Consider the following 55,804-nt stretch of genomic DNA (forward strand, 5'->3'; position numbering starts at 1 on the left):
CGCCCCCCCCGGCCCCGGCCTGGACACCCGCCCCGGCCTGGGTTTTTTCAGCCCCCCCCCCGGCCCGCGCCCGGCCCGTCGGGCCGGACGCGGGGCGTCGGCGCTACGGGGCGGACGCGAGGCGTCGGCGCTACGGGGCGGACGCGAGGCGTCGGCGCTACGGGGCGGACGCCGGTGCGGGGGTGGTGATCTCGAAGGTCAGGCCGTCGGACGTCGCGGCGACGTCGACGTGCCGGCCGGGGGCGAGGTCGCCCGACAGCAGCAGGTCGGAGAGCCGGTCGTCCACCTCGCGCTGGATGGTGCGGCGCAGCGGGCGGGCGCCGAACTCCGGCTGGTAGCCGCGCTCGGCGAGCCAGTCGACCGCCTCGGTGCCGAACGAGACGGTGACGTCCTGCGCGCGGAGCCGGCGGCGCGTCTCGTCCAGGAGCAGGTCGGTGATCTGCCGGAGCTGGACGGCCTCGAGGCGGTGGAACACGATGATCTCGTCGATCCGGTTGAGGAACTCGGGGCGGAACGCCTCACGCAGGCGGCGCATGATGCGGTCGCTGAGCGCGGAGCCGCGCCCGTCGCCGCCGACCGTGCCGAACCCGATCTCGACCTGGCCGGTGATCAGCTCGGAACCCAGGTTGCTCGTCATGATGACGACGGTGTTGCGGAAGTCGACGGTGCGGCCCTGCGCGTCGGTGAGGCGGCCGTCGTCCAGGAGCTGGAGCAGGACGTTGAAGACGTCCTGGTGGGCCTTCTCGATCTCGTCGAGGAGGATCACCGAGTACGGCTGGCGGCGGACCGCCTCCGTGAGCTGCCCGGCCTCCTCGTAGCCGACGTATCCGGGCGGGGCGCCCATCAGGCGGCTGACGGTGTGCTTCTCCTGGAACTCGCTCATGTCGAAGCGGACCATCCGGTCGCGGCTGCCGAACAGGGCCTCCGCGAGCGCCTTCGCCAGCTCGGTCTTGCCGACGCCGGTGGGCCCGAGGAACAGGAACCCGCCGATCGGACGGTCGGGGTCGCTCATCCCCGCGCGGGACCGGCGGACGGCGCGCGCGACCGCGGCGACCGCGTCCTCCTGCCCGATGACGTGCTCGTGCAGGTGCTCCTCGAGGCTGGAGAGCCGGTCGCGCTCGTCCTGGGTGAGCTGGGTGACGGGCACGCCGGAGATGCGGGAGACCACCTCGGCGATGTCCTCGGCGGTGACCTCCGGGACGGTCTCGTGGCCGTTGTTGTCGGTGCGCACGGCGGCGATGTCGCTCTCCAGGTTCGCGATCTCGTCGCGGAGCTGCGAGGCCTTCTCGTAGTCCTCGTCGAAGACGGCCTGGTCCTTCTCGCGGCGCCGCCGCTCGAGCCGGTCCTCCAGCTCGCGGCGGCCGCCGTCCATGGTGTGGGAGCGCAGCCGGACCCGCGCGCCCGCCTGGTCGATCATGTCGATCGCCTTGTCGGGCAGGAACCGGTCGGTGAGGTAGCGGCTGGACAGGTCGACCGCGGCGACCAGCGCCTCGTCGGTGAAGCGGACCTGGTGGTGCGCCTCGTAGCGGTCGCTCAGGCCGCGCAGGATCTCGATGCTGTCGTCGGGGGACGGCTCCGCGATCATGATCGGCTGGAAGCGGCGCTCGAGGGCCGCGTCCTTCTCGATGTTGCGGCGGTACTCGTCGACGGTGGTGGCGCCGACGACGTGCAGCTCGCCGCGGGCGAGCGCCGGCTTGAGCAGGTTGGCGGCGTCCATCGCGCCCTCCGCGCCGCCCGCGCCCACGACCGTGTGGATCTCGTCGATGAAGATCACGAGCTCGTCGGAGTGCTCGCGGATCTCGTCCATCACCTTCTTCAGGCGTTCCTCGAAGTCGCCGCGGTAGCGGGTGCCGGCGACGACGCCGCCGAGGTCGAGCTGGACGAGCCGCTTGCCGCGCAGGGTGTCGGGCACGTCGTCGTCCACGATGCGCTGCGCGAGGCCCTCCGCGATGGCGGTCTTGCCGACGCCCGGGTCGCCGATCAGCACCGGGTTGTTCTTGGTGCGCCGCGACAGCACCTCGACGGTCTGCTCGATCTCGTCCGACCGGCCGATCACCGGGTCGATGCGGCCCTCCCGGGCGTACTCGGTGAGGTCGCGGCCGTACTCGTCGAGCGTCGGGGTGCCGGTCGGCTGCTGGCCGCCGCCCCCGCCGGGGGGCTGCTGCCCGTGCCCGCCGCCCGCCGCGGCGTTCTGCAGCGCGTCGGGCGTCACGTGCTCGGCGTCCAGGATGCGGCCGGCGTGCGAGTCGCGGTCCAGGGCGAGCGCGAACAGCAGGTGCTCCGGCCCGATGTAGGACGAGCCGAGCGCGCGCGAGACCTGGTGGGAGTCCAGCAGCGCGCGCTTGGCGGACGGCGTCAGCTGCGGGGGGACGTCGCGGGGATCGCCGCGGCGGGCGCTCCCCTCGATCTCGTTCTTGATCTTGTCCGGGTCGGCGCCGGCGCGCACCAGCCAGTGCCGGGTGCCCTGCTGCCGGGTGGCCGCCCACAGCAGGTGGTCGGTGTCCAGGTCGAGGCTGCCCCACTGCGCGGCCTGCGCCGCGGCGTCGCGCACGAGCTCGCGCGCGGGTTCGCTCATCAGCCGGGCGATGCTGACCCGCTCCGTGGGACGGCGGTGCGCCCGCGCTCCGAAGAACCGGGCGAGCATCTCCTCGAACGGGTCCATCCCCCCGGCTCCGTACCAGCCCGCGGTCATCGTCGAAAACCTCCCCCTCGCCCGGCCCGTCCGGGTTCCCGGGCCGGTCGTCGCGATCCTTGAGGACCTGCCCGTCGGGATGTGCGAGAAACACGGGTCGCGGTTACGGAACGTGTGCGCAGGAAGACCGGTAGATGTGGGGCGGCGGGGAAGGCCGGGCATGATCCGGCGAGGCGCGATGTTGGAGCGAGCATGACGAAGATCGACATGGGCCGGTACGGCATCTGGCGGCCGTGGTCGCAGCTCACGCCGGAGCTGGCACGCGAGGTGGAGGCGCTCGGGTACGGCGCGGTCTGGATCGGCGGTTCGCCCACCGACCTGGACGTCGCGGACCGGCTGCTCGCGGCGACGGAGCGGATCACGGTCGCGACCGGCATCGTGAACATGTGGGCGACGCCCGCCGAGGAGGCCGCGGCGTCCTACCGGCGGCTGCGGGACGCGCACGGCGAGCGGTTCGTGCTGGGCGTCGGGATCGGGCACCGGGAGGCCACGCAGGAGTACCGGGCGCCCTATGAGATGATCGTCGACTACCTGGACCGGCTGGACGCCGCGGACGTCCCCGAGGACGGCCGGGTGCTGGCGGCGCTCGGGCCGAAGGTGCTGCGGCTGTCCGCCGAGCGGGCGGCGGGCGCGCACCCGTACCTGGTGACGCCCGAGCACACCCGCCGGGCGCGCACCGAGCTCGGCGACGGGCGGCTGCTCGCGCCCGAGCAGAAGGTCGTCCTGGACGCCGACCCGGAGCGGGCCCGCGCGATCGGCAGGGCCAAGGTCGCGAACCCGTACCTGAAGCTGCGGAACTACACCGCGAACCTGGAGCGGCTCGGCTGGACGGAGGAGGACATCGCCGACGACGGCAGCGACGCCCTCATCGACGCGCTGGCGCCGCACGGCGAACCGGCGGCGGTCGCGGCGGCGCTGGAGGCCCACCACGACGCGGGCGCCGATCACGTGGCCGTCCAGCTGCTGACCGAGAACGACCAGGACCCGGTTCCGGGGCTGCGGACGCTCGCCGCGGAACTCGGGCTCTGACGCCTTTCCGATTTCCGGACGGCCGGACGGGCGGACGGAATTGCGGGACGCGCCCGGCGATCGGACGACGATGCCGGGCGGGTCCCGCTTTTGCTTTGTTCGAACGGGCGCGGGAAGCAGGGCAAGCGCCGTTGCTCACTACAACCTCGGCCTTCCCGAATGCAACTCGGCACCATCGAACGTGATCATGCCGTCGCGTTCCGTGAACAATGCGGGTCGCGCCTGTCCTCAACCGGCTTCCCCTCTGGCCTTCCTCAAATGAACGCAAGTATGCTCCGTGGCCTTTGGTGACGGCCGTTTTGAATGCGCGGAGAGTGAAGCAGTGTCGAACCCACGGGACGCCGGCGGGCCGCCCCCGCGGCGGCGCACGCGCCCCATCCGGCGCCGGATCGCGCTGCTGCTGGCGATCCCGCTCAGTTCCCTGCTCGTCATGTGGAGCGTCCCCGCCACCATCACGCTGACCAACGCCCTGCAGCGGTTCGACTTCTCGACCGTCTACACCAACGTCGGCGTCCCGGCGACGTCGGCGGTCGAGGCGGTCCAGCAGGAGCGCGCCGCGGCCGTCCGGGCCCTGGTGACCGGCGACCCCACCGACGAGAAGCGCTTCCGGGAACTCGCGAACCGGACGGACGCGGCGGTGGCGGCGTTCCGCACGTCCGCCCTGTCGCCGGAGACGCGGGACGCGATGGACGCGCCGGTGGAGCGGCGCGTCGAGTGGAACGCCGGCGCGTTCGACGGCCTCGGCTCGCTGCGCTCGCAGGTGGAGATCGGCGGCACCACCCCGCTGGCGGCGATCAACGGCTACAGCGCGGTGATCGACACGGTCGTCCGGACGCTGACGACCCTGGTCAGCGTGGACGACGTCGTCGTCTACCGGAACACCAGCGCCGTCCTGCACAACTACTGGGCCCGCGAGTTCATGCTCCGCGAGGACGCGCTGCTGACGGCGCTCGGGGCCGGGCCGATGGACACCGTCAGCCGCGCCGCGTTCGCGTCCTGGGCGGGCAGCCGCGAACAGTTCTTCGCGCTGGGCCGCGCCGGCGCGGACGGCGAGATCGGCACGATCATGGAAGGGCTGGCGGACACCGGGGAGTACGCCGCGTACACGACGCTCGAGAACGGCGTCGTCAACAACGGCATCGCGCCGTCGCGCCGGGAGTGGCGCGCCGGCCTCGAGGCGCTCGACCCGGTCTGGCTGCGCGCGGCCGTCCGGGCCAACGACTCATTGTCGCGCGAGTACGTCGAGCCCGCCGGCGACCGGATCATGCTCGGCTTCTACGCGGCGGGCGGCCTGGGCCTGCTCGCGGTCATCGCGTCGGTGACGCTGTCGCTGCTGTTCGCGCGGCGGCTCACCGACGAGCTGCGCCGCCTGCAGGAGACGGCGCAGCGGCTCGCGCACGAGCGGCTGCCGGCGGTCGTGGCGCGGCTGCGCAAGGGCGAGACCGTGGACGTCGACGCCGCCGCGCCCCCGCCCGCGACCGGCGGGACGACCGAGATCGCGCTGGTCGGCGAGGCGTTCGACGCGGTGCAGCGCACCGCGATCGGCGAGGCGATCGCGGAGGCCGAGCTGCGCGCCGGCATCAACCGCGTGTTCATCAACCTGTCGTGGCGGAGCCAGTCGCTGCTGCACCGGCAGCTGCGGCTGCTCGACCAGATGGAGCGCCGCGCGTCCAGCCCGGAGGAGCTGGAGGACCTGTTCCGGCTCGACCACCTCACCACCCGCATGCGGCGGCACGCGGAGGGCCTGGTCATCCTGTCCGGCTCCCCCACCGTGCGGGCCTGGGACCACCCGGTCCCGGCAGAGGACGTCGTCCGCGCCGCGATCGCCGAGGTGGAGGACTACACGCGGGTCGTGGTGACGGGCGCCTCGTCGGCCGCCGTGATCGGCGGCGTGGTCGCCGACGTCATCCACCTGCTGGCCGAGCTGATCGAGAACGCCGCGGCGTTCTCCCCGCCCGCCACCGAGGTGACCGTCAAGGTCGACACCGTCGCCAACGGGCTGGCCGTCGAGGTCGTGGACCGCGGGATCGGCCTGAGCGCCGAGGAGCGCGACGAGCTGAACCGGCGGCTGGCCAGCGACGTCGAGTTCGACCTCGCCGACACCGACCGGCTCGGGCTGTTCGTCGTCGCGAAGCTGGCCGCCCGGCACGGCGTCAAGGTGTCGCTGCAGCCGTCGGCGTACGGCGGCACGACCGCGATCGTCCTGGTCCCGCACGCGCTGGTCACGGTGGACGACGACCTGGAGCCCGCGGCGGCCGCCGACCGGCCCGTCGTGTCCGCGACGGCGGGCCCGGTCCGCCCGGCCGGGCGCCCCTCGGTCACCCGGCTGGAGTCGCTGCCGCGCCTCGGGCGGCCCGGCTCCGGGCGGGCCCGCCCGGAGCTGACGGGCCCGCCCGCGCCCACCTACACGCCGCTGTACACGCCGCCCGCCGAACCCCCCGCCGAACCGGCCGGACCGCCGGACGCGCGTCCGTCCGGCGCACCGGCCGTGGCGTTCGACGCGCCCCCGCCCTCCTACCGGCCCTCGCCCCCGCCCCTCGCGGCGCCGACCCTCGAGCCGACCGCCGACCCGGTCGCCGAGCCCGCCGCGGGGACGCACGCGGAACCGTCCGTCCCGGTGGATCCCGGTGCGGACGGCGAACCGGGCGAGGTCGAGTCGAGCGAGGTGACCGGCCGGCTCCCCAAGCGGGTGCGGCAGCGCAACCTCGCGCCGCAGCTGCGCCGGCGGCCCGCGCCGCCGGACGGCGGACCGGCGGACGACGATTTCCCGGAGCCGAGCCCGGAGCTCAGCCGCGACCTGATGTCCTCGCTACAGTCGGGATGGCTGCGCGGCAGGGACGAGGGCGACGAACCGGACGATCTCGAACCACGCGATGAATGGGGGCGATCATGAAGCAGCAGGGGCACGCGACCGGTGAGCTCGACTGGCTGCTCGACGACCTGGTCGAACGGGTCGGCGAGGTGCACCAGGCGGTGCTGCTGTCCCGCGACGGCCTGGTCATGGGCGCCTCGGGCGGCGTCACGCGCAAGGACGCCGAGTTCCTGGCGGCGCTGTCGTCGGGCTTCCACAGCCTGGCCAACGGCGCCCGGGAGCACTTCCAGGCCAAGCACGTGCGGCAGACCGTCGTCGAGCTGGACGGCATGCTGTTCTTCATCATGCCGGCGGGCGACGGCAGCTGCCTGGCCGTGCTGAGCGACGCGGGCGGCAACGCTGGCCTCGTCGCCTACGAGACCACCATGCTGATCAAGCGGGTGCGGCGCCAGCTGGGCACGGCGCCGCGCTCGTCCGGCCCGGAGGACCCGGCGATGCGGGCCGGCGCCTCCGGCTGAGGCGGGCGGCCGTGGAGACGCCGAGAGAACGCTGGATCGGCCGGGACGCGGGCCCGGTCGTGCGGCCGTACGCGATGACCCGCGGACGGACCCGCACCCGCGGGCTCGTCCTCGACCTGGTCACGGTCCTGGTCGCGACCGGCCGCCCCCCGGGCGAGCGGGTCTGGCTGTCGCGCGAGCAGCGCGCGCTGCTGGAGCTGTGCCGGCGGCCCTCCACCCCCGCCGACCTGGCCTCGGAGACCGACCTGCCGTTCCGGGTGGTGCAGATCCTGCTGGAGGACCTGCACCACTACGGCCTCATCGAAGAGGTGCAGCAGGCCCGGCAGGCCGACCGACCCGACCCCCGGCTACTGATGAGAGTGCTCGATGAACTTCGCCGCCTCTGACGCCGTCCCCACCGCCGCGCGGGACGACGACGTCCCGCTGCACACGCTGAAGATCCTGGTGGCGGGCGGGTTCGGCGTCGGGAAGACCACGCTGGTGAGCGCGGTCAGCGAGGTGCGCCCGCTGCGCACCGAGGAGACGCTCACCGACGCCTCCACCGGCGTGGACGACCTGCGCGGCGTGGAGGGCAAGACCACCACGACCGTCGCGATGGACTTCGGCCGCATCACCCTCTCCGGCGGCGTGCGGCTGTACCTGTTCGGCACGCCCGGCCAGGAGCGGTTCTGGTTCATGTGGGACCGGATCGCCTACGGCGCGGTGGGCGCGGTCGTCCTGGTCGACACCCGGCGGCTGACGACGAGCTTCGCCTCGATCGACTTCTTCGAGCAGCGCGAGATCCCGTTCGTGGTCGCCGCGAACGTGTTCGACGGCGCCCGCCGCTACTCGGTCGAGGAGATCCGCGACGCCCTCGACGTCGACCCGCACGTGCCCGTGGTGCTGTGCGACGTCCGCCGTCCGGACGTCGCCAAGAGCATCCTGGTGACCCTGGTCGAACACTCGCTCCACCAGGCCGGGTACTGACCGGCGGCCTCCGCTCCGCTCCGGCCGCCGGGGCCGACGTGCCCGCTCGGAGTTGGGCACCGGCCGGGTACAGGCGCAGTGCCCTTTCCTTCCGGCCGGGCACAGACGCGCCGCCGGGGCGTTCCGGACGGGGCGCGGTGTCGTGGTCGGGCGGGGTCAGGCTTGGATTCGGGCGACGATGAGGGCGGCGAGCGCGGCGTAGGCGGCGGAGTCGTCCAGGCCGGTCTGGGCCTTGATGTCGCCGCGGTGGATCGACTCCATGACCTGGCCGGCGACGGCGCCGACGAAGGCCGCGTCGGCGTCCGGGGACGCCTCGCGCACCAGGCGGCGCACGCGGCGGACGGCGAAGCCGGTGTTCTCCTTGTAGATCTCGCGGGCCGGGGGGAACGCGTCGAGGTCGGCGAAGAAGGCGGGGGACGCGGGCGCGAGCTCGGCGGAGATGGCCCGCAGGTAGGCGCCGACGCGCTCGCGCGGGCCCTGCCGGGCGGGGACGGCGTCCAGGGCGGCCTCGACGCGCTCGGTGGCGCGGCGGAAGAACGCGCGGACGACCGTGACGATGATCTGCTCGCGGCTGGCGGCGACCGTGTAGAGGGTGCTCTTGGAGCAGCGCAGCTCGGCGGCCAGGTCGGCGACGCCGAGGCCGGCGAAGCCGCGGGCGAGGAAGAGGTCGGTGAGGCGGTCGACGAGGTCGGCGCGGCGGCGTTCCGCGCGGGTCCGGGGGGTGCCGTCCACCGAGGTCATGGCGGGAACAGTACCAAAATGGGTTCACCGGTACCCGTTTTGGTACCGTCGGGGTGACGAGAGGAGCCGCCCATGCCCGCCACCCGCCACCTGCCGACCGAGGAGTCGGCGGACCTGATCGCGCTGACCAGGGAGATCGCGGCCAAGGAGCTGGCGCCGCGGGTCGCGGACGCCGAGCGCACCGGGGAGTTCCCGCGCGACGTGTTCGCGACGCTGGGGCGGGCGGGGCTGCTGACGCTCCCCTACCCCGAGGAGTTCGGTGGCGGCGCCCAGCCGTACGAGGTCTACCTGCAGGTCCTGGAGGAGATCGGCGCGGTGTGGGCGAGCGTGGGCGTCGGGGTGAGCGTGCACGCGCTGTCGTGCTTCCCGCTGTTCTCGTTCGGGACGGACGAGCAGCGCGCGCGGTGGCTGCCGGACATGCTGTCGGGCGAGCGGCTCGGCGCGTACTGCCTGTCGGAGGCGCACGCGGGGTCGGACCCGGCGGCGATGCGCGCGAAGGCCGTCCGGGACGGCGACTCCTACGTGCTGACCGGCGCGAAGGCGTGGACGACGCACGGCGGGAAGGCCGACTTCTACACGGTGATGGCGCGGACGTCCGACGACGGGGCGCGCGGCATCTCGTGCTTCCACGTGCCGGCGAGGACGCCCGGGCTGGAGTTCGACGCGCCCGAGGACAAGATGGGCCTGATGGGCTCGACGACCGCGACGGTGCGGCTGGAGGGCGTCCGGGTCCCGGCGGACCACCTGATCGGGCGCGAGGGGCAGGGGCTGTCGATCGCGCTGGCGGGACTGGACGCGGGACGGCTGGGCATCGCGGCGGTCGCGACGGGGCTCGCGCAGGGGGCGCTCGACACGGCGGTCGCGTACGCGAAGGAGCGGGAGGCGTTCGGCAAGGCGATCATCGAGCACCAGGGGCTCGCGTTCGTCTTGGCCGACATGGCGGCGGCGGTCGAGTCGGCGCGGGCCACGTACCTGGCGGCGGCGCGGCTGAAGGACGCGGGACGGCCGTACGGGCGGGAGGCGTCGGTGGCGAAGCTGGTCGCGACCGACAACGCCATGAAGGTGACGACGGACGCCGTGCAGGTGCTCGGCGGCGCGGGCTACACGCGCGACTTCCCGGTCGAGCGCAACATGCGCGAGGCCAAGGTCATGCAGATCTTCGAGGGGACGAACCAGATCCAGCGGCTCGTGATCTCCCGGCACCTGGCGCGCTGAGCCCCGCCGGAGGGGTGCACGCCGCCGGACCGGCGGCGTGCCGTCGGGTCCTGCGCGGTCACTTCCGCAGGGCGGCGAGCCCCTCCTGCATGTCCTCGACGTTCATGGCCGGGTGGATCTCGATCTCCGCGCCGAGTTTCTGGAAGAACGTCTCCGTGATGGCGGGCAGCTGGGAGCTGTCCTGCATGTCGAAGACGAGCGTGCAGGTGCGCCCGCCCTCGTAGGGGTGGAAGTAGGCCGCCTCGGGCTTGAGCTGCTCAAGGATCGACTGCATGAGCTGCGCCATCGTGCCGTTCTCGAGCAGCTCGTTGGTGATGTGGGTGTCCAGGCGTGCCCTCAACATCATTCTCATCGCGTTCCCCCAGGCCGCCGGGGGCGGCGCGCCCCCGCGCTCGCTGGAACCCCCGCGACGTCGCCGTCAGCGTCTCCCCGGGCGCCCCGGATAAACCGCCCGGCCGGCCCACCGCCCGGCATCATCCACGGGACGGATGGACTGCATACGGGGAATCGATTTCCCTGATCAGTGGGCGGTGACCCAAGGTTGGACCACCGACCGAAGGGAGCCGTCGTGGAGAACGTCCTCATCGTCGGCGCGGGGACCGCGGGTCCCGCGCTGGCGACCCTGCTGGCCCGCGCGGGCGTCGCCGTCGACGTCGCCGAGCTCGGCGCGCGGCCGACGGCGCTCGGGTCCGGGATCACGCTGCAGGGCAACGCGCTGCGGGTGCTGCGCGACCTCGGCGTCTGGGAGCGGGTCGCGGCGGCCGGGTTCGCGTTCGACGTGCTGGGCCTGCGGGCACCGGACGGGACGCTCCTGGCGGAGATCCCGGACGCCCGCACCGGCGGCCCCGACCTGCCCGCGACCATCGGGATGTACCGGCCGGACCTGAACCGGATCCTGGCGGACGCGACGCGCGACGCGGGCGCCCGCATCCGGTTCGGGTCGACCGTGGACGCCCTCGACGACCGCGGCGACCACGTCGTGGCGCACCTGTCGGACGGGACGGCCGCGCGGTACGACCTCGTGGTCGGCGCGGACGGCGTCCGGTCGGCGGTGCGGCGGCTCATCGGGATCGACACCGAGCCGGTGCCGACGGGCATGGGCATCTGGCGCGTCCACACGCGGCGCCCGGAGCACGTCGAGCGGACCGACCTCATCTACGGCGGGGCGTGCTTCATCGCCGGGTACTGCCCGACCGGCCCCGACACGATGTACGCGTACCTGGTCGAGCGGGCGCGCCCGCGCGAGTCGATCGCGGACGCCGACAAGCCGGCGCACATGCGGGCGCTCGCCGAGGCGTACGGCGGGGTGTGGGAGGAGATCCGCGACGACATCACCGACCCGGACCGCATCAACTACACGTGGTTCGAGTCGCTGCTGGTCGAGCGCCCGTGGAGCCGGGGGCGGGTCGTCCTGATCGGGGACGCCGCGCACGCCTGCCCGCCCACCCTCGCGCAGGGCGCCGCGCAGTGCCTGGAGGACGCCGCCGTCCTCGCCGAACTGCTGCTCGCCGCCGGCGGCCCCGGCCCGGACGTCTTCGAGGCGTTCATGGACCGCCGGTACGAGCGCGCGAAGGCCGTCGTGGAGGCGTCCGTCCAGCTCGGCGAGTGGCAGCTGAACCCGTCCCCGGACGCCGACGTGCCCGGCCTGATGGGCCGGATCGCCGCCCTCGTCACCGAACGTCCCTGATCTCGCAAGGAGGCATGATGCCCGACCGTCTCATCACCCATCTGCGACACGTCGACCTCGCGGTGCCCGACTACGAGCGGCAGCGCGAGTTCTACGCCGGCGTCTGGGGCCTCACCGAGGTCGCGAACGACTCCGGCATCTCGTTCCTGGCGGCCGAGGGGTCGCCCGAGCAGTACATCGTCCGGCTGCGCGAGGACGCCGAGAAGCGGCTCGACCTCGTCGCGTTCGGCGCCGCGTCGCCCGCCGAGGTGGACGCGCTCGCCGAGCGGCTGCGGGCCGCGGGCGTCCGGCTGATCACCGAGCCGGACACCCTGCGGACGCCCGGCGGCGGCTACGGCTTCCGGTTCTTCGACGTCGACGGCCGAACGATCGAGGTGTCGGCCGACGTCGCCGTCCGCGCGCACCGGAGGCTGGAGGAGCGCGAGGCCGTCCCGGTGCGTCTGTCGCACGTCGTGCTGAACTCCCCCGACATCGACGCGACCCGCCGCTGGTACGAGACGCACCTCGGCTTCGCGCTCAGCGACACGCTGTCGTCGCCGCACATGGGCGAGGTCATGCACTTCATGCGCTGCAACCCGCAGCACCACAGCATGGCGATCGCGAAGGGGCCGCACGCGTCGGTCCACCACGTCTCGTTCGAGATGCGCGGGCTCGACGAGTACATGTACGGGACCGGACGGCTGCTGCGCGCGGGCGTCCGCATGATCTGGGGGCCCGGCCGGCACCTGGCGGGCGACAACACGTTCTCGTACTTCCTCGACCCGCACGGCAACACCGTCGAGTACACCACCGAGCTGGAGACGCTCGACGAGGACGCCTGGCACCCGCACGTGTACGACTTCTCGCGGCCCGAGGTCACCGACCAGTGGGGCACCGCCAACCCGATGAACGAGCTGGTGGCGAAGGAGTCGTTCAACGATCCGGACCGGGGCGTGTTCGTCGCCCCGCCGGTCTGATCCCGGGAGCCCGCATGCGCCTCGCCACCTTCGAGCACGCCGGCCGCGTCCGCTGCGGCATCGTCGAATCCGGGACGATCCGGCCGTTCCCGGACGGGACTCGCCTGATCGACCTCCTGGACGTCCTCGGCCCGTCCGGTCCCGGTGCGTCGCCGGAGCCGGACGGCCCGCCCGTGGACGTCGCGGACGTGCGGCTGCTGCCGCCCGTCGAACCGCCGTCCGTCCGCGACTTCGTCGCCTTCGAGGAGCACGTCGAGGGCGTGCGCCGCGCGGTCGACGGCGCGGCGGGCGTCCCGGACGCCTGGTACGACGCGCCGACGTTCTACTTCACGAACCCGCACGCGATGATCGGCGCCCGCGACGACCTGCCGGTCCCGCCGGGCTGCGCGGAGCTGGACTTCGAGCTGGAGGTCGCCGCGGTGGTCGGCCGGGCGGGCGGCGACCTGTCGCCGGACGCGGCCCGGGACCACATCGCCGGGTACACGATCTTCAACGACTGGTCGGCGCGCGACCTGCAGTCCCGGGAGATGCGGGTCGGCCTCGGCCCCTGCAAGGGCAAGGATTTCGCGACGACGCTCGGCCCGTGGCTCGTCACCGCCGACGAGCTGGAGCCGTTCCGGGACGCGGACGGGTTCCTGCGGCTCGCGCTGACCGCCGAGGTCAACGGCGAGGTCGTCGGCCGCGACCTGCTGTCGAACATGGGCTGGCCGTTCGAGGACCTCGTCGCCTACGCGTCGCGCGGCACCCGGGTGCGCCCCGGCGACGTCCTCGGCTCGGGCACCTGCGGCAACGGCGGCTGCCTCGCCGAGCTGTGGGGCGTGCGCGGCGGGCGGGACGACCCGCCGCCGCTGCGCCCCGGCGACGTGGTCACCCTCACCGTCGAGGGCATCGGCGCGGTGTCGAACCGCGTCGTCGAGGGCCGCCCCGCGCCGCCCGTCCCGCCCGCCCGCAGGCGCCCCCGAACCCGCCCCTGACCCCGCTGAGACCCACCCCACGGCGCCGCCGGCCCCAGGCCGGCGGCGCCGCCGCGTCGAGCGCGGGTGTGAGCGGGGCCACTTTGTTTCTCATTGGGTGAGAAGGGCGTGGGCCGCGCCGGTGCGGGCGGACGATCCTCGTGGTCCCGGGCTTCGGGACGTGAGGAGGACCATCGTGACCGTGGCGGACACCTCCGTCGAGCTGCGGGTCGTCGCGAAGACGGCCGCGGCCGACGGCGTCGTGGCGCTGACGCTGGCGCGCGCGGACGGCGGGCGGCTGCCCGACTGGGCGCCGGGCGCGCACATCGACCTCGTCCTGCCGAACGGGGTGACCCGGCAGTACTCGCTGTGCGGCGACCGGTGGGACGCGCACGCGTACCGGATCGGGGTGCTGCGGGAGCCGGACGGGCGGGGCGGTTCGGCGTTCGTGCACGACGAGCTGGCGGTGGGCGACCGGGTCGCGATCGGCGGGCCGCGCAACAACTTCCGGCTCGTCCCCGCGGACCGGTACCTGTTCGTCGCGGGCGGCATCGGCATCACGCCGCTGCTGCCGATGGCGCGGACGGCGGAGCTGCTCGGGATCCGGTGGCGGCTGCTGTACGGGGGTCGGACGCGGGCGTCGATGGCGTTCGTCGACGAGCTGGAGCGGTTCGGCGACCGGGTCGAGGTGGTGCCGCAGGACGAGCGGGGCCCGCTCGACCTCGACGGACGGCTGGGCGGCTGCGATCCCGCGACGAAGGTGTACTGCTGCGGGCCCGCCGGGCTGCTGGCGGCGGTCGAGGAACGGTGGACGGGCCCGCGCGGGTCGCTGCGGACGGAGCGGTTCGCCGCCCGGGACGGCGGGCCGGCGCGGGACGAGCCGTTCGAGGTGCGGCTGGAGCGGTCGGGGGTGACGGTGACCGTGCCGCCGGGGCGGTCGGTGCTGGACGCGATCGGCGGTGCGGCCGCCGGGGTGCTGTCGTCGTGCCGGCAGGGGCTGTGCGGGACGTGCGGGACGACCGTGCTCGACGGCGAGCCCGACCACCGGGACTCGATCCTCGACGACGACGAGCGGGCGGCGGGCGACTGCATGTTCCCGTGCGTGTCGCGGTCGCGCACCGAGCGTCTCGTCCTGGACCTGTGAAGAGAGGAACGCCCGAATGAGCAACGCCCGAACGAGCATCTCCCGAACGAGCATCGCCGAGATCGACGCCGACCCGTTCTCGCACGAGGTCCTGGAGGACCCGGGTCCCTTCCACGAGACGCTGCGAGAGGCGGGGCCCGTCACGTACCTGACGAAGTACGACGTGTACGCCATGGCCCGGTACGAGGAGGTTCACGCGGCGCTGGTGGACTGGCAGGGGTTCCAGTCGGCGGCCGGGGTCGGGCTGAGCAACTTCCGGCACGAGAAGCCGTGGCGGCCGCCGAGTCTGCTGCTGGAGGCGGATCCGCCGGGACACGACGCGCCCCGCGCCGTCCTGTCGAAGGTGGTCGGGCCGCGCGCGCTGGGGCGGCTGCGGGAGCGGTGGCTGGCGGACGCGGAAACCCTGGTCGACGAGGTGCTGGCGGAGCGGGAGTTCGACGCGGTGCCGGCGCTCGCGGAGGCGTTCCCGCTGCGGGTGTTCCCGGACGCGGTCGGGCTCGGGAAGGAGGGGCGCGAGAACCTCCTGCCGTACGGCGACCACCTGTTCAACTCGTTCGGGCCGTCGAACGACCTGGTGCGCAAGGGGCTGCCGCGGGTCGGGGAGATCGCCGCGTGGGTGAACGCGCAGTGCGCCCGGGACCGGCTGGCGCCCGGCGGGTTCGGCGCCGCGATCTGGGCGGCTGCGGACCGCGGCGACATCACCCGCGAGCAGGCGCCGCTGATCGTCCGGTCGCTGCTGTCGGCGGGCGTCGACACGACCGTGCACGGGCTCGCGGCGGTGCTGTACGCGTTCGCCGTGCACCCGGACGAGTGGGCGCGGGTCCGGCGGGACCCGCGGCTCGCGCGGACGGCGTTCGACGAGGCCGTCCGGTGGCAGTCGCCGGTGCAGACGTTCTTCCGGACGGCGGTCGGCGACCGGGAGATCGGCGGGACGGTCGTCCCGGACGGCCGCAAGATCCTGATGTTTCTCGGCGCCGCGAACCGGGACCCGCGCCGGTGGGACGATCCGGACGCGTTCGACCTGCGGCGCGACCCGTCCGGGCACGTCGGCTTCGGGATGGGGATCCACCAGTGCGTCGGGCAGCACGTCGCCCGGCTGGAGTCGGAGGCGCTGCTGACGGCGCTGGCGCGGCGGGTCGAGCGGTTCGAGCTCGCCGGGACGCCGCGGCGGCACCACAACAACACGCTGCGGGCGTGGGAGTCGCTTCCGGTGCGGGTGCACGTGTAGCGCGCCGCGTCCCGGGAAGGGTGCAGGCACTCCGCCCGCCGCGCGCGCCGTGCGGCGGGCGGCGCCATGCAGCAAGCCGCCATGGACCGAGCCGCCATGGGGCAAGCGCCGTGCACCACCGGGATGGAGGTCGTCGGATGGGCCGCTCCGGATCCGACGGGACGCTCGTCGGCCGCAACCTGCTCGCGGGACCGGAACCCGACGTGGCGGGCGACGCCGGTCACCGGGACCCGCCTCCCCGGACGGGTTTCTTCACCGACACGTCGGTGTGCATCGGCTGCAAGGCGTGCGAGGTGGCCTGCAAGGAGTGGAACGCGGTGCCCGAGGACGGCCTGGAGTTCACGGGCATGTCCTACGACAACACGCAGGGGCTCGGCGCCGACACCTGGCGGCACGTCGCGTTCATCGAGCAGGACCGGCCGGTGTCGTCGCGGCCCGAGGCCGAGGGCGTCCCGTCCGCCGAGGGCGACGGCGGGATGCGCTGGCTGATGGCGTCGGACGTCTGCAAGCACTGCACGCACGCGGCGTGCCTGGACGTCTGCCCGACCGGTTCGCTGTTCCGCACCGAGTTCGGCACGGTGGTGGTGCAGGAGGACATCTGCAACGGGTGCGGCTACTGCATCCCCGCGTGCCCCTACGGCGTCATCGACCAGCGCAAGGGCGACGGGCGGGCGTGGAAGTGCACGCTGTGCTACGACCGGCTCGGGGCGGGGATGGAACCCGCGTGCGCGAAGGCGTGCCCCACCGACTCCATCCAGTACGGCCCGCTGGACGAGCTGCGGGAGCGGGCCGCGATGCGCGTCGAGCGGCTGCACGGCATGGGCGTGGAGGACGCGCGCCTGTACGGGCACGATCCGGAGGACGGGGTCGGCGGCGACGGCGCGTTCTTCCTGCTGCTGGACGAACCGGAGGTGTACGGGCTGCCGCCCGACCCGGTCGTCACCACGCGGGATCTGCCGTCGATGTGGCGGCACGCGGGCGCGGCGGCGGCCGCGCTGGCCGGCGGGCTCGCCGCGGTGTTCGCCGTCCACGGGCCGCGGGGAGGCGCGCGATGAGCACGTCGGACGTGGGCCGCGAGGGGATCGGCGGGGCGCGGCCCGGCCGGGAGGCGATGATCGGGCAGGGCGGGCACCGCCCGGACGGACGGCGCGGCCGGGGCGGCCGCCGGGGCCGCCGCGGCGAGCGGGCGATGGTGCCGGACGCCGAATTCCGCTCGTACTACGGCAAGCCGATCCTGAACCCGCCGGTCTGGAAGGCCGCCGACATCGCGGGGTACTTCTTCCTCGGCGGGCTCGCCGGGGCCGGGTCGGTGCTGGCCGCGGGGGCGCACTGGACCGGACGTCCGGCGGCGGCGCGGGCGCTGAAGGCGTCCTCGCTCGCGGCGATCTCGGGTTCGACCGCCGCGCTGATCCACGACCTGGGCCGCCCCGGGCGGTTCTACAACATGCTGCGGGTGATGAAGCCGACGTCGCCGATGAGCATGGGCTCGTGGCTGCTGGCGGCGTACGGCCCGCTGGCGGGCGCGGCGGCCGTCCTGGACGTCACGGGGCTGTTCCCGCGGCTCGGGCACGCCGCCACGGCCGGTGCGGCGGCCTTCGGGCCGGGCGTCGCCGCCTACACGGCCGTGCTGGCCGCCGACACGGCCGTCCCGGCCTGGCACGAGGGGTTCCGGGAGCTGCCGTTCGTGTTCGTGGGGTCGGCGGCGATCGCGGCGTCCGGCATGGCGCTGGTCGCGGCGCCGCCCCGTGAGACGGCTCCGATGCGGACGGCCGCGGTGTGCGGGGCGGCGCTCGAGCTGGGCGCGACGAAGCTGATGGAGCGGCGGCTCGGCATGATCGCCGAGAACTACCGGGAGGGCACGGGCGGGCGGCTGATGCGCGCGGCGCAGGCGCTCACGGTGGCGGGCGCGGCGGGCGGCGCGCTGCTCGGCGGCCGGAACCGGACGGCGGCGGCGCTCGCCGGCGCGGCCCTGCTGGCGGGCTCGGCCTGCACCCGGTTCGGCGTGTTCCACGCGGGCATGCGGTCGGCGGAGGACCCGAAGTACACGGTGGTGCCGCAGCGGGAGCGGATCCGGGAGCGCGCGGCCGAGCCCGCGTGACCGTCCGCCGCACGGGCCCGCCCCGGATGATCACCGTGCGGGGGGCGTCGTACGCTGAAGCCGTCGGGGCCGCGGGAGCGGCGCGGGGCCGGTAGGTACACGGTCTGCGGGGTAGATGAAGCACATGCGGGACGCACCGGGACGTTTCGACCTCACGATGCTGCACGCCGCGTACGGCGCGTTCCGCCGCGACGCCGACTGGCTGGCGGCGGAGGGCGGGACCGACCCGGCGGCGGCGGACGTGTGGGCGCTGTTCGCGCTGCACTGGCGGGCGCAGCAGGCCGCCGAGCGGCGGGCGCTGTGGTCGGTGATGCGGCACGTGCCCGGCGGGCCGCCCGGACGGGCCGCCGCGCTCGACGCGATGGACGCCCTGGCGCTCCGCGTCGTCCCGCTGATCGACGCGGTGGACGCGGCGGTGGAGCACCACGACGCGCGGGTGCTCGCCGCGTACGCGCGGGAGCTCCGGAAGGCGGTGCACGCCCTCCTGGACCACAAGGAGGCGGAGGTCCTGCCGCTGATCCACGACAGCCTCACGGCGTTCGAGTGGGGCACCTTCGACGTCGAGTTCCGGCACGAGATCGGCGTCCGCGGGCTCCGGCTCTTCCTGCCCTGGCTGCTGGACGGCGCGCCCGAGCCGACGTGCCGCGCGGTGCTGGGCCTCCAGCCGGTCCCGATTCGGCTGGTCTGCCGCCGCAGCTGGCTGCCGCGCTACCGGCGCCGCAGGCACCGCACCGCCCCGGCGTTCTGACCGTTCTGTCGGTGGCGGGCTCTAGGCTCCCGCACGGGAGCGCGCCCGGTGTGCAGGCCGCGGTTCGCGAAAGGGGAGAAGCGGGGTCTCCGCCTCGGACGGGGCGAAGGCCCGCGACTCGCCGGTGCACCAGCCCGCCGCCGACGGTTCTCGGGCGCGCTCCCCCGCTCGCCGGGCCCGGCAGGTCCGGCAGGCCCGGAAGGAGGCGACCATCGACGGCCCGTTCGAGGAGCTGTTCGTCACGACGCTCGCCCGCGTGGGCTACGAGGACGTGATCTCCGCGTGGCCGAGGGGCGACGCCGAGCGCTTCACCGGGCTCGTCCGGGAGGCGGCGCGCGCCGACCCCGCGTGGACGGCCGCGTTCCTCGGCTGGCTCCGCACCGCGACCCCGATGCGGTACCCCGCGCTGGTCGGCGCGGCGGCGTTCGTCCGGGAACGGCCGCCGCACGGGCCCGCGAGCACGCCGCGGCGGGTCGTCGCGTCCGTGCTGCGGCACCCGCACGATCCGGGGCTCATGCTCGGTCACTGGCTGCGGGCCCACAGGAAGCCGCTGCCCAAGCCGCTGAAGCGGGGCGTCGCCGACGCCGTCACGCGCCTCTACGACGAGCGCGCCCTCGCCCTCCACGACACCGGCGGCCGCCACCTGTCGATCCCGCCGTTCCTGCGGCCCACGCTGACCGTGCGCGGCGGGCTCCGGGCGGCCCGGCCGCCGCGGTTCGGCGAGGTGATCTCGCTCGTCCATCCGCGGCCCCGGGACGCGGAGCAGGCCGAGGTGTTCCGGCTGGCGCTGCGCCGCCGCGTCCCCGCCGCCCCGGCCCGGTCGTGGCGGCAAAAGGCGGGCGCGCAGGGCCGCCGCCTCCGCCGGGACGACTGGGAGCGGCTGATCCCGCGCATGCCGCTGCCCGACCTGCTGGACGGCCTGCGCCGGTTCGACGCCGCGGGGATCTCGTTCGACACCGCGATGGAGATCGCCGAACGGCTCGCCGATCCGGCCGAGGTGCGCGCGTCCGGGCTGCTGCCGCTGCGGTTCGCCGCCGCCCGGGACGGTGTCGCGGATCAGCGCTGGGGGCCGATCCTGGAGGACGCCGCCGGGGTGAACCTGCCCGTTCTCCCCCTGATCCCCGGCCGCACCCTGGTCGTGGCGGGGAACGTGACGGCCGCGGGCGCGGTGTTCGCCCTCGCCCTCGCCCTCCGCTGCGCGTCCGCCGACGTGGTGACCGGGGAGGGCGAGCCGCTCCCGGTCGTCCCGGGCGAGTCGCCGCTGCACGGCCGCCTGCGCTGGCCCGCCGCGGGCCTCGGCGACGCCCGGCGGTCGGACCCGGCGGCGGTCGCCCGCGCCCTCGGCGGACACGACCGCGTCGTGGCCGTCGAGTTCCACGGGACGGACGAGCTCGGCGCGGGCGTCCCGGTCTACGCGTGGACGGCCGAGCACTGGCCGGACCACGTGCGGCCTCCCGCACCCGGCCGGGTCGATCTCCACGGCCTGTCCGACGCCGCGCTCGGCGTCGTCCCGCTGATCGAGGACGCCCGGCGGGGGCGCTGGCCGTTCTAAGTGCGGAACAGGTGGCCGATGATCGGCCCCGCGGCGGCGACCGGGTCGTCGCCCAGGTCCGCGGGCAGCGCGCCGCTCAGCCACAGGTCGGCGAAGCCGTGCACGATCGACCACGCGGCGAGCGCCGCGGTGCCGTCGGCGTCCCGGCCGCCGTCGGGGGCGACGCCGCGCACGCCCCAGGTGAGGACGGCGTCCGCGCGGACGCGCGCGGCGGCGAGTTCGGGGTCGTCCGGCCGGTAGAGCTGGGGGCGGAACATGACCGCGAAGTGCGCGGGGTGGTCGACGGCGAAGCGCACGTAGGCCAGGCCGATGTCGTGCAGGTCGTCGCCCGCCGCCTCGAGGGCGTCGGCGAACCGCGTGTAGCCCTCGGCGGCCACGGCGGTCAGCACGCCCGTCTTGTCGCCGAAGTGGTGGGCGGGCGCGGCGTGCGACACGCCCGCGCGGCGGGCCAGCTCGCGCAGGCTCCAGCCGGCCGGGCCCGACTCGGCGATGGCGTCGGCGGCCGCGTCCAGGACGGCGCGCCGCAGGTTCCCGTGGTGGTAGCTCGGCTGCTCGATGGTGTCCTCCCTCGGTCACCCCGATCCTATCTTGCCATTGACAAGTTGGCGGTTCGCGAGGCAATCTAGTCATCGACTAGATGCACTGCCGTCGAGGAGGGAACATGCCGACACTGCCCTGGATCCCCCGGGAGGCCGCGGCCCCGGACGCCGAAGTGGTGGTGATGGCCTCCCGCTTCGAGGTCCGCTCGCTCCGGCACGTCCCGGGCTTCTTCCTGGCCTCGCTGCGGCTGCTGCGGCAGGCGCGCACGGCGCCGGGGGCGCACGGGTTCACGCTCAAGGCCGAACCGGCGAAGCGGACGTTCTGGACGCTGTCCGCGTGGCGCGACGACGAGGCCCTGCGCGCCTACGCGGCCGCCGAACCGCACCGGTCCACCATGCGCCGCCAGCGCGCGGTGATGCGCGACTCGACCTTCGTGTTCTGGAACGTCCGGGGCTCGGAGCTGCCGCTCGACTGGACCGACGCCCAACACCGCCTCACCGCAAAGGCCCAGGAGCCCGCGGCACGGACATGACGCACCGGGCGGCGGCCCCGGCGCCCCCGCCGCCCGCCTCACGGACGCGGATGCTCGGGCGTGTGCCCGGCGGAAACCGCCGTCAGTCGGCGGGGCGGGATGGGCCGGGGTAGTTCGGGGCGTCGAGTTCGTCTTCCGGGTCCTGGGCGGCGTACTCGTGCAGGCCCGGCAGGTCGAGGACGGTGATGCGGCGGCGTCCGGTGCGGATCAGCCCGGCGCGACGCAGCACGGTGAGCGCGCGGGCGACCGTCTCGCGGGACGCGTCCGTCCAGCTGCCCAGCTCGGCCTGGGACAGCGGCGGGCCGATCTCGATCGCGCCGTCGCGGGCGGGCGGGACGTGCTGCGCGGACCGTTCGGCGAGCTGCGCGAGCAGCAGCGCGAGCCGGCGGGCGCCGCGGGCGGCGGCGTGCGCCTGCAGGCGGCGGTCGTGGTCGTCGAGCCGGTTGACGAACGTGCCGGTGACCAGCCGCCACACGTCCGGGTGGGACTCCAGGAAGCCGGTGAAGCGGGACGCCGGGACGACCAGCGCCCGGATCGGCGACAGCGCCGTCACCGTCGCCGAGCGGGTCCGGCCGCCCAGCGCGGCGCTCTCGGCGATGAGGTCGCCCGGCCCGCGCACGGCGAGCACGACGTCGTGGCCGTCCGCGGTCGTCGCGGTGACCTTCGCCCAGCCCCGCTCGATCACGATCACGTGGTCGGACTCGTCGCCCTGGTAGACGAGCGGCGCGCGGGCCCCGAACTGCCGGACGCGCGCGACGGCGCGGAGCGCGGCCTGCTGCGCCGCGTCGAGCGCGGGCCAGAAGCCGGGATGCGGGGAGGACGCGTGCGGGGCCAACGGTCCTCCTTGCGCGGCGGGTGCGGATCCGTCACCCGAACGGTAAACCCGCGGTGCGGGCGAGGCAACGCGGAATCACCGTGCGGGAGGCGGATCACATCCGGGCGGCGCGGGCCGTCAGGGGCCGGGCGGGCCCGCCTCGACCGTCAGGTCGGCGTGGTCGAACGACAGGTGGCCCGCCGCCTTGAGCGCGTTCTCCAGCGGCTCCTCGTACGACCACGCGACGTCGGCGGCGCCGTCCCGCAGCGACCAGTACGTCGCCTCCCCCTTGTAGGGGCACACCGAGCGGGTGCCGCTGCGCACCAGGAGGTCGGTGTTCACGTCCTCGGCCGGGATGTAGAACCGGTTCGCCAGGCCCGTCTCCGACACCAGCTTCGCCCGGGTCGTGTCGGCGAGGACGTCGCCGTCCCGCAGGACGCGGACGCGGCGGGACGTCGCGCGGACGTCCACGCGGTGGAACGGATCGCGCAGATGGCCGCGCACCTCCTCGTCCTCGTCGAACCAGGCGTCCATCCGGCCCCAGTAGAACGCCATGTAGCCGCGCAGCCAGGACGCGTCCTGCAGCGGCTCGGGGTAGGCCCACACGGCGTTCTCGGCGGCCCGGTCGCCCACCCGCAGCGTCCAGTACGCGGCGTCGCCCTTGAACGGGCAGTGGGTGCTGTGCTCGGTCCTCTCCAGCAGGTCCGTGCGGACGTCCTCCTCCGGCACGTACAGGACGGGCAGCAGCCCGGTCTCGTGCACGAGCTTGCCTCGCTCGGTGTCCAGGACGGTCTCGCCCGCGAAGCGCGCGCGGACGCGGCGCGGGAAGTCGTGCATGAACAGCCGGTGCTTCGGCCCGTCGATCGTGTAGTTGACCGTCCCGCCGGGCGAACCCGCGAGCGGCCCGGGGGGCAGGGTGAGCGACATCAGCGACTCCTATCGCGGCTAAACGCCGGTGGGCATCGTCTCCAGCTCGCCGAGGCGCGCCCGCTCCAGGTGGAGCGGCTGCAGCGCGGTCGTGGCGCGGAACCAGCACAGGGCGTCGTAGCGTTCCGCGACGTTCGTCGGGACGTACTGGCGGCCGTCCCGGTCGGGGTCGTAGACGACGCCGATCGCCCGGTGCCCCAGCGTGCGGGTGAGGAAGGACGGCTTGTCGCGTTCGGGCGGCATCACGAACATGCCGCGCTGCAGCTCCGACTCGGCCAGCACCGCCTCCAGCGACCCGGCCCGCGGCGGCGGGACGATCATGTCCTCCATCGCCCCGCCCCAGCTCGGCGCCGCGATGACCTCGCCGGGACCGCCCGCGAACCCGACCACGACCACCCGGTCGCGGCCGTGCCGCTCCCGGGCGAGCTGCCCGAGGTTGACCATCCCCGCCCGCGCCATGTCGGTGGCGCGCGCGTCGCCGACATGGGTGTTGTGCGCCCACACCACGGCCTTGCCGGGGCGTCCTCCGGCGGCGTGGAACTCCATCAGCCGGTCGAGGGTGTCGGCCATGTGGACGTCCCGGACGTTCCACGACTCCGCTCCCCCGCCGATCATGGATCGATAGTAACGCTCGGCCCCGGCGGCGACCTCGGCGTTCTGCCGGGCGTCGAACTCGGCCTCCCGGTCGTGGTCGCGGGCGTGCCCGACGGGACGGCGCAGCCGGGTGAGCAGCGCGAGGATCTCCCGCTCGCACCCCTCGGGGACGAGCGAGGTGTTCCACCCGTAGGACTGCGGGTCCTGGCCGTGCGGCTCGAAGCAGCGGTACGCCTCCAGGGCCGTGCCGAGGTACTCCGGGCGGCGGTCGGCGAGGTAGTCGACGACCGCGCGCAGCGACTCCCACAGGCTGTAGACGTCGAGCCCGTAGAAGCCGGCGCGCCGGTCCGCGGGGAGGTCCGCGTTGCGGTCGCGCAGCCAGCGGCAGAACCGGACGGTCTCCTCGTTGGCCCACATCCACGTCGGCCAGCGCTCGTAGGCGTCCAGTTCGGCGCGCGGGTCGGCGGCGGCGCCGGGCGCGAGCGTCACCGACCGTCCGACGCGGCGGCAGTCCGGCCAGTCGCCCTCCACGGCGACGAACGAGAAGCCCTTGTCGGCGATCAGGTGCCGGGTGATCGCGGATCGCCAGGCGTAGTACTCGTGCGTCCCGTGGCTGGCCTCGCCGAGCAGCACGCACGAGGCGTCCCCGATCCGGTCCAGGAGCGGGCGGAGGTCCTCCTCGTACTCCAGCTGCAGCGCGGCGCCGCGCACGTCGTCGGCATCGCTCATCGGTGATCCCCCTCTTCCCGATGTCGCCTTTGCGTCGTGCTCCCCGCCTTCCCCGCGAGGGACGGTTCAATTCCCAGCCGAACATCCCTTTTGTGGGGGTTTACTCGGGGTGGTGGCGGCCGGTCGCGGCGGCCCGGTACGCGCTGGGCGTGACCCCGTACGCCGCGCGGAACGCGCGGCTGAACCCGGCGGCGTCCGGCATCCCCCAGCGGGCCGCGATCGCGCCGATCCGCTGGGTGCCGAGGAACGGGTCCGCCAGCTCCCGGCGGCACCGCTCCAGGCGGCGGTCCCGGACGTACCGGGCCACGGTGGTGCCGGTCGGCTGGAACAGCCGGTACAGCTGCCGGACGGAGATGTGGTGCGCGCCCGCGATCCGCGCCGGGCACAGGTCCGGCTCGTGCAGCCGCGCCTCGATCCACTCCTGGACGGCGCGCAGCATCGCCGCCCGCTCGGGGGCCCGGTCGGCGCGCTCGTCCCGCACTCCCAGCCACTCCCCCGCCGCCCCGGCGACCAGCTCGACGATCGCCCCGCCGAGATGGTGCGCGAACGGCTCGTCGGTCAGGGCGGCCGCGCCGCCGGAGGCGTCCGGGACGTCCGCGGCGTCCGGGCCGCCGCCGGGGGCGCCGGGGGCGCGGGCGTCCTCGGCCAGCGCCGCGAGCAGCGCCGTCACCGGCCGCCCGGTGCGGGCCCGCGCGGACAGCAGCGTCCCGCCCAGCCCCGCCACCAGCGCGTGCGGCAGCGGCAGGGCGCGGTGCGGGATCACCACGGTGAAGATGTGGTGGGCGCCGAACGTGATCTCCACCGGGCGGGTCAGGTCGTAGAACACCGCGTCCCCGGCGGCGACCGCGACCCGGCGGCCGTTCTGCCGCAGCACGCAGGAGCCGCGCAGCACCAGGCCGATCTTGTAGCACTCGCGGGTGTCGCGGGCGATCTGCCGGTCGCTCCGCCGCACCGCGTGCGCGGGCGCGCGGACGTCGCCGGCCTCGACGTCCCCGTACGTCCGGCCGAGCAGCCGGGCGGGGAAGGCGCCGCGCGGCGCGGCGGGGCGCAGGTGGAAGGGCCCGAAGGCCGAGCTGATCGTGTGCCGCCAGAAATCGGCCTGGTCGGCGGCAGGGCGGTCCGAGGTGCGGACGAGCGTTGCCATGACGCTCCTTCACGGTGCGGGGGCGGTCCCGGACGCCACCCGCAAGGCTTCTACAGCCCGTCAGGCCCGTCAATGAGCGAGTCGAGACGAGGCTCCGCGCCGGATTCGGCACTCGGCGCCAAGACGGCGGCAGGCATCGCCAAGACCGGCCGCTCCCGGGCGGCCTATACATGTCGCTACGAGCCCGCCGCCGTGAACCGGCGGAGGGCTCCGATCCCCCGCCCGAACCGGAAGATCCCGGAGAGGAACACCATGCCCGAGGACGAACCCCAGGAATCCGGCATCACCCGCAAGAAGTTCATCATCGCCGCGGGCCTCGGCGCGCTCGCCGTCCCGGCCGCGGTGTCCGCCGCCGCGCCGGCCGCCGCCCGCACGAAGCAGGGGCCGCTGACTCCCACGCCGATGTGCGACGACGGCGACGACCCGACCCCGCCGCAGATGGAGGGGCCGTACTTCAAGCCCGGCTCGCCCGAGCGCGCGTCGCTCGTCCGGCCCGGCATGCCCGGCACGCCGCTCACCGTCACCGGGTACGTGTACTCGCTGTCGTGCCGCCCGGTGGCGCGCGCGCTGCTCGACTTCTGGCAGGCCGACCACTACGGCCGGTACGACAACCACGGCTACACGCTGCGCGGCCACCAGTACACCGACGCGTCCGGGCGGTTCACGCTGTCGACCATCGTGCCGGGGCTCTACCCGGGACGCACCCGCCACATCCACGTCAAGGTGCAGGCCCCGTACCAGCCGATCCTCACCACGCAGCTGTACTTCCCCGGCGAGCCCCGCAACCGGACGGACACGCTGTTCGACCCGGCGCTGCTGATGGACGTCCAGGGCGGTCCGGCGGGACGCGCCGCCGCGTTCGACTTCGTCCTGCGGGTGCCGTAACGCCCGCTCCCGACCCCCTCCAGGGAAACGTCCCCGCCGTGGCCGCTCGGACACGGCGGGGACGTCTGTTTCGTCGAACGTGACCTGGAAGTGATGGGATTACCCCACGAAGCGCAGACGAAACGGATAGTCTCCCGACGATCACCTTTGGTCGCGTTAGGAAGTCTGGAGCGTACGCCGCATGAGCGCTGCCAACCGCGTACAGGTCATCACACGGTGGGGGGCCATCTCCTTTATGGCGGCAGCGGTCATCACCGCCACCGCCGGTGGTTTCGCCCAGTCCTACGCCGGTCTGTACCACTGGGCTCTGGAGCACGGCCTGACCGGCTGGAAGGCCAGCTCGTTCCCGCTGCTGGTCGACCTGTTCATCATCGTCGGCGAGCTGGGCCTGTTCCTGCTCGCCGTGGACGCGTTCGTCCTGCACCGCAAGAGCGCGATGAGCTGGCTGGACTTCTTCCTGCCGCTGACGATCGCCCTCGCCGGGTGGACCGCGAGCCTCATCTTCAACGTCGGGCACGTCGGCAACCGGACGTTCTCGTACCAGGTGACGGCCGCCGTCCCGCCGATAGTGTCCATGCTGGGCCTGTTCGTCCTGCTGCGAACGCTGCACCGGTACGTCTCGCAGAAGACGGACGAGGCCGAGGCGGAGGCGCCCAAGCAGCCCGAGCCGCAGACCCGCGCCATCGCCGGGCCCGTCACCCTGCAGCACATCACGCTGATGCCGCTGCGCAACACCGGCCCGCTGCCGCAGATCCAGGTCCCCGGGCACACCGGCAAGGCGCTCGGCCCCGCCGCCGCGGCGGCCGCGCCGGAGGCCGCGGCGGACGCCTCCACGGGCGCCGCCGAGGCCCCGCCCGCCCCCGAGGCGCCGAAGGCCCGGCCCGCGGCGCAGGCCGCCGAGCCCGCCCCGGCTCCCGCTCCGGCCCCGGTGCCGGAGCCCGCGCCGGTGCCCGAGGCCGCCCCGGAGCCCGCGCTCGTCAGCGCCGCCGCCGCGCGCAGCGAGATGAACGGGCACAGCACCGTCACCACGGTCGAGGAGCCCGCCGTCCCCACGCTCGACGCCGAGACCCTGCGGGCGCTCGCCCGCGAGATCCTCGAGCGCACCAACGGCGACACCGCCGCGACGGTGGCCGAGATCCGCGCGCAGGGCCACGTCTTCGACGAGACCGAGGTCGTGTGGGTGCGCGAGAAGATCTGGTTCCCCTACGCCGTGTACCGGCTGCTGGCCAAGCACGACGGCGACGGAACGCTCGTCGCCCGGGAGCTGGACGGCCAGGGCGTCGAGTACGACCCGGCGAAGCTGGACGAGCTCGTCCGCTCCTGGCAGTGACCGTCCCGGACGCCGCCCGCACGGAAAACCCGTCGCGGGCGGCGTTCCGCGTTCGTACGGTGTCGCGCATGGCCAAGCGAATCGCGGTGCTGACGGGCGCGGGCATCTCCACCGACTCGGGCATCCCCGACTACCGGGGCCCGTCCGGGCTGTGGACCCGCGACCCCGGACTCGCGGCACTCTTCACGCGCAAGAACTTCCTCAACGACGCCGACGTCCGGCGCCGCTTCTGGCGGGCGCTCGACCTGTACGGCGACGTGCGCCCCAACGCCGCGCACCGCGCGCTGGCCGAACTCGAGCGCACCACGGCCGTCCGCATCCTGACGCAGAACGTCGACGGCCTGCACCAGAAGGCCGGGTCGACGCCGCGCAAGGTCCTCGAACTCCACGGCAACCTCGCGACGACCGAGTGCACGCACTGCCACGCCCGCACCCCGACGGCCGACGTGCTGGCGCGCGGCGAGGACGACCCGGCGTGCGCCGGCTGCGGCGGCGTCCTGCAGCCGTCGGTCGTCCTGTTCGGCCAGTACCTGAACGAGAACGTGCTCTCGCACGCGGCGAACATCGCGCGGGTGTCGGAGGTGTTCGTGGCCGTCGGCTCGTCGCTGGGCGTCGAACCGGCCGCGGGCCTGTGCGCCGTCGCGGTCGAGTCCGGCGCGACGCTGATCATCGTGAACCGCGACCCGACGCCCTACGACGACCTCGCCGACACGATCGTCCGCGAGCCGATCGGCGAGGCGCTGCCCGCGCTCTGCGCCGAGCTCGCGGGATGAGCGACCGCGTGCTGCTGCTGCCGCCCGCGGCGACGGCCACCGCCGCGCGCCTGGGCGAGGCGGCGGCCGCACGCGGCCTCACGGCGCGGACGCTGCACCGGCGGCCCGTCCCGCCCGGCCTCCGGGGACGCGCGCACGTGTACGGCGGCGAGGCGTTCGCGTCGGAGGTCGCGTCCGCCCTGGACGTCGCGCTGCTGGCGCCCGCCCCCGGCTGGCTGCCCGGCCTGCCCGCGGAGTTCACCGGACGCCGCGTCCGCCTCGGCACCCCGGACGAGGCGCGCCGGCTGGACGCGCCGACGTTCGTCAAACCGGCGTCCGGCAAGGCGTTCGCGCCCGGCGTGTACGGGCCGGGCCGCCCGCCGGACGCGCCGCCCGCCGCGGCGCCCGTGCTGCTCTCGGACCCGGTGACGTTCGCGGGCGAGTACCGCCTGCACGTCCTGGACGGCGCGGTGCGCGCCGCGTCCCGCTACGCGGTGCACGGCGTGCTCGACGCCGCGCCCCTCGACGTCCTGCCGGAGCGCGCGGCCGTCGAGGCGTTCGCCGCAGACCTGCTGGCCCACGCCGCTCCGGACCTGCCCAGTGCGGTCGTCGTCGACGTCGGCCTCGTCACGGCGCCGGGCCCGCCCCGCTACGCGGTCGTCGAGGCGAACGAGGCGTGGTTCAGCAACTGCTACGCGGCCCCGCCGGACCGGGTGCTGGACGTCGTCCTGCGCGCCGCCGCGCCCCGCGCGGACCTCGCCGCCCGCGACGGACCGTTCGTCCGCACCTGACCGTCCGCGCCTGACCGCCCGCGCCGCCGGCTCAGCCCTCGGCGAGCTCCATGAGCTGCTCGGCGGCGGTGGTGTCGCCGGCGTCCGCCAACCGGCGGGGGAGCCGGGCGGGCGGTTCGGTGTGGGTTGGCATGCGGTGGGGTGCGTGCTTCTGGGATCCTGCTGGTCGCGCGGACGAGAGGACGAGATGCAGGGGAAACGGCACCGGCTGGAGCTGGACGACGAACGGGTGCGGGAGTTCTGGCGGGAGCGGCGCGTGTGCACGCTGGTGACGCTGCGGCCGGACGGGACGCCGCACGCGGTGCCCGTCGGGGCGACGCTGGACGCGGCGGCGGGAATCGTCCGGGTGATCACCTCGGGCGGGTCGGCGAAGGCCCGGCACGTGCGGGACGCCGGGCCGGCGGGGCTGCCGGTCGCGGTGAGCCAGGTGAACGGGCGCCGCTGGTCGACCGTCGAGGGGCGGGCGGTGCTGCGGACGGACGCGGAGTCGGTCGCGGACGCGGAGCGGCGGTACGCCGACCGGTACAAGCCGCCGCGCTTCAACCCGGAGCGGGTCGTCATCGAGATCACGGTGACGCGGGTGCTCGGCAATGTCTGAGGACGCGGCGAACTCGGGCGGCCCGGTCGACGCGCCGGACGGACGGGCGGCGGCCGGGGATCTCGGCGCGTCCGATCGCGCGGCGGGGGCGCGGGGCGCCGGGGTGCGCGGCGCCGGGGAGGCGCCGGTCACGGTCGAGGACGTCGGCGTCGGCGGCCATCGGGTCACCGTCGTCGGGATCGGGGCGGACGGCTGGGACGGGCTCGCCGGTCCGGCGCGGGACGCGGTGCGGGCGGCCGAGCTCCTGGTCGGCGGGGCGCGGCAGCTCGGGATGCTGCCCGACCTCGCGGCCGAGTGCGTCGCGGTGGCGTGGCCGTCGCCGATGCTGCCCGCCCTGCCCGCGCTGTTCGACGAGCACCGGGGGCGGCGTGTGGTGGTCCTCGCGAGCGGCGACCCGATGTTCTTCGGGGTCGGGACGACGCTGGTGCGGCTGCTCGGCGCGGAGAACGTCCGGGTGCTGCCGCACGTGTCGTCGATGTCGCTGGCGTGCGCGCGGCTCGGCTGGTCGCTGGAGGACACCGACGTCGTCACCGCGGTGGGCCGCCCGCTGTCGGCGCTGGCCCGGGTGCTGGCGCCGGGCCGGCGGGTGCTGGTGCTCAGCGCGGACGCCGGCACGCCCGCGGAGGTCGTCGAACTGCTGGAGGACCGGGGCTTCGGCGCCAGCGAGGTCACGGTGCTGGAGCGGCTGGGCGGGCCGGACGAGCGGGTGGGGCCGCCGCGGGCGGACGTGGCGGCGCTCAACATCGTGGCCGTGCGGTGCCGGGGCGCGGGCGTCCAGGCCGTGCCGGGGCTCCCGGACGACGCGTACGACCACGACGGGCAGCTCACCAAGCGGGAGGTCCGGGCGATCACGCTGGCGCGGCTGGCGCCCGTCCCGGGCGAGCTGCTGTGGGACGTCGGCGCGGGCGCCGGGAGCGTCGCGATCGAGTGGATGCGGGCGCACCGGGCCTGCCGGGCCGTCGCGGTGGAGGCGCGGGCCGCGCGGGCGGAGCGGATCCGGGCGAACGCCGAGCGGCTCGGCGTCCCGGGCCTGGAGGTGGTCGTCGGCGAGGCGCCGCGGGCGCTGGAGGGGCTGGCCGGGCCGGACGCGGTGTTCGTCGGCGGCGGCGTCACCGCGGGCGGGATGATCGACGCGTGCTGGACGGCGGTGCGGCCGGGCGGGCGGCTCGTCGCGAACGCCGTCACGCTGGAGTCGGAGAACGTGCTGGTGGAGGCGCGCAGGAAGCTGGGCGGCGAGCTGACCCGGGTCGAGGTGAGCCGGGCGGGGCCGGTGGGCGGCTTCACGGGATGGAGGGCGAAGATGCCGGTGACGCAGTGGTGCGCGGTGAAGGACCGGTGACGCGGTGACGGTCCACTTCATCGGCGCCGGGCCCGGCGCCGCCGACCTGATGACCGTGCGGGGCCGCGACCTGGTCGCCGCGTCGCCGGTGTGCCTCTACGCGGGCAGCCTCGTCCCGGCGGAGGTGCTGGAGTGGTGCCCGCCGGGGGCGCGGCTCGTCGACACGGCGAACATGGTGCTGGACGACATCGTCGCGGAGCTCGTGGCCGCGCACGGGCGCGGGGAGGACGCGGCGCGGCTGCATTCGGGCGACCCGTCGGTGTTCAGCGCGATGGCCGAGCAGATGCGGCGGCTCGACGCGGCGGGCGTCCCGTACGACGTGACGCCCGGGGTGCCGGCGTTCGCGGCGGCGGCCGCGGCGCTGGGCCGGGAGCTGACGATGCCGGAGGTCGCGCAGACGGTGGTGCTGACCCGCACGTCGGCGCGGGCGACGCCGATGCCGCCGGGCGAGGACCTGGCGACGCTCGGCCGGAGCCGCGCGACGATGGTGCTGCACCTGGCCGTGCAGCGGATCGACGCCGTGGTGGAGGAACTGCTCCCCAACTACGGCGCCGGCTGCCCGGTGGCGGTGGTGGCGCGGGCGTCGCGGGAGGACGAGCTGGTCCTGCGGGGCACCCTCGCCGACATCGCCGGGAAGGTGCGGGAGGCCGGGGTGCGGCGGACGGCGGTGATCATCGTCGGGTCGGTGCTGGGCGCGGAGGACTTCGCCGACAGCCACCTGTACTCGGCGGCCCGCTGCCGCGGCTAGGCGCGGCCGACGATCGTGCCGCCCCGGTCGATGACGACGATGTCGACCTCGACCGGGGCGCCGCGCAGGACGTCCAGTGCGGTGGCCCGCGCGCGCTCCGCGACGAGGTCGCCGAGCGGGATTCCGGCCTCCTGGCACACCTGGAGCGCGTGCAGCGCGGTGTTGCAGCCGCGGACGCGCTCGGCGGTCTCCGGGTCGTCGATCATGGCGGCGAGGACGGCGAAGTCGACCTGCGAGCGCTTGGAGTGCAGGTCGAGGTGCCCGGCGGCGAGCTTGGCGAGCTTGCCGATGCCGCCCGCGATCGTCAGCCGCGGCACGGGGTGGCGGCGCACGTACTTCAGCACGGCCCCGGCGAAGTCGCCCATGTCGAGCAGGGCGTCCTCGGGCAGGCCGTGGAGCTCGGCGACGACCTTCTCGGACGTGCTGCCGGTGGCCCCGGCGACGTGCGTGCGGCCCATCGCGCGGGCGACGTCCACGCCGCGCCGGATGCTGTCGATCCACGCGGAGCAGGAGTACGGGACGACGACGCCGGTGGTGCCGAGGATCGACAGGCCGCCGAGGATGCCGAGGCGCGGGTTCCAGGTGCGGCGCGCGAGCTCCTCGCCGCCGTCCACGGAGATCTCCACGATGACGTCGGCGTCGCCGAGGACCTCGCGCATCATGCGGCGCGGCACCGGGTTGATCGCGGGTTCGCCGACCTCCAGCGGGAGGCCGGGCCGGGTGACGGTGCCGACGCCGGGGCCCGCCCGGAACGTGACGCCGCTGCCGGGCGGCCCCGGACGGACGGTCGAGCGGACGAGCGCGCCGTGCGTGACGTCGGGGTCGTCGCCCGCGTCCTTGACGATCCCGGCGGTGGCGCGGCCGTCGCCGAGCTCCTCGACGGCGAGCGCGAACGCGGGCCGCTGCCCCTTCGGCAGCGTGATCTCGACGGGGTCGGGGAACTCGCCGGTCAGCAGGGCGGCGTGGGCCGCCTTGGTCGCGGCCGTCGCGCAGGCACCGGTCGTCCAGCCGTACCGCAGTCCGCTCATGGCATGGGTCCGCTCATAGCATTCTCTCGTGACGATGACTTCCGTGCGCCGGCGTGTGCTGCTGCTGGGCGGCACCGGGGAGGCGCGGCGCCTGGCCGTGCGGCTCGACGCGGACCCGGCGGTCGAGGTGACCAGCTCGCTGGCGGGCCGGACCGCCGCCCCGCGGGCCCTGCCCGGACGGGTCCGGGTGGGCGGGTTCGGCGGCGCGGACGGGCTCGCGGCGTGGCTGCGGGACGAGCGGGTCGACGCCGTCGTGGACGCCACGCACCCGTTCGCCGCGCGGATGAGCGGGAACGCGGCCCTGGCCTGCGCGGCGGCCGGGGTTCCGCTGCTCGTGCTGCGCCGTCCGGGCTGGACGGCGGGGCCGGGCGACGACTGGCGGCGCGTCCCGTCCCTGGCGGCCGCGGCCGCGGACCTGCCCGGCGAGCGCGTGTTCCTGACGACCGGGCGCACCGGCCTCGCGGCGTTCGCGGGGGACGGCCGCCGCCGGTACCTCGTGCGCTCGGTGGACCCGCCCGAGCCGCCGCTGCCCGCCCGGACGACCGTCGTGCTGGCGCGCGGCCCGTTCACCGTCGAGGACGAGACGGCGCTGATGCGCGAGCACCGCGTCGACGTGCTCGTCACCAAGGACAGCGGCGGCGCGATGACGGCCGCCAAGCTGACCGCCGCGCGCGAGCTGGGCGTCCCGGTGGTGATGGTCGACCGGCCGCCCGTCCCGGACGGCGTCCCGGTGGCGGCGACCGTCGAGGACGCGGCGGCGTGGGTCGGTCATGCGGGACGGCTCACGCCGGGTAGCGGCGGGGCGTGAACACGGCGGCGCCGTCGCCGCGCTCGGCGACCCGGGTCTGCGACGAGCCGACCAGCAGCAGGCAGCGCATGTCGACGCCGGTCCCGTCGAGGTCGCCGAGCCGGATCACCCGGACGCTCTCCTCCGGGCCGCCGACGTCGCGGCCGATGACCACGGGCGTGTCCGGGTCGCGGTGCGCGAGGAGGACGTCGCGGGCCTTCGCGACCTGCCCGGTGCGGGTCCGCGAGGCCGGGTTGTAGATCGCGATCGCGAGGTCGGCGGCGGCGACGGCCGCGAGCCGCTTCTCGATGACGTCCCACGGCTTCAGCCGGTCCGACAGGGACAGCACGCAGTAGTCGTGGCCGAGCGGCGCGCCGATCCGGGACGCGACGGCGTTCGCCGCGGTCAGGCCGGGCAGCACCCGCACCGGGACGTGCTTCCAGCGCTCCTCGGCGGCGACCTCCAGGACCGCGGCGGCCATCGCGAACACCCCGGGGTCGCCGGACGACACGACCGCGACGCGCCGTCCCCGTTCGGCCAGCGCCAGCGCGAACTCGGCCCGCTCGGACTCGACCCGGTTGTCGGACGGGTGCCGCTCCTGCCGCGGGTTGGCGGGCACGCGGGCCAGGTAGGGGGCGTAGCCGACGAGGTCGTCGGCGGCGGCCAGCGCGTCCTGCGCCTCGGGGGTGAGCCAGTCGCGCCCGGCCGGGCCGAGCCCGACGACCGCGACCTCGCCGGGCCCGCCGTCCCCCGGCGTGCGGGGCGCGGGCAGCTCGCGGCGGGTCCGCTCGTGCACGCGGGACGGCAGGATCGCGAGGGAGAAGTACGGGACGGTCTCGGCGTCGACGTCGGCGAGCGGCTGCATCCGCTGCCCGCCGGTCGTCGCGCGCTCGACGTACCAGGCGTCCGCGAGCCGGCCGGCCTCCTCCACGGCGCCCCGGACGCCGCCGAAGGTGCGGCCGAGCTTGAGGACGGCGGCCGAGTCGGTGGCCGCGAGCCGCCGCGCCAGGTCGTCCGGCGGCAGCGTCCCCGGCAGGACGGTCAGGACCTCGTCGCGCTCCACCAGCGGGCGGCCGAGCTCGGCGGACGCGGCGCTGACCGACGTCACGCCCGGCACGGCGGTCGCCGGATAGCGGCCGGCCAGCCGCTTGTGGAGGTGCATGTACGAGCCGTAGAAGAACGGGTCGCCCGCGCAGAGCACGACGACGTCGCGCCCGGCGTCCAGGTGCCCGGCGAGGCGTTCGGCGGACCGCTCGTAGAACTCGTCGAGGATCCGCTGGTAGTCGTCGGTGTCCTCGGTGGTCACCGGGTAGATCAGCGCTTCCTCGATCTGCCCGTCCCGCAGGTGCGGCTCGGCGATCCGGCGGGCGACGCTGCGCCCGTGCCGGGCCGCGTGGTGGACGATCACGTCGGCGGCCTCGATCAGCCGGACGGCCTTCACGGTGATCAGCTCCGGGTCGCCGGGCCCCAGCCCGACCCCGTACAGGTGTCCGGTCATCACTCTTCCTCGCTGGCGATGGCGTTGATCGCGGCGGCCGTCATGGCGCTGCCGCCGCGGCGGCCGTGCACGACCAGGTGGGGCAGGCCGGACGCGGCGAGCGCCTCCTTCGACTCGGCCGCGCCGATGAACCCGACCGGGATCCCCAGGATCGCGGCGGGCCGCCCGGCGCCCGCGTCGATCATCTCCAGCAGCCGGAACAGCGCCGTGGGGGCGTTGCCGATCGCGACGACGGAACCGTCGAGGCGGTCCCGCCACAGCTCCAGCGCGGCGGCGCTGCGGGTGGTGCCGAGGTCGGCGGCGAGGCCGGGGACGCGCGGGTCGCCGAGCGTGCACACCACGTCGTTGTCCGCGGGCAGCCGCCGGCGGGTGACGCCCGAGGCGACCATCTGCGCGTCGCACAGGATCGGCCGTCCGGCCAGCAGCGCGGCGCGGGCGGCCGCGACCGCGCCGGGCGACCAGGCCAGGTCGCGGACCAGGTCGGTCATTCCGCACGCGTGGATCATGCGGACCGCGACCCGGGCGACGTCCGCGGGCAGACCGGCGAGGTCCGCCTCCGCCCTGATGGTCGCGAACGACCGCCGGTAGATCTCCGCGCCGTCGCGGACGTACTCGATCACTCGCTCCTCCGTGTTCGGGCGACGGCGGCCGCCGTCGCCGCCGGGTCCCGGGGCCGCGCGCGGACCTCGTCGCCGAGCCGCACCTCGTAGCCCCCGGGGGTGGCCACCACCGCGACGTGCCGGTCGGGCGGGTGCCCGCACCGGCGCTCGCAGCCGGACCAGTGCACCGGCGGCCCGCCCGCGGTTCCGTGCGGGCGCGCCGCCCGGACGGCCGCGGCGGCGTCCGCGCGGACGTCGGTCAGCGACGTCGCGCAGCCGGGGCGGCCCGCGCAGGCGGTGACCCCGGCCCAGTCCGCCGCCGTGACCAGGCCAGGAAAGTGTGGCATGTCCGTGAGGTCGGGGATCACGACGCCCCGCCACGGAGTGACGATGATCTCTTCGGCGTCCCGGAGCGGCGCGGGGTCGAGGCGCCCGAGCGGGACGAGCGCCGAGTACGCGCGCCGTCCGTCCCGCTGGGGGATCGGGCCGAGCGGCGTCCGGTTCGGGACGGCCGGGACGGGCACGGGTTCGGCCCGGCGGCGGCCGCGTGCGAGGGCCTCGACGAGCGGCGACCGGTCGGGCAGTTCGGATATGCGCCATTCGGTGGTGCGGACGCGGAGGAAGGCGCGGGCGGCTTCGACGGCCAACGCCACGGCCTGTTCCGGGCGCGCGCGCAGGCCGGTGTCGGTTCCGGCGAGGACGAGCGCGAGTTCGTCCGGTGCGAGCGCGTACAGGCCGACGTCGGGGCGCAGGGCGATGACGTCGCCGCGCCCGTCGTCGAGGGCGAAGAGGAACCGGCCGGACAGCGCGGCGAGGGCGGGATCCGCGCAGAGCGCGGCGTCGAGGGCCGGGACCAGCGGGCGGACGTCGAGGCGCCCGGCGCCGTCGCGTCCGGACAGGACGCTCGCGGCGATGTTCCGGACGCGTTCGTGCGTCATCGAGGGCAGCAGCCCGGCCGCCCGCAGCCGGTCGCTCAGCTCGGCCTCGGCCCCCTCGGCGAGCCCCCTGATCTGCACGTTCGCGCGGGAGGTGAGCTCCAGGAAGCCGTCGCCGAGCGCGGCGGCGGCGTCGGCGAGCGCGGCGGTCCGGGCGCGCGTGAGGAGCCCGCCGGGGAGCCGGACCCGCGCGAGACCGCCGTCGGCCGCCGGGTGGACCCGCAGGGCGCCCGGGCAGCGGTCCGGGCCCGATCGCGAAGGTGGGGGCAGAGGTGAGGGCACGGCACGGATCCTACGAAGTCCGGCGCCGCCGGCCGACCCCGGCTAGGCCGGTCCGGGGAGCGGCCGGTACTCGAACCAGTCGAAGTCGGCGTGGTTCCGGCTCGTCCGCCCGTTCGCGGTCGCGTAGAGGCCGATGTAGACGCCGGTGAAGCCGCCCGCCACCTGGCTGCTCAGCATGTCGCCGTCCACGGGCGGGCCGAGCGGGACGAACGGCCCCGGCTCCGCCGCGTACAGCGCCCGGTACCAGCGGCCGTGCGCCTCGAAGCCGAGCCGGACCCGTCCCGCCGGGGGCGCCTCGGCCAGGATCGTCTCCAGCCCCTGCTCCCGCTTGACGAGGCGCAGCCCCCGCTCGGTCGAGACCAGCAGGACGTGGAACTCGCCGTTCTGCACGAGGGCGATGCCCGCCTGCTCCTCGTCGCGCGGCGCGAACTCCAGCGCGGTGAACGCGGCGAAGTCGTGGTGCCGCTGCCCGCGCCCGACGAACGACGGGTTCGCCGTGTCGGCGAGGGTCTCCGGCCGGACGCGCAGCCGCAGGTGCCCGGGACGCTCGGTGAGGCTCCACCACCGCTCCCGGGGCGGGCGGAGCATGCTCCAGTCCGGTGCGAGCCCGGGCGCGTCGAAATGGTCGCAGGCGGGCTCGGCGGGCCAGGGCGCCGGCGGCAGCGACGGCGCGTCCCGGACGGGCTCGACCGGGTCGGCGACCGGCCAGCCGTCCTCCCAGCGGACCCGCGTCAGGAAGGTCTCCCGCCCGAGCGCGCAGCGGTCCGCGTGGTGCGGCCGCATCGCCAGCAGCGTCATCCACCATTCGCCGTCCGGGGTCTGCACGAGGTCGCCGTGCCCGGTCCCGACGATGGGGTTCCCGAGACCGAGGTGCCGGTGCGTCAGCACCGGATTGCGCGGGTTGCCCTCGTAGGGGCCGGTGACGGCGTCGGCGCGCGCGGTCATCACCGCGTGGTCGAGCGCGGTGCCGCCCTCGGCCGTCACCAGGTGGTAGCGCCCGCCGACCTTGTAAATGTGGGAGCCCTCGGTCCAGATGGCGCCCTTGACCGCCCCGTCCCAGATGACGTGCTCCTCGCCGACCAGCGCCGGGACGGACGGGTCGTACTCGCGCAGCCAGATCTCGGTGTGCCCGTCGTAGCGGCCGGTGAGCCGGGTCCCGGTGCACCAGGCCCGGCCGTCGTCGTCGAAGAACAGCGACGGGTCGATGCCCGCGCCGTCCAGCCGGTGCGCGTCCGACCACGGGCCGGCCGGGTCGTCGGCGGTCAGCGCGAAGTGCCCCGACCACTCGGCGCCGTCCACGAGCGTGCAGACCAGGTGGAAGCGCCCGTCGTGGTGGCGCAGGGTCGGCGCGTACAGGCCGCCGGACGCCGGGACGCCGTCCAGCGGGAGCTGGTCCGGACGGTCGAAGGCGTGCCCGATGCACCGCCAGTGGACCAGGTCGCGGCTGTGGAACACCGGCAGTCCGGGGAACCACTCGAACGTGGACGTCACCAGGTAGAAGTCGTCGCCCACCCGGCAGACCGAAGGGTCGGGACGGCAGCCCGGCAGGATCGGGTTCCGGAACCGGTTCACAGCGGTGTCACCTCCGCGGGGACGTCGAGGACGCGGTCGGCGCCGAGGACGCGCACCGGGCCGTCCAGCGTGAACGCGCCGCGCAGCGGGAGGTCCTCGCTGGAGCCGCCGACCATGACCTCGATCGCGCCCGGCTCGACGATGCGGCGCAGGTCGGGGCCGGTGAACGAGGTGCGGTCGGCGTGCACGGTGAACGCCACGCGGGCGGCGTCCCCCGGCCCGAGGCGGACGCGGGCCCACCCGGCGAGCCACCGGGACGGGCGGACGACCGAGGCGACCGGGTCGGCGAGGTAGAGCTGGACGACCTCGGTGCCCGGGCGGTCGCCCACGTTGCGGACGACCGCGTCCACGGTCACCGACCCGTCGGTGAGGGCGCGCTCGTCGACGCGCAGGTCCGCGTAGGCGAACCGCGTCCAGGTGAGGCCGTGCCCGAACGGGAACAGCGGGGCGGGGCTGACGGCGCTCCAGTCGTGCGGGCCGTCCATCGCCGAGCGCAGGTAGGCGACGGGCGGGCCGGACGCGCGGCGCGGGACGCTGATCGGCATCCGCCCGGACGGCTCGACGCGCCCGGTCAGCACCCCGGCGACCGCCCCCGCGCCCTCCTCGCCGGGGAAGAACGCCTGCACGACGGCGGCGGCCCGGTCCGCGAGGTCCTCGATCGCGTACGGGCGGCCCGACAGCAGCACGATCACGGTGGGCGTGCCGGTGCCGAGGACGGCCTCGGCGAGATCGCGCTGCCGCCCGGGCGGCGCGAGGGTCTCGACGTCGCAGCCCTCCCCGGACGTGCCGCGCCCGAACAGGCCCGCGCGGTCGCCGAGCGCCACGACCGCCACGTCCGCGCCGCGGGCCGCCGCGACGGCCGCGTCGATGTCGTCCCCGGTGACCAGGACGTCCGCGGACGGGGCGACGGCGACGCCGGGCAGCTCGCCGCGCAGGGCGTCCGCGAGGGTCGGGACGTCCACGCCGAGCGGCAGGTCGGGCCGGTGGCGGCCGACGTGCGCGGGGAAGGTGTAGCAGCCGAGCATCCCGGCCGCGTCGTCGGCGAGCGGCCCGGTGAGCGCCACGCGGGCGGAAGGCGCGAGCGGCAGCGTCCCGTCGTTGGCGAGCAGGACGACCGACGCCTCCGCCAGCCGCCGCGCCAGCGCCCGATGCCCCGGCGGATCGAGGTCGAGCCCGGCCGCGCCGCCGTCCGCAGGACCGCCGTTCCCAGCGCCGGGGATCCCAGAGGCCACCGGGGCGCGCGTGCCGCCGTCTTCCGGGGCGGCTCCGTTCGAGGTCGCGCCGTCCCCGGACGGGGCGTCCAGGAGGCCGAGCCCGGCCTTGAGGGCGAGGACGCGGGCGGCGGCGCGGTCGAGCAGCTCCGCGGGGACGTCGCCGCGGCGCACCAGCTCGAGCAGCGGCTCGCCGAAGCAGCGGACGGTCGGCAGCTCGACGTCGACGCCGGCGCGGAGCGCGAGCGCGCCGGCCTCGCCGCGGGACCCGGCGACGCGGTGCCGGCTCTCCAGGAAGGAGATCCCGAAATAGTCGGACACGACGGCGCCGGTGAAGCCGAGCTCACCGCGCAGCAGGTCGGTGAGGAGCCGCGCGTCGGCGGCGGCGGGGACGCCGTCCACGTCGGTGTAGGAGTGCATGATCGACCGGGCGCCGCCGTCGCGCAGCGCCATGACGAACGGTTCGAGGATCACGTCGGCGAGTTCGCGGGGGCCGATGGGGACGGGCGCCATGTTGCGGGCGGCGCGGGACGCGGAGTACCCGGCGAAGTGCTTGGGCGTCGCGGCGACCCCGGACCGTTCCAGCCCCCGCACGTAGGCGGTGCCGAGGACGGCGACGAGCTGCGGGTCCTCGCCGATGCACTCCTCGGTGCGTCCCCAGCGGGCGTCGCGGACCACGTCCAGGACGGGCGCGAGCCCCTGGTGGACGCCCGCCGCGCGCATGCTCGCCCCGATCGCCGCGGCCATCTCCCCCACCAGCCCGGGGTCGAAGGTCGCGCCCCACGCGGGCGGGCTGGGGAAGACGGTGGCGCCCCAGGTCATGAAGCCGTTGAGGCACTCCTCGTGCGCGATCGCGGGGATGCCGAAGCGGTTCGCCGCGGCGACGCGGCGCTGCAGGTCGCGCAGCCGGGCGGCGCCCTCGGCGGCGGTGACCGGCGCGGTCCCGAACACGCGGGTGAGCTGGCCGAGGCCGTGCGGGAGGAGGTCGTCGAGCGCGGGCGCCGGCTCGTTCGAGTCGTCCTCCATCGGCGCGACGGGCTCGCCGGGTTCGGCGGGCATCGCCCAGAAGCCGGCGAGCTGGCCCGCCTTCTCCTCCGGGGTCATGCGGGACAGCAGGTCGGCGACCCGGTCGGCGACCGGCAGCGCGGGATCGCGCCACCGTTCGCCGGAGGCCGCGGCGGGGGTCGGGGCTTCGGTCATCGCTGCTCCGTGGGGGCGGGCGGGGCGGTGGAGGCGCGGACGCGCAGCTCGGTGGCCAGTTCCACGCGGGGGGTCAGCGGCGGCCGCCCGTCCAGCAGCTGGAGCAGGGTGCGGGCGGCGACCCGGCCCATCTCCTCCAGCGGCTGCCGGACGGTCGTGAGCGGCGGCGACAGCCACTCGCAGGTCGGCAGGTCGTCGAACCCGACGACGCTCAGGTCCTCGGGGACGCGCAGCCCGGCGAGTCGGGCGGCCTGGTAGGCGCCCATGGCCTGCTGGTCGCTGCCCGCGAAGATCGCGGTGGGGCGGTCCGGCAGATCCAGCAGCTCGCGGGTGCGGGCGAAGCCGCCCTCGTGGTGGAAGTCGCCGTACCGGACGAGGTCGCGGTCGACCTCGATGCCCGCGCGCTCCAGCGCCGTCCGGTAGCCGTCCACCCGGGCCTGCGTGCACAGCATGTCGGCGGGGCCGCCGATCATCCCGATGCGGCGGTGGCCGAGCTCGATGAGGTGCTCGGTGGCGGCGAGGCCGCCCGCCCAGTTGGTGGCGCCGACGCTGGCGATGTCGGTGTCGGGCAGGTTCACCGGGTCGACCAGGACGAGCGCGACGCCGGCGCGCTCGAGCTGCTCGCGCTGCCGGGCGGTCATCCGGGACGTCACCAGGATCACGCCGTCGCTGTGGTGCAGGGCCGGCAGGTTCTGCCAGCTCGGCGGGCGCGCGTCGTCCTCGCGCACCAGCGACACGACCACCCCGGTGCCCTGCTCGGCGCACTCGGCCTCGACGCCGCGCAGGATCTCCACCGCCCACGGGCTGTCGAGCCCGGCCAGCACGAGGTCGATCAGCCCCGACCGGCGGGCGCGGCGGGAGCCGCCGGGGCCCGGGTAGTTGTGGTCGCGCAGCAGGGCCTCGACGCGCTCGCGGGTGGCGGCGGCCACGTCCGTCCGGCCGTTGAGGACCTTCGAGACGGTCGCGGGCGACACCCCGGCCTCGGCCGCGATCAGCGCGAGGGTCGGCCGGGACGGCACGGCCCGCGGGTCCGGCGGGTCGGGCGGGTCTTCGGTGGTGCGCACGGTCACGCTGCTTCTCCTCCCCGAGGAAACGATTGCGAACGTTATCGCAATATTTCGTTCGCTCCTAGCCCCGATCGTCCGTGGATCGTCGCAGCCGTTACGCCTGCGGAGTGACGGAGCACACACGAATCCGCCGCGAAGCCTTGACCGTACGGGGTGCCCTTCTTAGAGTTTCTCGGCACAGACTACCGAAGTTTTTCGAAATGTTTCGAGATCCCCTTTCTCCGCCCTTCAGGCCCGGCCCTGTCCGCCATCGCCCACCCCCTCCAGGAGGCCACCATGGGCATCGCACAGCCGTCCCGCCGTTCCCTGCTGACCGCGCTCTCCGCGGGCGCCGCCATCGCCGTCGCCGCGCCCGCGCTCACCGCCTGCGGCGGCGACGGATCCGGCTCCGGCAAGGTCACGATCGAATGGCTCGACATCGCCACCACCGAGCCGTCCAAGACCATCTACCCGGAGATCGTCAAGGCCTACGAGGCGGCGCACCCGAACGTCGACATCCGGCTGACGAACATGGAGAACGACGCGTTCAAGGCCAAGATGACGGCCGTGACGGCGTCCGGCGACCTGCCCGACATCTTCGTCACCTGGGGCGGCGGCGTCCTCCGGCAGCGGATCGACGCCGGGCTGGTCAAGCCGGTCGACGACTCCGCGTTCCTGGACGGCTTCATGCCGGTCTCGCTGCAGCCCTACCAGTTCGACGGCAAGACCTACGCCGTCCCGTACGACATGGGCATGGTCGGGTTCTGGTACAACAAGGACCACTTCGAGAAGGCCGGGATCGCCGAGCCCCCCGCGACCTGGACGCAGTTCCTCGACGCCGTCCGCAAGCTGAAGACCGCCGGGATCACCCCGATCGCCCTGGCCGGCAAGGACAAGTGGCCCGGGCACTACTACTGGGCCTACCTCGCGCTCCGCCTCGCCGGCGCGGACGGCGTCGCGCAGGCGGCCGAGGCGCAGAACTTCGGCACGCCCCCGTTCGTCCAGGCCGGGCAGAAGCTCAAGGAGCTCGTCGACCTCGACCCGTTCCAGCAGGGCTTCCAGGGCGCCGCGTACGACGCCCCCGGCGGGCAGGCCGCCACCATGGGGGCGGGCAAGGCCGGCATGGAGCTGATGGGCCAGTGGGCGCCCGTCGTGCAGAAGGACGCCTCCGGGCAGGACCTCGGCGACGCGCTCGGCTTCTTCCCGTTCCCCGCCGTCGAGGGCGGCCCCGGCAAGGTCACCGACGTGTTCGGCGGCGGCAACGGCCACGCGCTGAGCAAGGACGCCCCGCCCGAGGCGCTCGACTTCCTCAAGTTCCTGATGAACGAGCAGAACGAGGCGCGGCTCGTGTCGTCCGGCGCGTTCATGCCCGTCGTCAAGGGCGCCGAGAGCGCGATCGAGGACCCGAACCGGAAGATCGTCGCCGAGCGGCTGAACGGCGCGACCGGGTTCCAGCTCTACCTGGACCAGGCGTTCCCGCCCGCCGTCGGGCAGGAGGTCAACGACGGCGTGGCCGGGCTCATGGGCGGGCAGGCCACCCCGCAGGAGGTCGCGCAGGCGATCACCGAGGCGGCCAAGAACGCATGACCCTGTCGTCCACATCGACGTCGCCGAAGCCGACCGCGCCCCCGCGGGGCGGCCCGCCGCCGCGCCGGCGCTCGGCGCGCGGACGGCGGCTGCGCGGCTGGTTCGCCACCACCTGGTTCCTCGTCCCGGCGCTGCTGGTCTTCGTCCTGTTCGTGCTGTTCCCGATCGCGATCGCCCTCTACACGAGCTTCTTCCGGTGGGGCGGGTTCGGGTGGCCCGAGGACTTCGTCGGGCTCGACAACTTCCGCGAGCTGTTCGCCGATCCGGTGTTCCGCGGCGACCTGTGGCGCGGGCTCGTCCTGGTCGTCCTGTCGGTCGGGGTGCAGCTGCCGTTCGCGCTCGGCACGGCCGTCCTGCTCAACCAGCGGATGCGCGGCCGGGCGGTCTACCGGGCGGTCTTCTTCGCGCCCTACATCCTGTCCGAGGTCATCGCGGGCGTGCTGTTCGGGATGATCTTCCTGCCCGGCTCGGGCCTCGCCGACGCCCTGATCGAGGACGTCCCGCTCGTGGGCGGCCTCGCCGGCACGTGGTTCTCCGACCCCGGCACCGCGCTGCCCACGCTGTTCGCCGTCATGACGTGGAAGTACTTCGGCTTCCACATGATGATCTACCTGGCGGGGCTGCAGGGCATCCCCAAGGAGGTCCTGGAGGCGGCGGCGATCGACGGCGCGGGCCCGTGGGAGCGGTTCCGGCACGTCACCCTCCCGCTCCTCGCCCCCACCCTCCGGATCAGCGTGTTCCTGTCCGTCATCGGCGCGATCCAGTTGTTCGACCTCGTGTGGGTCACGACCGGCGGCGGACCCACGCACTCGACCGAGACGATGGCGGTCTCCATGTTCCAGTTCGGTTTCCAGCGCTACCAGATGGGCTACGCGAGCGCGATCAGCGTCGTCATGTTCGCCATCAGCCTCGTGTTCTCCCTGCTCTACCAGCGTTTCGCGCTCCGCCGCGACCTGCAGGGCGCCATGACCTCGACGGGAGGGGCGCGATGAGCGCGATCGACCGGAAGCGCCGCCGGGGGCGGGCGCCGCGCGGCCTGGCGCGGCACGCGCTCGTCTGGATCCTCGGCTCCTTCATCGTCGTCCCGCTGCTGTACGCGGTGCTGTCGGGGTTCAAGTCGACCGGGGACCTGACCGACGACCCGTTCGGCCTGCCCTCGCCCTGGCAGGTGTCGAACTACACCGGCATCCTCGGCTCCGGCGACTTCTGGCGGCAGGTCGGCAACAGCGTCATGATCGCGGCCGCCACCGCGCTGATCACCGTCGCGGTCTCGGCGCTCGCCGCGTTCGCGTTCGCCCGCTACGCGTTCCGCGGCCGCGAGGCGTTCTTCACCCTGTTCGCGGTCGGGCTGATGTTCCCGCCCGCCGTCGCGGTGCTGCCGCTGTTCGTGCTGCTGCGCACCCTCGGCCTGCTCGACAACCCGCTCGGCGTCGTCCTCCCGCAGGCGGCGTTCGCGCTGCCGATGACGATCATCATCCTGCGGGGCTTCTTCCGGACGATCCCCGGCGACCTCGAGGAGGCCGCGATCATCGACGGCTGCGGCCGGTTCGCGTTCTTCTGGCGCATCCTCCTGCCGATGGCCCGCCCCGCCATCGGCACCGTCTCGGTCCTCGCGATCGTCACGAGCTGGAACAACTTCTTCCTCCCGCTGCTCGTGTTCACGAACCCCAGATGGCACACGATCCCCGTCGGCATCCAGCAGTTCCAGGGCCAGTACTCGACGAACTACGCGCTGGTGTTCGCCTACATCGTCCTCGCGATGATCCCCGCGCTCGCCTTCTACGCCGTCGCCGAACGCCAGCTCATCGGCGGCCTCACCGCGGGCGCCACGAAGGGATGAACGCGAAGGGATGAACCCGACGAACATGCACGACATGGCCGTCCGCTGGGTACGGAGCCCTTCGAGGCCCGCAGAGGAGGCGGCGACCGATGATCCAGGTGGTGCTGTTCGACGTCAACGAGACGCTGGGCGACCTGTCCTGCCTGCGCGCGCGCCTGGACGACGTCGGCGCGCCCGGCCACCTCCTCCCCACCTGGTTCGCCGGGACCCTCCGCGACGGCATGGGCCTCACCGCCGCCGGGGCCTACGCCGACTTCACCGAGGTCGCCGAGTGCGGCCTGCGGAGCCTGCTCACCGGCCTGGACGGCTGGGCCGGCGACGCGCGCCGCGCCGCCGCGCACGTCGTCAGCGGCTTCACCGATCTCGAGGTGCACCCCGACGTCCCGGACGCCGTCCACGCCCTGCACGCCGCCGGGCTGCGGCTGGCGACCCTCACCAACGGGTCCGTCGCCGTCACCGAGCGCCTGCTGGACCACGCCGGTCTCGCCGCCCCCTTCGAAGCGCTCCTCGACGTCTCCGCCCCGCGCGCGTGGAAGCCCGCCCGCGCCGCGTACCGGCACGCCGTCGACAGCCTGGGCACCGCGCCCGACCGCATCCTCCTCGTCGCCGTGCACCCGTGGGACGTCGACGGCGCCCGCCGCGCTGGCCTGCGCGCCGCCTGGCTGAACCGCGACGGGCTCCCCTACCCCTCGATGTTCGAACCCCCCGACCACACCCTCACCGACCTCCGCGCCCTCCCGGACGTCCTGGGCGTCCCGGCCCGCTGATCGCGTTCGTCGCCCGATGATTTCCGCCGCCGCCGCTGGTCGATACCTCTGAACAGGCCGTACGAGCCGAGGAGGAATCATGACCGAGCAGAAGGCCGGGGCCCTGCCCCCGGTCGTCGACCGGGAGACCTGGCAGGCCGCCCTCGACGACCTGCGGGCGCGGGAGAAGGCCGCCACCCGCGAACTCGACGCCATCGCCGCGCAGCGCCGCAGGCTGCCGATGGTCGAGCTCCCGGACTACACGCTGATCGGCCCGGACGGCCCGGTCCGGCTCGTCGACGTCTTCGACGGGCGCTCCCAGCTCATCGTCTACCACCACATGTGGTCCGACGGCGCGGAGTGGCAGTGCGGCGGCTGCACGGGGCTGACGTCGCAGTACGTCCGGCTGGACTTCCTGGCCAACTACGACGCCCGGTTCGTCATCGTCACCAACGGGCCGATCGACGAGGCGCTCGCCTACAAGGCCAAGGTCGGCAACAGGATGGACTGGTATTCCTCGTCGGAGAGCCCGTTCGGCGCCGACATGGGCGCGCCGCCCGGCGGGGGCTTCGCGGTGAACGTTTTCCTCCGCGACGGCGACACGGTCTACCGCACCTGGCACACCACCGGCCGCGGCACCGAACAGCTCAGCTACACCTTCGCGTTGATCGACGTCCTGCCGTGGGGCCGCCAGGAGGAATGGCAGGACTCCCCCGACGGCTGGCCGAAGTCGCCCACCTACTCCAAGTGGCTGGACTCCCCCGACGTCGCCCGCCTCTACGGCCCGGACTCCACGGAATCGGGGTCTCGGCGATGAAGCCCTCTCACAGCGGCCATCTGCCGATCAACGGCCTGAGCCTCTACCACGAGGTGTACGGCGGGCTCGGCGACTCCCGAACCGCTCCGCTGCTGCTCATCCCCGGCGCCTTCATGGCCACCGACTCGATGGGTCCGTGGGTGTCGGCCTTCGCGGGCGGCCGCACCGTGATCGTCTTCGATCAGCAGGGGCACGGCCGCACCCCCGACACGTCCCGCGCGATGTCCTACGAGCGGTTCGCCGACGACGCCGCGGCGTTGCTGCGCGCACTGGAGGTCGAGCGCGCGGACGTGATGGGCTACTCGCAGGGCGGCGGGGCGGCGCTGCAGCTCGCGCTCCGTCATCCGGGGCTCGTCGGCAAGCTGGTGCTGCTGTCGGCCACCTACCGCCAGGACGGCTGGTACCCGTCGATGCTGGACGCCCTCCGGGGCCTCAACGCCGAGGCGTTCGCCGGTACGCCCGTCGAGAAGGCGTTCAAGGCGCACACCCCGGACGCCACGGCGTTCGAGTCCTACGTCGAGAAGATGAAGGTTTTGAACGTCAACGACCAGAACATCGGCGACGAGCAGATGCGTTCGATACCCGCGAAGACGATGGTGATCGTCGGCGACGCGGATTCCGTGAGACCGGAGCACGCCCTGGCGATGTTCAGGCTGCGCGGTGGCGGCGATGAGGAAGCCGCGACGTCGGGGACGCTGGAGCGCGTTCCGGCCGCGCGCTTGGTGATCCTGCCCGCCACATCGCATATCGGCATCTCCGGCGAGTCGGCGACGCTGGCGCCGATGGTGAGCGCGTTCCTCGACGACGTGACACCCTCGACGCCGGACCTCTTCTAGGGGTCACAAGCAGCGATGGCCTCATTCGGCGAAGGCGTCGCACAGATTCGATCTTGGTTGTTGGATGGGTCCTGACGGTCGAAGTTGTCCTTGCCGCCCAGCCAGTAGTTCCAGACGGCCTCGTCTCCTGCCCGCTGTGGCACCCGCGGCCCGCCGACATCGGCACGGCCGAGGAGATCGACGAGTTCTGCGGCGTCGCCCGTAAACCGTAGGGCGGCCGGTTGTCACCGGCGGGCTCTACGATCACCGGCCATGGCAGTCAGGAAGCAGGCCGGTCCGCCGCGGCCGATCGCGGCGGGGGACGTGGTGGCCGCGTTCTCCGCCGAACTCGGCGCGTGGACGGCGGCGCAGATCGTGGGGATCGACGCCGAATGGCAGAAGGCGGCGGTGCTCGAACTGGACTGGTCCGGGCCCGAGCCCATGTCGGTCGACGACCTCGGCGACGTGTCGCCGCTGCGGCTCACGCACCATTCGTGGAACGGGAAGCTCGCGTACTGCAACTTCCCGTGGGTGCTTCCGCGCAGCCACAAGGTCGTCGGGCGGATGCCGCTGCTGCACGACGAGCCGTCGCGCAGTTACGGCCTCGGCTGGAGGCTCGGCGACCAGCTCGCCCGGCAGCGGCGGTGGGACGCGGGCGTCCGGGAGGATCCGCCGACGCCGTGGAAACTGGAGTGCACCGGTGCCGAGGTCGACGGGATGGCCGACGCCCGTCCGGACGTCACCCACCTGGACGTCCGGGAGATCGAGGCGCTCGACTGCGGGCGGATCGTCCGGCTCTTCCCGAACCTGACGGAACTCGATCTGCGCGGCGATCTCGGGCTGCTCGAGGCGGCCGGGCGGTTGAACGAGCTGGCGGCGCTGAAGGAACTCTCCATCTTCCACCTGTTCGGGATGACGAAGGAGGATCGGCTGAAGCCGCAGTGCACGCCCGCACTGGAGTCGCTGCACCTGTACAGCGTCCCGGCCGAGTACGCGAACGCGATGCGCTCGACGTGGCGTCCGGAGATCCCCAACGGGACGCACGTCGAGATTCGCGGCGGCCGCAGACCGGAGTGGGTCGCCGAGAACCGGAACAATCCGCTGCGCGACTGGGACGGGCGGGGCAATATCAGCAAGACGAACTTCAAGAAGTCCGTCGCGCAGTACAAGGCGACGCGGCGCGCGGTCATGGCGGTGTTCGCCGACGGCGCGGCGGACGACCGGCCCGCGCGGCTCACCGCGATCGGGCGGGAGTTCGGAACGGCGTTCAACGGCTTCGACCGCCGCTCGGGCTTCATCGAGACCGTCGAGCGCGAGGAGCTGTTCGAGGTGCTGGAGCGGATCGCGAAGGACGCCGAAGCCGCGTTCGGCCTCGAACCCCGGTGGGTGTACGAGAGCCTCGCCGCCGGAACGGAGTCGGTCCGCGACTGGTGACGGTCACGCTCGGGTGGGCCCCGCGAAGCCGTGCCGCAGGACCCGCACGAGCCGCCGCGCGTGTTCGGCGCCGTCGCCCGTGACGGCGGCCCCGCTCGTCAACGCGAGGACGTCGTCCACGGAGAGCCCGGCGTCGACGGCGCCGGAGTCCTGGGCCCGGACGAGAAGCCGCCGGGCGGTCGCCCGCATGGAGTCGTGCCAGCCGCCGAACAGCTCGGTGCGGCGCTCGCCGTCATGCTCGGTTCCGGCGAGCGCCAGGGCCCGTTTCGACGCGACGTGGACGACGAAGGCGTCCAGCCAGGCGAACAGCGCGCCCGCCGGATCCGGGCCGTCGAGCAGCGCGGCGCCCGCGTCGCAGAGCGCCGCGACCTCGTCCGCGTAGACGGCGACGACCAGGTCGCCGCGCGTCGGGAAGTGCCGGTACAAAGTCGCGTTGCCGAGGCCCGCCCGCCGCGCGACGTCGTCCAGCGCCACGTCCGGTCCGTGCTCGTCGAACAGCTCCTTCGCCGCCGCGATCAGCAGCCTTCGGTTCCTCTCGGCGTCCGCCCTGCGTGCTCGCCGTGGTGCGGGGCACCGCGGCCTGCGCCGCCGCGGGGCGCGCGCTGGGCGACGCGAATCCGGTCGGGCACCACGTGACGAACATCGTCCTCACCGAGCGGGCCCCGGGCGAGGTCCGCGCCCTGTCCAAGGGGATCGGCGTCAACACGGACGGCACCAGCGCGAGCGTGACCTACGACGACGTCGTGCGCGTGGGCGGGCACTGGCGGGTCAGCCACCGCAAGGTGTCGGCGCGGCGCACTCCGCCGACCGCCTGATCCGGCGGGCGGTGGGGGCGGCGGCCGTGCGCTGTCCATTTGCACCAATATGCCCCAATTAAGTCACTCTGAAGAAATGCTCAGGGTCCTTCAGCCTGGCCTCAGCTAAGCCCGTCATGGTGAATCCATCGAAGGGCCGCCGCATCGAGTCCAGGGAGGAATCTGATGGATTTTCACATGGACGCCCATCACATGTGGAGCACCGTCGCGGAAGAGACGACCGGCCTTCCGCACCCTGAAGCCGCTCAACTCCGAATGCGGCCCGCGGCAGGCCCGAATGCGCGTAAGCGCTGCACGGCCGGGCGCGGACGCAATGTCCAGACGGTCACCGAGATATGGCGATTCCACTGCCTGTGCTGCCTGCGCGTGTGGGAGGACGTGTACGAGGCGCGGCACTGCGGCACCGCGGTCGCCTGGCGGTTGAGCGGGGTGCCCGCTCAGCCGCCGTGGGCCGATCCGTTCTGCCCGGAGTGCCACAGCCTGCGGGTGAAGGTGCTCCCGGCGGGCTTGATGGTGGACCACGGCGCCGCCTGATCCGCGGGCACGAAACACGCCGATCGTCACGGGCCGACGGCACGGTGACGGACGGATCGGGCGCACGGGTCAGGCACACGGATCGGGCGCACGGGTCAGTCGTCGGCCTCACCGGCGATGTTCGAGACGAGCCGGCCGGAGGCGGCGTCCACCTTCAGCTTGTGCTCGGTTCCGTTGTCGGCGGTGATGTCGATCTCCCACGCGTGCGCGGTGCGGTGGTACTCGAAGTCCACCGAGGTCATGGTGCCGGGCACTTCCTTCAGCGCCAGCCGCCCGGCCTGCGCCGCGGTGATCTTCGCCGAGCGCAGCGCCGTGGCCTGGACCGTCAGGGTCGAGGCGACGCCCCCGGGCTTGCCGTCGTTGCAGTCGTCGCCGTCCTCACCAGGCTCCGGCCGGTCGATCTGGTCGGCCAGCACGCGGCCGTCGCCCGTGTCGAGGTGCAGTTCCCGCCGGGTGCCGTCGGCGGCCAGCACGTCGGCCTCCCACACCAGCCTCCCGCCGTCGTAGTCCACCTCCAGGCCCTCGATGTGGCCGCCGGGGACCGTCCGCAGAGCGGTGCCGACGGCCTGCAGAGCGGTTACGCGGGCGGCGAACCGCTGATCGCCGTCGTCGCGGTCGGCGGCCGCCACCGACGTGGTCACGGCTCCGATCAGCGCGCCCAGCACGACCGCGGCCGCGAGCGGCAGCCCCTGCCTCGACAACGTCTTACCGGCGGCGAATTTCATTAAATCCTCCGGATCTGTCCGTATTCTCCGCGAGTCAAACAAAGGAGGAAATGCATCTCGCTCACATGGTAAGCAGCCGGTCGAGCCACATCCGATGAACATCAATCGGCAAGTCGCTTTTGACCGCCGCTTACGAAACGTTGACGTCGATTTTAGATATCTCTGGCAGGCTTAGGATATGCGCCTACTGATCATCGAGGACGAGAAGCGGCTGGCCAGGTCGCTGGCGCAGGGGCTGGCCGCCGAGGGCTTCGCGGTCGACACGGCGCACGACGGCGTCACGGGCCTGAACCGGGCGCTGGAGAACGACTACGACCTGCTCCTGCTCGACATCATGCTGCCCGGCATGAACGGCTACCGCGTCTGCTCGGCCCTGCGCGCGGCGGGCGACGACGTCCCGATCCTGATGCTCACCGCCAAGGACGGTGAATACGATCATGCCGAAGGGCTCGACACCGGCGCCGACGACTACCTCACCAAGCCGTTCTCCTACGTGGTGCTGCTCGCGCACATCCGGGCCCTGCTGCGGCGCCGCACCCGGGGCGCCGCGCCCCTCATCGAGCTCGGCGACCTCACCATCGACCCCGCCGCCAGGCGCGTCCTGCGCGCCGGCGTGCAGGTGCACCTGACCGCCAAGGAGTTCGCCCTGCTGGAGCACCTGGCGACCCATGCCGGCCTGGTGGTGTCGAAGGCGCAGATCCTCGAACACGTCTGGGACGGCGCCTTCCAGGGCGACCCCAACATCGTCGAGGTCTACGTGAGTTCGCTGCGCCGCAAACTGGACGCCCCCTTCGGCCGCAGGTCGATCACCACGGTGCGCGGCGCCGGGTACCGGCTGGCCGCCAACGGGGGCGCCGTCCGAGCCGGCGGGAACGGTTAGATGCCGCGCCCCTTCGGCTCGGTGCGGGCCCGGACCACCGTGGGCGCGACCGCCGTCGTCGCCGTGGCGCTGGCCGCCGTGGGGCTGATCGTGATGTCCCTGCTGCGGGCGAACCTCGCCGGGCACGCCGACCTGCGGGCCGAGATGACCGCCCGGGAGACCGCCGCCGAGCTCGCCCTCGGTACCCCCTGCGACCAGCTGAACCTCGACGACACCGAAGAGCGCCCCGTCCAGATCGTGGACTCGCACGGCCGCGTGCGGGCGGTGAGCGAAGACCTGCAGGCCGTCAGCGGCACGGGCGGTCCCACGACGGCCGTTCCGGCGACGGGCGCGCCGAGGCCCGCCGCCGTCCTGGCCGGGGAGGACGGCGACGACCTGGCCGAGGAGGACCCCGACCCGGGCGGGGTCTCCGAGGAGGTCCGGCACGCCACGGGCCGCGCCACCGTGGACGGCCGCACCGCCGACTACCGGTTCGCGGTGCTGGAGGCGACCACCCCCGCCGGCGAGACCGTCACCGTCTACGCGGGCGCCTCCCTCGCCGCCGCGAGCGACGCGGTCGCCACGGTGGGCCGCGCGATGCTCGTCGGCCTGCCGCTCCTGCTCTGCGTCGCGGCGGGCGTGACCTGGCTGGTCACCCGGCGCGCGCTGCGCCCGGTGGCGGCCATCCGCGGCGAGCTGGTGGAGATCACGGCCTCGGGCGACCTGACGCGCCGGGTCCCGGTGCCCGGGTCCCGGGACGAGGTGGCCGAACTGGCGTGCACGACGAACCAGACCCTGGCCGCCCTCGAACGCTCCGTGGCGAGGCAGCGCGGGTTCGTCGCCGACGCCGCGCACGAGCTGCGCACCCCGATCGCCTCGCTGCGCACCCAGCTGGAGGTGGCCGCGGCGCACCCCCGGCTGCTGGACGTGACCGAACTGACCGATGACGTCGTCCGGCTCCAGCACCTGGCCGCCGACCTGCTGCTCCTCGCCCGGCTCGACGCCGGGGAGCGTCCCGCCGCGCCGGAGCCGGTGGACCTGGCGGATCTGGTGCGCGACGAGCTGCGGCGCCGCCCCGCGGGCCCGCGCGCTCTCGCCATCGAGGCCGACGTCGCGGACGTGCCCGGGGTCCGCGGGAGCCGCGTCCGGCTGGCCCGCGTGCTGGCCAACCTGCTCGACAACGCCGAACGGCACGCGGCCACCGGGATTCGCGTGCGGCTCCGCGCCGAGGGCGGCGCGACGGTGCTGCGCGTCGCCGACGACGGCGCCGGGGTGCCGCCGGACGACCGTGAACGGATCTTCGAGCGGTTCGTCCGGCTGGACGAGGCCCGCAGCCGCGACGACGGGGGCGCCGGCCTCGGCCTGGCCATCACCCACGACCTGGTCCGGGCGCACGGCGGGGAGATCACCGTCGGTGTCGCGCCCGAGGGCGGCGCGCTGTTCGAGGTCCGGCTCCCCGCCGCCCCCGGAGGCTGACCGCCCGACGTCCGGACCCGTCCCGCCGCCGGTCACGGCCGGGGGCGGCCTCCGCGGGGGTGCCTGGGCGGCGCGCTCGGCGGCGGCGTGCCACCAGCGGGGCGGGGACGGGCCGACGATCCCGGACGCGGGCTGGTCGGGGTGGAGCCCGAGCCGCCGCAGCGCGTCCGGATCGACGCGGACGGTGAACCAGCCGCGCCAGCGGCCGGTCGCGGGGTCGGGTCCGCAGGCGAGGTCCACGCGGACCTCATCGGCGCGGAACGGCGTCCAGTCGATGCCGCGCTCGCGCAGTCAAGCGCGCGTCGCCGCCATGGGCGACGGGGCTCCGGGCAGGTTCTCGTACGTCACGATGGTGATCCACGCGCTTTCGTCCGCCATGGGGCCATCATGCCGTCCCGAGTCCGGGCCGCGTTAGGGTGTGAGCGGCGACAAGCGGAGGAAGCCGGTGCGAATCCGGCGCTGTCCCGCAACTGTCACCGGGGAGCGGACCCCAGTACGGCCACTGCGCGAGCGGGAAGGCCGGGGCGAGCGCCGATCCGGGAGCCAGGAGACTCCGTGTCGCCGCCGCTTCCCTGCGATTCGGGGCGAGGACCCCGGGTGAGGACTCGATCCGCGTGATCCTTCTGCTGTCCACCTCGGACACCGACCTGCTCAGCGCGCGCGCCAGTGGCGCCGACTTCCGTCTGGCGAACCCCGCGCGGGTGGGCGTCGAAGACCTTCCCAGGCTCGTCGAGGGCGCCGACCTCGTCGTGGTGCGGCTGCTCGGCGGGCGCCGGGCCTGGGAGGAGGGCCTGGACGCCCTGCTGGCGGGCCCCCGGCCGGTGGTGGTGATCAGCGGGGAGCAGGTTCCGGACGCCGAGCTGATGGGGCTGTCGACGGTTCCGGCGGGGGTCGCGGCCGAGGCGCACGCCTACCTCGCGCACGGGGGTCCCGGGAATCTGGGCGAGCTGTTCCGGTTCCTGTCGGACACCGTGCTGCTGACGGGGTTCGGGTTCGCGCCGCCCGCGGCGACGCCCACGTGGGGCGTCCTCGAGCGGGACGCGGCGGACGGCGGCGGGCCCGTCGTGGGGGTGCTGTACTACCGGGCGCACCACCTGGCCGGGAACACCGCGTTCGTGGACGCGCTGTGCCGCGCGATCGAGGCGAAGGGCGGCCGGGCGCTGCCGGTGTTCTGCGCCTCGCTGCGGACGGCCGAGGCCGGCCTGCTGGAGATGCTGGGGCGCGTGGACGCGCTGGTCGTGACGGTCCTGGCGGCGGGCGGGACGAAGCCGGCGCTCGCGGGGGCCGGCGGGGACGACGAGGCGTGGGACGTCGGGGCGCTCGCGGAACTGGACGTCCCGATCCTGCAGGGGCTGTGCCTGACGAGCGAGCGGGCCGCGTGGGAGGAGAACGACGACGGGCTGTCGCCGCTGGACACGGCGACGCAGGTGGCGGTGCCGGAGTTCGACGGGCGGCTGATCACGGTGCCGTTCTCGTTCAAGGAGACGGACGAGGACGGGCTCAGCGTCTACGTGGCCGACGAGGAGCGGGCCGCGCGGGTCGCGGGGATCGCGGTGCGGCACGCGGCGCTGCGGCACGTGCCCGCCGGGGAGAAGCGGGTCGCGCTGATGCTGTCGGCGTACCCGACGAAGCACGCGCGGATCGGCAACGCGGTCGGGCTGGACACGCCGGCGAGCGTGGTGCGGCTGCTCGGGGCGCTGCGCGAGCGCGGGTACGACGTCGGGGACGCACTGCCGGACGAGGGCGACGCGCTGATGCACGCGCTGATCGAGGCCGGCGGGCAGGACGCCGACTGGCTGACCGAGGAGCAGCTCGAGCGGAACCCGGTGCGGGTCCCGCGGGCCGAGTACGAGTCCTGGTACCGGACGCTGCCGGACGGGCTGCGCGCGGGCATCGAGCGGCACTGGGGGCCGCCGCCGGGCGAGCTGTTCGTGGA

General features: G+C 74.6%; 53 protein-coding genes and 1 riboswitch (1 of these 54 cut by a window edge). Of the genes, 36 read left to right on the forward strand and 17 right to left on the reverse strand.

The window, feature by feature from the left end:
• Positions 1-157 precede the first annotated feature (157 nt).
• A complete protein-coding gene (locus AB0L25_RS25455; protein WP_500175185.1) occupies positions 158-2,692 on the reverse strand; it encodes an ATP-dependent Clp protease ATP-binding subunit in 2,535 nt (844 codons plus the stop codon).
• A 192-nt stretch (positions 2,693-2,884) separates the two neighbouring features.
• Here AB0L25_RS25455 and AB0L25_RS25460 point away from each other — a divergent pair, with 192 nt between their 5' ends.
• The 5 genes from AB0L25_RS25460 (at position 2,885) to AB0L25_RS25480 (ending at position 8,017) form a co-directional block, all read left to right on the forward strand.
• Entirely contained in the window at positions 2,885-3,721 is an 837-nt protein-coding gene (locus tag AB0L25_RS25460; protein ID WP_500175186.1) for an LLM class F420-dependent oxidoreductase, read from the forward strand.
• A gap of 322 nt (positions 3,722-4,043) precedes the next feature.
• Entirely contained in the window at positions 4,044-6,614 is a 2,571-nt protein-coding gene (locus AB0L25_RS25465) for a sensor histidine kinase (protein WP_500175187.1), read from the forward strand.
• Positions 6,611-7,051, forward strand: a complete 441-nt coding sequence (locus tag AB0L25_RS25470) for a roadblock/LC7 domain-containing protein (RefSeq protein WP_378295936.1) — start codon at positions 6,611-6,613, stop codon at positions 7,049-7,051. The genes AB0L25_RS25465 and AB0L25_RS25470 overlap by 4 nt, the downstream gene beginning before the upstream one ends.
• Before the next feature lie 11 nt (positions 7,052-7,062).
• Positions 7,063-7,437, forward strand: coding sequence for a DUF742 domain-containing protein (locus tag AB0L25_RS25475; protein WP_500175188.1), 375 nt, complete (start codon positions 7,063-7,065; stop codon positions 7,435-7,437).
• Complete coding sequence (locus AB0L25_RS25480) at positions 7,418-8,017, forward strand: GTP-binding protein (protein ID WP_500175189.1); 600 nt, start codon at positions 7,418-7,420, stop codon at positions 8,015-8,017. Before AB0L25_RS25475 ends, AB0L25_RS25480 begins: the two co-directional genes overlap by 20 nt.
• Positions 8,018-8,173: 156 nt before the next feature.
• Here AB0L25_RS25480 and AB0L25_RS25485 read toward each other — a convergent pair whose 3' ends face one another.
• Positions 8,174-8,758, reverse strand: coding sequence for a TetR/AcrR family transcriptional regulator (locus tag AB0L25_RS25485; RefSeq protein ID WP_500175190.1), 585 nt, complete (start codon positions 8,756-8,758; stop codon positions 8,174-8,176).
• 72 nt (positions 8,759-8,830) lie between these two features.
• On the opposite strand from AB0L25_RS25485, the gene AB0L25_RS25490 reads away from it, so the two are divergent.
• Positions 8,831-9,973 carry an acyl-CoA dehydrogenase family protein gene (locus tag AB0L25_RS25490; protein ID WP_500175191.1) on the forward strand — a complete coding sequence of 381 codons (1,143 nt, stop codon included), beginning with the start codon at positions 8,831-8,833 and terminating at the stop codon, positions 9,971-9,973.
• Between the two features lie 58 nt (positions 9,974-10,031).
• Here the strand turns inward: AB0L25_RS25490 and AB0L25_RS25495 are convergent, their stop codons facing one another.
• Positions 10,032-10,325, reverse strand: coding sequence for a DUF3303 family protein (locus AB0L25_RS25495; protein ID WP_500175192.1), 294 nt, complete (start codon positions 10,323-10,325; stop codon positions 10,032-10,034).
• A gap of 216 nt (positions 10,326-10,541) precedes the next feature.
• Between AB0L25_RS25495 and AB0L25_RS25500 the strand changes: the two genes are divergently transcribed.
• From AB0L25_RS25500 to AB0L25_RS25540, 9 genes are all read left to right on the forward strand, one after another.
• Complete coding sequence (locus AB0L25_RS25500; RefSeq protein WP_500175193.1) at positions 10,542-11,660, forward strand: FAD-dependent monooxygenase; 1,119 nt, start codon at positions 10,542-10,544, stop codon at positions 11,658-11,660.
• A gap of 14 nt (positions 11,661-11,674) precedes the next feature.
• On the forward strand, positions 11,675-12,616 hold the full coding sequence (locus AB0L25_RS25505) for a VOC family protein (protein ID WP_500175194.1): 942 nt from the start codon (positions 11,675-11,677) through the stop codon (positions 12,614-12,616).
• 14 nt (positions 12,617-12,630) lie between these two features.
• Positions 12,631-13,590 (forward strand): fumarylacetoacetate hydrolase family protein, encoded by a 960-nt coding sequence (locus AB0L25_RS25510; protein ID WP_500175195.1) that lies wholly within the window; start codon positions 12,631-12,633, stop codon positions 13,588-13,590.
• A gap of 175 nt (positions 13,591-13,765) precedes the next feature.
• The gene (locus tag AB0L25_RS25515; protein ID WP_500175196.1) at positions 13,766-14,713 is read left to right on the forward strand and encodes a PDR/VanB family oxidoreductase; all 948 of its coding nucleotides are present in this window, start codon (positions 13,766-13,768) and stop codon (positions 14,711-14,713) included.
• A 16-nt stretch (positions 14,714-14,729) separates the two neighbouring features.
• Positions 14,730-15,941: a cytochrome P450 gene (locus AB0L25_RS25520; protein ID WP_500175197.1), complete on the forward strand. Its 1,212-nt coding sequence runs from the start codon at positions 14,730-14,732 to the stop codon at positions 15,939-15,941.
• 137 nt (positions 15,942-16,078) lie between these two features.
• Positions 16,079-16,996 (forward strand): 4Fe-4S dicluster domain-containing protein, encoded by a 918-nt coding sequence (locus AB0L25_RS25525; RefSeq protein WP_500175198.1) that lies wholly within the window; start codon positions 16,079-16,081, stop codon positions 16,994-16,996.
• Positions 16,993-18,039, forward strand: a complete 1,047-nt coding sequence (gene nrfD / locus AB0L25_RS25530; protein ID WP_500175199.1) for an NrfD/PsrC family molybdoenzyme membrane anchor subunit — start codon at positions 16,993-16,995, stop codon at positions 18,037-18,039. Before AB0L25_RS25525 ends, nrfD begins: the two co-directional genes overlap by 4 nt.
• Before the next feature lie 124 nt (positions 18,040-18,163).
• Positions 18,164-18,787, forward strand: coding sequence for a hypothetical protein (locus tag AB0L25_RS25535; protein ID WP_500175200.1), 624 nt, complete (start codon positions 18,164-18,166; stop codon positions 18,785-18,787).
• Between the two features lie 124 nt (positions 18,788-18,911).
• The gene (locus AB0L25_RS25540; protein WP_500175201.1) at positions 18,912-20,339 is read left to right on the forward strand and encodes a TROVE domain-containing protein; all 1,428 of its coding nucleotides are present in this window, start codon (positions 18,912-18,914) and stop codon (positions 20,337-20,339) included.
• On the opposite strand, the gene AB0L25_RS25545 is transcribed toward AB0L25_RS25540, so the two are convergent.
• On the reverse strand, positions 20,336-20,896 hold the full coding sequence (locus AB0L25_RS25545; protein WP_500175286.1) for a TetR/AcrR family transcriptional regulator: 561 nt from the start codon (positions 20,894-20,896) through the stop codon (positions 20,336-20,338). The genes AB0L25_RS25540 and AB0L25_RS25545 overlap by 4 nt on opposite strands.
• 104 nt (positions 20,897-21,000) lie before the next feature.
• On the opposite strand from AB0L25_RS25545, the gene AB0L25_RS25550 reads away from it, so the two are divergent.
• Positions 21,001-21,411: a DUF3291 domain-containing protein gene (locus tag AB0L25_RS25550; RefSeq protein ID WP_500175202.1), complete on the forward strand. Its 411-nt coding sequence runs from the start codon at positions 21,001-21,003 to the stop codon at positions 21,409-21,411.
• Positions 21,412-21,493: 82 nt separating this feature from the next.
• Here AB0L25_RS25550 and AB0L25_RS25555 read toward each other — a convergent pair whose 3' ends face one another.
• The 4 genes from AB0L25_RS25555 to AB0L25_RS25570 all read right to left on the reverse strand — a co-directional run bounded on the left by AB0L25_RS25555 (position 21,494) and on the right by AB0L25_RS25570 (position 25,619).
• Positions 21,494-22,246 (reverse strand): Crp/Fnr family transcriptional regulator, encoded by a 753-nt coding sequence (locus tag AB0L25_RS25555; RefSeq protein ID WP_500175203.1) that lies wholly within the window; start codon positions 22,244-22,246, stop codon positions 21,494-21,496.
• Between the two features lie 117 nt (positions 22,247-22,363).
• Entirely contained in the window at positions 22,364-23,152 is a 789-nt protein-coding gene (locus tag AB0L25_RS25560; protein WP_500175205.1) for a DUF427 domain-containing protein, read from the reverse strand.
• Between the two features lie 18 nt (positions 23,153-23,170).
• Positions 23,171-24,475 carry an erythromycin esterase family protein gene (locus AB0L25_RS25565; RefSeq protein ID WP_500175206.1) on the reverse strand — a complete coding sequence of 435 codons (1,305 nt, stop codon included), beginning with the start codon at positions 24,473-24,475 and terminating at the stop codon, positions 23,171-23,173.
• Positions 24,476-24,575: 100 nt separating this feature from the next.
• Positions 24,576-25,619 carry an AraC-like ligand-binding domain-containing protein gene (locus AB0L25_RS25570; protein ID WP_500175207.1) on the reverse strand — a complete coding sequence of 348 codons (1,044 nt, stop codon included), beginning with the start codon at positions 25,617-25,619 and terminating at the stop codon, positions 24,576-24,578.
• A gap of 252 nt (positions 25,620-25,871) precedes the next feature.
• Here AB0L25_RS25570 and AB0L25_RS25575 point away from each other — a divergent pair, with 252 nt between their 5' ends.
• From AB0L25_RS25575 to cobM, 7 genes are all read left to right on the forward strand, one after another.
• Positions 25,872-26,504, forward strand: a complete 633-nt coding sequence (locus AB0L25_RS25575; protein ID WP_500175208.1) for a dioxygenase family protein — start codon at positions 25,872-25,874, stop codon at positions 26,502-26,504.
• 235 nt (positions 26,505-26,739) lie between these two features.
• A complete protein-coding gene (locus AB0L25_RS25580; protein ID WP_500175209.1) occupies positions 26,740-27,834 on the forward strand; it encodes a DUF2637 domain-containing protein in 1,095 nt (364 codons plus the stop codon).
• 68 nt (positions 27,835-27,902) lie between these two features.
• A complete protein-coding gene (locus AB0L25_RS25585) occupies positions 27,903-28,607 on the forward strand; it encodes an SIR2 family NAD-dependent protein deacylase (RefSeq protein ID WP_500175210.1) in 705 nt (234 codons plus the stop codon).
• Positions 28,604-29,377, forward strand: a complete 774-nt coding sequence (locus AB0L25_RS25590; protein ID WP_500175211.1) for an ATP-grasp domain-containing protein — start codon at positions 28,604-28,606, stop codon at positions 29,375-29,377. The genes AB0L25_RS25585 and AB0L25_RS25590 overlap by 4 nt, the downstream gene beginning before the upstream one ends.
• 145 nt (positions 29,378-29,522) lie before the next feature.
• A complete protein-coding gene (locus AB0L25_RS25595) occupies positions 29,523-29,975 on the forward strand; it encodes a pyridoxamine 5'-phosphate oxidase family protein (RefSeq protein ID WP_500175212.1) in 453 nt (150 codons plus the stop codon).
• Positions 29,968-31,314, forward strand: a complete 1,347-nt coding sequence (gene cbiE, locus AB0L25_RS25600; protein ID WP_500175213.1) for a precorrin-6y C5,15-methyltransferase (decarboxylating) subunit CbiE — start codon at positions 29,968-29,970, stop codon at positions 31,312-31,314. Before AB0L25_RS25595 ends, cbiE begins: the two co-directional genes overlap by 8 nt.
• Positions 31,315-31,318: 4 nt before the next feature.
• Complete coding sequence (gene cobM, locus AB0L25_RS25605; RefSeq protein WP_500175214.1) at positions 31,319-32,062, forward strand: precorrin-4 C(11)-methyltransferase; 744 nt, start codon at positions 31,319-31,321, stop codon at positions 32,060-32,062.
• On the opposite strand, the gene AB0L25_RS25610 is transcribed toward cobM, so the two are convergent.
• Positions 32,059-33,090 carry a cobalt-precorrin-5B (C(1))-methyltransferase gene (locus AB0L25_RS25610; protein ID WP_500175215.1) on the reverse strand — a complete coding sequence of 344 codons (1,032 nt, stop codon included), beginning with the start codon at positions 33,088-33,090 and terminating at the stop codon, positions 32,059-32,061. The genes cobM and AB0L25_RS25610 overlap by 4 nt on opposite strands.
• 34 nt (positions 33,091-33,124) lie before the next feature.
• Here AB0L25_RS25610 and AB0L25_RS25615 point away from each other — a divergent pair, with 34 nt between their 5' ends.
• Positions 33,125-33,898: a cobalt-precorrin-6A reductase gene (locus AB0L25_RS25615; protein WP_500175287.1), complete on the forward strand. Its 774-nt coding sequence runs from the start codon at positions 33,125-33,127 to the stop codon at positions 33,896-33,898.
• Here the strand turns inward: AB0L25_RS25615 and AB0L25_RS25620 are convergent.
• From AB0L25_RS25620 to AB0L25_RS25645, 6 genes are read right to left on the reverse strand one after another with little or no spacing between them, the layout of a single operon-like run.
• On the reverse strand, positions 33,873-35,375 hold the full coding sequence (locus AB0L25_RS25620; protein ID WP_500175216.1) for a precorrin-2 C(20)-methyltransferase: 1,503 nt from the start codon (positions 35,373-35,375) through the stop codon (positions 33,873-33,875). The genes AB0L25_RS25615 and AB0L25_RS25620 overlap by 26 nt on opposite strands.
• Entirely contained in the window at positions 35,375-35,995 is a 621-nt protein-coding gene (locus AB0L25_RS25625) for a precorrin-8X methylmutase (RefSeq protein WP_500175217.1), read from the reverse strand. The genes AB0L25_RS25620 and AB0L25_RS25625 overlap by 1 nt, the downstream gene beginning before the upstream one ends.
• Entirely contained in the window at positions 35,992-37,191 is a 1,200-nt protein-coding gene (locus tag AB0L25_RS25630) for a ferredoxin-like domain-containing protein (protein WP_500175218.1), read from the reverse strand. Before AB0L25_RS25630 ends, AB0L25_RS25625 begins: the two co-directional genes overlap by 4 nt.
• 42 nt (positions 37,192-37,233) lie before the next feature.
• On the reverse strand, positions 37,234-38,763 hold the full coding sequence (locus tag AB0L25_RS25635; protein WP_500175219.1) for a glycoside hydrolase family 43 protein: 1,530 nt from the start codon (positions 38,761-38,763) through the stop codon (positions 37,234-37,236).
• On the reverse strand, positions 38,760-41,174 hold the full coding sequence (locus AB0L25_RS25640; RefSeq protein WP_500175220.1) for a beta-glucosidase family protein: 2,415 nt from the start codon (positions 41,172-41,174) through the stop codon (positions 38,760-38,762). Before AB0L25_RS25640 ends, AB0L25_RS25635 begins: the two co-directional genes overlap by 4 nt.
• Entirely contained in the window at positions 41,171-42,238 is a 1,068-nt protein-coding gene (locus tag AB0L25_RS25645) for a LacI family DNA-binding transcriptional regulator (protein WP_500175288.1), read from the reverse strand. Before AB0L25_RS25645 ends, AB0L25_RS25640 begins: the two co-directional genes overlap by 4 nt.
• Before the next feature lie 279 nt (positions 42,239-42,517).
• Here AB0L25_RS25645 and AB0L25_RS25650 point away from each other — a divergent pair, with 279 nt between their 5' ends.
• The 7 genes from AB0L25_RS25650 (at position 42,518) to AB0L25_RS25680 (ending at position 49,459) form a co-directional block, all read left to right on the forward strand.
• Positions 42,518-43,807, forward strand: a complete 1,290-nt coding sequence (locus AB0L25_RS25650) for an extracellular solute-binding protein (RefSeq protein ID WP_500175221.1) — start codon at positions 42,518-42,520, stop codon at positions 43,805-43,807.
• A complete protein-coding gene (locus tag AB0L25_RS25655; RefSeq protein ID WP_500175222.1) occupies positions 43,804-44,799 on the forward strand; it encodes a carbohydrate ABC transporter permease in 996 nt (331 codons plus the stop codon). The genes AB0L25_RS25650 and AB0L25_RS25655 overlap by 4 nt, the downstream gene beginning before the upstream one ends.
• A complete protein-coding gene (locus AB0L25_RS25660) occupies positions 44,796-45,647 on the forward strand; it encodes a carbohydrate ABC transporter permease (protein WP_500175223.1) in 852 nt (283 codons plus the stop codon). The genes AB0L25_RS25655 and AB0L25_RS25660 overlap by 4 nt, the downstream gene beginning before the upstream one ends.
• Before the next feature lie 89 nt (positions 45,648-45,736).
• Positions 45,737-46,414, forward strand: a complete 678-nt coding sequence (locus AB0L25_RS25665; protein WP_500175224.1) for a haloacid dehalogenase type II — start codon at positions 45,737-45,739, stop codon at positions 46,412-46,414.
• Positions 46,415-46,493: 79 nt separating this feature from the next.
• Positions 46,494-47,210, forward strand: a complete 717-nt coding sequence (locus AB0L25_RS25670; protein ID WP_500175225.1) for a DUF899 domain-containing protein — start codon at positions 46,494-46,496, stop codon at positions 47,208-47,210.
• Positions 47,207-48,046 (forward strand): alpha/beta fold hydrolase, encoded by an 840-nt coding sequence (locus AB0L25_RS25675; protein WP_500175226.1) that lies wholly within the window; start codon positions 47,207-47,209, stop codon positions 48,044-48,046. Before AB0L25_RS25670 ends, AB0L25_RS25675 begins: the two co-directional genes overlap by 4 nt.
• A gap of 252 nt (positions 48,047-48,298) precedes the next feature.
• On the forward strand, positions 48,299-49,459 hold the full coding sequence (locus tag AB0L25_RS25680) for a hypothetical protein (protein WP_500175227.1): 1,161 nt from the start codon (positions 48,299-48,301) through the stop codon (positions 49,457-49,459).
• Between the two features lie 3 nt (positions 49,460-49,462).
• On the opposite strand, the gene AB0L25_RS25685 is transcribed toward AB0L25_RS25680, so the two are convergent.
• Complete coding sequence (locus AB0L25_RS25685) at positions 49,463-49,981, reverse strand: TetR/AcrR family transcriptional regulator (protein ID WP_500175289.1); 519 nt, start codon at positions 49,979-49,981, stop codon at positions 49,463-49,465.
• 38 nt (positions 49,982-50,019) lie between these two features.
• Between AB0L25_RS25685 and AB0L25_RS25690 the strand changes: the two genes are divergently transcribed.
• Entirely contained in the window at positions 50,020-50,274 is a 255-nt protein-coding gene (locus tag AB0L25_RS25690) for a hypothetical protein (protein ID WP_500175228.1), read from the forward strand.
• A 165-nt stretch (positions 50,275-50,439) separates the two neighbouring features.
• Positions 50,440-50,808, forward strand: a complete 369-nt coding sequence (locus AB0L25_RS25695; RefSeq protein WP_500175229.1) for a hypothetical protein — start codon at positions 50,440-50,442, stop codon at positions 50,806-50,808.
• 95 nt (positions 50,809-50,903) lie between these two features.
• On the opposite strand, the gene AB0L25_RS25700 is transcribed toward AB0L25_RS25695, so the two are convergent.
• On the reverse strand, positions 50,904-51,533 hold the full coding sequence (locus tag AB0L25_RS25700) for a PepSY domain-containing protein (protein WP_500175230.1): 630 nt from the start codon (positions 51,531-51,533) through the stop codon (positions 50,904-50,906).
• A 178-nt stretch (positions 51,534-51,711) separates the two neighbouring features.
• On the opposite strand from AB0L25_RS25700, the gene AB0L25_RS25705 reads away from it, so the two are divergent.
• The 3 genes from AB0L25_RS25705 to cobN form a co-directional block, all read left to right on the forward strand.
• Positions 51,712-52,413 (forward strand): response regulator transcription factor, encoded by a 702-nt coding sequence (locus AB0L25_RS25705; RefSeq protein ID WP_500175231.1) that lies wholly within the window; start codon positions 51,712-51,714, stop codon positions 52,411-52,413.
• Positions 52,414-53,868, forward strand: coding sequence for a sensor histidine kinase (locus tag AB0L25_RS25710; RefSeq protein ID WP_500175232.1), 1,455 nt, complete (start codon positions 52,414-52,416; stop codon positions 53,866-53,868). It abuts the gene before it with no gap.
• A 436-nt stretch (positions 53,869-54,304) separates the two neighbouring features.
• Positions 54,305-54,421: riboswitch (cobalamin riboswitch) on the forward strand.
• A 61-nt stretch (positions 54,422-54,482) separates the two neighbouring features.
• Positions 54,483-55,804, forward strand: partial view of a cobaltochelatase subunit CobN gene (gene cobN / locus AB0L25_RS25715; protein ID WP_500175233.1) — the beginning only. Its footprint extends 2,212 nt past the window's final position; the window shows 1,322 of its 3,534 coding nt (coding positions 1-1,322); the start codon lies at positions 54,483-54,485; the stop codon falls past the right edge of the window.

Source organism: Spirillospora sp. NPDC052242 (assembly GCF_040679555.1).
GTDB lineage: Bacteria > Actinomycetota > Actinomycetes > Streptosporangiales > Streptosporangiaceae > Spirillospora.

Excerpts from the sequence above, each read along its gene's own strand:
- AB0L25_RS25455 (WP_500175185.1), bottom strand. The coding sequence starts at position 2,692 with ATGACCGCGGGCTGGTACGGAGCCGGGGGGATGGACCCGTTCGAGGAG.
- AB0L25_RS25460 (WP_500175186.1), top strand. The coding sequence starts at position 2,885 with ATGACGAAGATCGACATGGGCCGGTACGGCATCTGGCGGCCGTGGTCG.
- AB0L25_RS25470 (WP_378295936.1), top strand. The coding sequence starts at position 6,611 with ATGAAGCAGCAGGGGCACGCGACCGGTGAGCTCGACTGGCTGCTCGAC.
- AB0L25_RS25480 (WP_500175189.1), top strand. The coding sequence starts at position 7,418 with ATGAACTTCGCCGCCTCTGACGCCGTCCCCACCGCCGCGCGGGACGAC.
- AB0L25_RS25485 (WP_500175190.1), bottom strand. The coding sequence starts at position 8,758 with ATGACCTCGGTGGACGGCACCCCCCGGACCCGCGCGGAACGCCGCCGC.
- AB0L25_RS25490 (WP_500175191.1), top strand. The coding sequence starts at position 8,831 with ATGCCCGCCACCCGCCACCTGCCGACCGAGGAGTCGGCGGACCTGATC.
- AB0L25_RS25495 (WP_500175192.1), bottom strand. The coding sequence starts at position 10,325 with ATGAGAATGATGTTGAGGGCACGCCTGGACACCCACATCACCAACGAG.
- AB0L25_RS25505 (WP_500175194.1), top strand. The coding sequence starts at position 11,675 with ATGATGCCCGACCGTCTCATCACCCATCTGCGACACGTCGACCTCGCG.
- AB0L25_RS25510 (WP_500175195.1), top strand. The coding sequence starts at position 12,631 with ATGCGCCTCGCCACCTTCGAGCACGCCGGCCGCGTCCGCTGCGGCATC.
- AB0L25_RS25520 (WP_500175197.1), top strand. The coding sequence starts at position 14,730 with ATGAGCAACGCCCGAACGAGCATCTCCCGAACGAGCATCGCCGAGATC.
- AB0L25_RS25525 (WP_500175198.1), top strand. The coding sequence starts at position 16,079 with ATGGGCCGCTCCGGATCCGACGGGACGCTCGTCGGCCGCAACCTGCTC.
- nrfD (WP_500175199.1), top strand. The coding sequence starts at position 16,993 with ATGAGCACGTCGGACGTGGGCCGCGAGGGGATCGGCGGGGCGCGGCCC.
- AB0L25_RS25535 (WP_500175200.1), top strand. The coding sequence starts at position 18,164 with ATGCGGGACGCACCGGGACGTTTCGACCTCACGATGCTGCACGCCGCG.
- AB0L25_RS25550 (WP_500175202.1), top strand. The coding sequence starts at position 21,001 with ATGCCGACACTGCCCTGGATCCCCCGGGAGGCCGCGGCCCCGGACGCC.
- AB0L25_RS25560 (WP_500175205.1), bottom strand. The coding sequence starts at position 23,152 with ATGTCGCTCACCCTGCCCCCCGGGCCGCTCGCGGGTTCGCCCGGCGGG.
- AB0L25_RS25565 (WP_500175206.1), bottom strand. The coding sequence starts at position 24,475 with ATGAGCGATGCCGACGACGTGCGCGGCGCCGCGCTGCAGCTGGAGTAC.
- AB0L25_RS25570 (WP_500175207.1), bottom strand. The coding sequence starts at position 25,619 with ATGGCAACGCTCGTCCGCACCTCGGACCGCCCTGCCGCCGACCAGGCC.
- AB0L25_RS25575 (WP_500175208.1), top strand. The coding sequence starts at position 25,872 with ATGCCCGAGGACGAACCCCAGGAATCCGGCATCACCCGCAAGAAGTTC.
- AB0L25_RS25580 (WP_500175209.1), top strand. The coding sequence starts at position 26,740 with ATGGCGGCAGCGGTCATCACCGCCACCGCCGGTGGTTTCGCCCAGTCC.
- AB0L25_RS25585 (WP_500175210.1), top strand. The coding sequence starts at position 27,903 with ATGGCCAAGCGAATCGCGGTGCTGACGGGCGCGGGCATCTCCACCGAC.
- AB0L25_RS25590 (WP_500175211.1), top strand. The coding sequence starts at position 28,604 with ATGAGCGACCGCGTGCTGCTGCTGCCGCCCGCGGCGACGGCCACCGCC.
- cbiE (WP_500175213.1), top strand. The coding sequence starts at position 29,968 with ATGTCTGAGGACGCGGCGAACTCGGGCGGCCCGGTCGACGCGCCGGAC.
- AB0L25_RS25610 (WP_500175215.1), bottom strand. The coding sequence starts at position 33,090 with ATGAGCGGACTGCGGTACGGCTGGACGACCGGTGCCTGCGCGACGGCC.
- AB0L25_RS25615 (WP_500175287.1), top strand. The coding sequence starts at position 33,125 with ATGACTTCCGTGCGCCGGCGTGTGCTGCTGCTGGGCGGCACCGGGGAG.
- AB0L25_RS25620 (WP_500175216.1), bottom strand. The coding sequence starts at position 35,375 with ATGACCGGACACCTGTACGGGGTCGGGCTGGGGCCCGGCGACCCGGAG.
- AB0L25_RS25640 (WP_500175220.1), bottom strand. The coding sequence starts at position 41,174 with ATGACCGAAGCCCCGACCCCCGCCGCGGCCTCCGGCGAACGGTGGCGC.
- AB0L25_RS25650 (WP_500175221.1), top strand. The coding sequence starts at position 42,518 with ATGGGCATCGCACAGCCGTCCCGCCGTTCCCTGCTGACCGCGCTCTCC.
- AB0L25_RS25655 (WP_500175222.1), top strand. The coding sequence starts at position 43,804 with ATGACCCTGTCGTCCACATCGACGTCGCCGAAGCCGACCGCGCCCCCG.
- AB0L25_RS25660 (WP_500175223.1), top strand. The coding sequence starts at position 44,796 with ATGAGCGCGATCGACCGGAAGCGCCGCCGGGGGCGGGCGCCGCGCGGC.
- AB0L25_RS25665 (WP_500175224.1), top strand. The coding sequence starts at position 45,737 with ATGATCCAGGTGGTGCTGTTCGACGTCAACGAGACGCTGGGCGACCTG.
- AB0L25_RS25670 (WP_500175225.1), top strand. The coding sequence starts at position 46,494 with ATGACCGAGCAGAAGGCCGGGGCCCTGCCCCCGGTCGTCGACCGGGAG.
- AB0L25_RS25675 (WP_500175226.1), top strand. The coding sequence starts at position 47,207 with ATGAAGCCCTCTCACAGCGGCCATCTGCCGATCAACGGCCTGAGCCTC.
- AB0L25_RS25680 (WP_500175227.1), top strand. The coding sequence starts at position 48,299 with ATGGCAGTCAGGAAGCAGGCCGGTCCGCCGCGGCCGATCGCGGCGGGG.
- AB0L25_RS25695 (WP_500175229.1), top strand. The coding sequence starts at position 50,440 with ATGGATTTTCACATGGACGCCCATCACATGTGGAGCACCGTCGCGGAA.
- AB0L25_RS25700 (WP_500175230.1), bottom strand. The coding sequence starts at position 51,533 with ATGAAATTCGCCGCCGGTAAGACGTTGTCGAGGCAGGGGCTGCCGCTC.
- AB0L25_RS25705 (WP_500175231.1), top strand. The coding sequence starts at position 51,712 with ATGCGCCTACTGATCATCGAGGACGAGAAGCGGCTGGCCAGGTCGCTG.
- AB0L25_RS25710 (WP_500175232.1), top strand. The coding sequence starts at position 52,414 with ATGCCGCGCCCCTTCGGCTCGGTGCGGGCCCGGACCACCGTGGGCGCG.